Genomic DNA, 57,671 nt, shown 5'->3' on the forward strand with positions numbered 1-57,671 from the left:
AAGTTAATAGTTAACGCTATTTATTCTCTATTTTTAAATAGAGAATAAAAGGGGATAAATTATTTTTTAGACGTGTAACGTAAGGCTGTTTATATATATTTAACAGAGAGCTGATTACCGCAATTATCGTAAAAACGATAAAACAGTCATATTCACACCTAAGTCAAATTTACAAAAATTATAGATGTGCTAAAAAAAATAGAGAAATCGTTTTAAACGATCGTTTTTAGCTTGTTTTATAGGTGATATCTATTGGTATCTTGATAACTATCGGTAATAGCTAGTGTTGAAAAGTGGAATAATACATTATTTTATCTAATGATTTCATGATATCACATATCGTATTGATATTTATTGTATTTTTATTTTTTGTTTTTATTTCGTTGTAAGTCTCTAATAAGGAGCATCCTAAAAGGACTCTGTAAATATACTTATAAGATGATGTTTCATATGATATATTTCACAATGAAACTATTTATAAAAGGATACAAAAAATAACACTTTTTATGCTCAAAAGAGACGGTCTGGTTTCTTTTTTATTCAAATATAAAATTGAAATTTATATTTAAATAAAAAAATAGAAATATTATTTATTCATTTTAAATTGAAATTAAAAGACGTATTTTAGAAATATAAAATTGATGATACTTTTTTTACTACTCATGGGAGTAGGTCAATATGTTTTATGTTTGATATTAATTGTAACAAAATGTTTCAGTATTCAACTTTTTTTTGTTTTTTTGCATAAGAATGGTTAAAGCAATTATGCTGGTTTTATTTTAATATCGGCACTAATGGTACAATCTTAAATCTGAAGGCACAAAATGATATCTAGCTCATCAAAAGGGACGTTATATGGCATTGTTGCTATTCTTCTTTGGAGCACCATTGTTGGTTTAATTCGTAATATTAGTGAGTATTTTGGTGCTGTAGGGGGGGCTGCACTGATTTATACTACAGGAACAGTGTTTCTTATTTTGATCTTAGGTATACCTAAACTATCACTTTTTCCTAAACGTTATCTTTTTTGGGGAGCGATATTATTTGTTACATATGAAGTGTGTTTATCCTTGGCATTAGGATTTGCAACAGATAGAACACAAGCCATAGAACTGGGAATGGTGAATTATTTATGGCCTAGTTTTACCTTAGCACTTGCTGTCATAGTCAATAAACAGCGATTCTCTATTTTACTGATCATAGGATTATTATGTTCATTTAGTGGATTAGTTTGGGTTGTTAGTGGGGATAATCCTCTAACTATTGAAGGCTTATGGCAAAATATTCAAAGCAATCCATTAAGCTATATATTGGCGTTTTCAGGTGCCATTTTATGGGCATTTTATAGCAATTTAACTCGTCTTATTTCTGGTGGGAATAATGGTATAGTGCCTTTTTTCTTATTAACCTCACTTGCGTTATGGGGGCAATACCTATTTTCAACGCCAGTTGAATGGATTATTAATATAAAAAGTATCACGCTTTTGTTAATCACGGGTGCAGCAATTGGGCTTGCTAATGCGGCTTGGACAATCGGTATGATCAGAGGCAATGTAACCTTATTAGCCACACTCTCTTATTTTACGCCTGTTATTTCTACTGCATTTTCCTCAATACTATTGTCTACCGCCCTTTCTTTCTCATTTTGGCAGGGGGTAATGATGGTGACAGGCGGTTCTTTAATTTGCTGGTTAGCAACTCGTCAAAAAACGATAAAACCACTTAAAATGACCAAATAACCTAAAATAGGGGGTTTTTAAGTCAAATGTTGACGTAAATAGAGGTTGTTGGATCAAGAAATTCTATTTAAAAAGGGCATTTGTGTAAGTTGAAATTTTTTCACTATGCGATGAGGAAAATATCGGCTTATCTATATTACTTATAAACTGAAAAGTTACACTTGGAACATCTCCAATGAAGATGTGTTAAGTAATACGATAAGAACAAATGCAACAAAAAAGGAATTGCTATGAAACTTGAGACACTTTCTGTTCACGCCGGTTATTCACCTGATCCAACCACAAAAGCCGTTGCTGTACCTATTTACCAAACGACATCTTACGCATTTGATGATACGCAGCATGGTGCCGATCTTTTTGACTTAAAAGTGCCCGGCAATATTTATACCCGTATAATGAACCCAACCAATGACGTATTAGAAAAACGAGTTGCAGCATTAGAAGGCGGGATCGCAGCAGTTGCTGTAGCGTCAGGTATGGCGGCAATTACTTATGCAATCCAAACAATTGCACAAGTCGGTGACAATATTGTTTCTGTCGCGAAGCTGTATGGTGGTACTTATAATTTAATGGCACACACTTTCCCTCGTATTGGTATTGAAGCACGTTTTGCTCCCCATGATGATATTACGGCTCTTGAAGCGTTAATTGACGACAAAACAAAAGCGGTATTTTGTGAAACTATTACAAACCCAAGCGGAAATATTGTTGATATTCAAGCATTGGCTGATGTTGCTCACCGTCATGGTGTACCTTTGATTGTTGATAATACGGTTGCAACACCTTATTTGTGTCGTCCTTTTGAACATGGCGCAGATATTATTATCCACTCGTTAACTAAATATATTGGCGGTCACGGCAACTCGATTGGTGGCATTGTTGTTGATTCTGGTAAATTCCCTTGGGCTGAGCATAAAGATCGTTTTGAAATATTAAATACACCTGATGTTTCTTATCATGGCGTAAATTACGTTGAGCACTTTGGTGCTGCTGCTTATATAGCAAGATGTCGTGTTGTGCCTTTGCGTGGAACAGGTGCTGCATTGTCACCATTTAATGCTTTTTTAATTCTACAAGGGTTAGAAACGCTGGCTCTACGTATGGATCGCCACACTGAAAATGCACAAAAAGTAGCAGAATATCTGCAGAATCATCCTCAAGTGGCATGGGTTAAATATGCGGGGTTAAACAATCACCCTGAACATGATTTAGCGGTACGTTATATGTCAGGTAAGCCCGCGGGTATTCTCTCTTTTGGTATTAAAGGGGGCGCTGAAGCGGGTGCAAAATTTATCGATGCATTGCAACTCATTGTTCGTCTTGTGAATATTGGTGATGCAAAATCATTAGCATGTCATCCTGCATCAACTACACATCGCCAATTAAATGATGAAGAATTAGAACGGGCAGGCGTTTCACGCGATTTAATTCGTCTATCTATTGGTATTGAGCATATTGATGATATTTTAGAGGATTTAGAACAAGCATTAAAAGCCAGTATTTAATTAAAGTTATACATTAAGAATTAAAACCTTCTTTATTTAAAGAAGGTTTTTAATATTTAAAATTCTGAGTTTGTTTGATGCTAGATTTCTTTATAAAGTATTGATGATTTTATTTCAATAGATGATCATATTATGAAGTCTATTTAATATAAAGTTAAATTAGAAAAGAATATTAATCCTAATTTAAAATAAACAAATAATGTATTGTTTTATTTGTTTTTTTCTGATTTTTATTTTTAATAAAATAATAAGTTAAATTTTATTCTTGATAAAAATCAAATTTAACTTATCTTCAAATTATTAATTTATCTATCTAGGTCAAAACTATAAATTAATTTAAATTTTTAAATTAAATTTGATTAAAAATAAAGGAATGTGAAGTCAACTGCATTATTTACAGATAATTAGTACGAGTCTAAAAGTGATTGATTTTGATCAATAAGGAACATACCGACTGGTCGGTATTATCCTATGCATGAATACGACTGCGCATCACCGAAAAAAAGACCCCATCCGAGTTCAAGAACAATTATTGGAAGCGGCAAGCGTTATTGTGGCTAATGAAGGAATAGCCTCTCTTTCTTTAAATGCCGTAGCAAAAGAAGCGGGTGTAAGTAAAGGTGGTCTACTTCATCACTTCCCCGGAAAATTGGAATTAGTGCAGGCCGTATTTAAACGGCTATTAGGTATTATGGATAGTCGTATTGCAGTTATTATGGAAAATGATCCTATTGAAGCAGGGCGTTTTTCTCGTGCGTATTTAACTTATATTTCTGATTTGAAACAGTCTGACGAAAGTCGCCAATTAGCGATATTGTCTTTAGCCATGCCAAATGAACCTATTATGCGTAAATGCTGGCGAGATTGGATGCTAGACCATTTAGCCAAAGGCGATAAATTAGATAATAGTTATTTAGGTACTTTAATTCGTTATGCCGCAGATGGTCTTTGGTTATCTGAATTAACAGAGGGCCCTACGCTTTCACAAGAAGAGCGTAACGCATTAGTAGAAAGATTATCTGAGATGACATTTGACTATATAGCAAACACAAAAAATCAGTAATTTTAATCAGGATGAATGAGGGCACAATGAAATACAAAATAAATGCCTTAATTTATTACGACGCAACGGATGGCGCGATATCATTAGAAAAAGACAGTGTTGATACACATCTTTCTATTACTGCAAATGCGTTACTTTTTTATTTTATTCAGCACCCTGGAGTGGTTAATCGTGATGAAGTATTAAAACGTGTTTGGGATGATAATGGGCTAGTTTCATCAAATAGTAATTTAAACCAATATTTAAGTTTATTAAGAAAAACATTTCGCCATTATGGTATTGAAAATATCATTGTTACCATTGCGAAAGGACGATTAGAGTTTAATCCAGATATTTCAGTTGAATTGATTGATGATTCAACGCTATTACCTTCAACTAAAACAAATGAAGAAGTGCCTATTTTAGTTAACGATGAAAATCAAATAGCTGTTGAAACAGTGACACCTTTATCTTTAACGCAAACACCTTTAGCGTCTACGCAAGAAGAAGCGCCTCAAAAAACACAGAAACCAGAAATTTGTTGGTATTTAGCCAGCATTGGTTTTTTATTAGGTGCGGTATTTCTTGCAGTGATCATCTTTTTTAACCAACACCAATCAAAGCCAATTTCACTAACACCATTAACACACAATGATTGTGAGCTACTTTCTAATGAAGCCATGATTAATTCCGCGGTAAGTGATAATTATGTGCGTAATTTTGACGCGGTAAGAAAGAAGCTTAATCTACAGTGTGTAAAAGGTGAGCGATTTGTTTTCTTTTATGGTGATAAATTACAAACAAATGGATTAGGGCGGGTATTTTTAGCTCATTGTGCAAAGAACGAAGATAACCCATTCAGTTATTGCGATAATTACTTTTACTATTCTTGGAAATACTAATGAAAATCTCAGGGAAACTTTTATGTTTTTTATCGGCCCTGATTTTTATCTTGGTCGCCACTTATGCAGCAACAAGATTATTAACGATTAAAAATGAAGGTGTCATGGTTTGCTCAACCAAAGGCATTATGCGTTTTGAAAATATGGAAGATGAAAATGTGAATGGTAATATTCATTTTTCATTTGGAGCCAATGGTAAAGGATCAATTGTTGTTGAAGGTTATACCACTTCAAAAGCAGGGTGGTTGTATTTACAACGTTATGTGAAATTTGATTATACGACCAAGCGTGTTTCACCGACAGAACGTCACTATTTTGTTAGCCAATGGGATGCTAGCGCATCATCAATTGATGAATCTCCAGACGTTATTTTTGATTATTTTATGCGCGAAATGTCAGATAGTCATGATGGGTTATTTATTAATGCACAAAAGCTTAATGAGAAAACCTTACTATTAAGTTCGCTTAATTCACCTCTCTATATTTGTACCTTAAAACCGGGTAGTAAATTCGATTAATTTGACGTTTTATCTCATGTTCTTTTTATCAAAAGGTGGTGCATTATAATCACCTTTTGATTTAATCCCCTTCGTTTATAACTCTCTTCTTTCTATCAGTGCTTATCGGCTTAGTTGAATGACAGTAATTAAAATTGATAACAGTGAGGTTCACTCACTTTGCTCATTAATGAGTAACGGTTTAATACGCTTATTCTTTGCAGGTTGTCTGCTGATTATTTGAATAGAGTGTAGTAATAGTGATTCTGTGTCTTGCTACTGATACAAAGCACATCAATATTTACCTTGATAGAGACGTCATGACAAAAAAAGAGCACGATTTGTATATAGACTTGATTTAGCCTTTTTCAATTATTGATCTTACGTTGAATTATCAGTGATATTCCGCACATCTTTCCCACCGATATGTACTGGCTTTTTGCACCTTTTAAACATCCTCCTAACAAAGTTAATTTGCCTGTTTTTTAATCTATCTTTTATGAGAATGGGTAAATTTATAACGATGAAAAAAACAAATTAACAGCATAGAACGATAAATAGAGAGATAAAAAACACTAAATCCCAGAGTTAAATTCTATATGTTGCAACATCATGGATTTATATTTTGTTTTTGTTTTTCCGCGTTATAGTGATTTTGAAACCAACGTCTGCGTTTAAAAAATCACCACGCAGACACAATGGGCAAACGTAAACCGTTAAACGGCTTCTCGGAGGAAATGAAAATGGGTGATGCATTAGGTCTGATCGAAACCAAAGGTCTGGTGGCATGTATTGAAGCCGCTGACGCTATGTGTAAAGCCGCGAACGTTGAACTTATTGGCTATGAAAATGTGGGTTCAGGTCTCGTGACTGCGATGGTGAAAGGCGACGTAGGCGCAGTGAAAGCTGCAGTAGATTCAGGTGTGGAGTCAGCACAACGCGTGGGTGAAGTTGTTACATCGCTCGTGATTGCTCGTCCTCACAATGACATCAATAAGATTGTTATCAAACACAAGGCATAGTTTTTGCCTTAGGAGAACGTATGGGTGATGCATTAGGACTTATTGAAACTCAAGGGCTGGTGGCTTGTATTGAAGCTGCAGACGCGATGTGTAAAGCGGCAAATGTTGAGTTAATCGGCTACGAAAATGTGGGTTCAGGTTTAGTGACTGCAATGGTGAAAGGTGATGTAGGTGCCGTTAAAGCCGCTGTGGAATCTGGCTTAGAAGCTGCTCAACGTGTTGGTACTGTTGTGACTTCATTAGTCATCGCTCGTCCACATAACGATATTCAAAAAATCGTTGCCCAGTACAAAGTGACTGAATAACGAAGGAAATAAATATGAAAGAAGCACTAGGTCTAGTTGAAACCAAAGGTCTTGTCGCTTGCATTGAAGCTGCTGATGCAATGTGCAAAGCAGCCAATGTTGAACTGATTGGTTATGAAAACGTCGGTTCAGGTTTAGTGACAGCAATGGTGAAAGGCGATGTCGGTGCAGTCAATGCAGCGGTTGAGTCAGGTGTTGAAGCGGCAAAACGTATCGGCACCGTGGTGACTTCTCGTGTTATTGCAAGACCGCATAACGATATCGAGAAAATCGCACAACAGCATAAAGCCTAATTATTCAGGCGTGCTGTAAAGCAAAGAAATACGTTATTCAGCTAAATTTTTTAACTCCTGTATGGGGGAAAACATGGTTGCATTAGATAAAGATTTGCAATCCAGACAACTGGCTCGTGAGCTAGTTCGCAACGCGAAAAATGCACAACTTGTTTATGCTAAATTTTCGCAGGAAAAAATCGACAGTATTGTAAAACACATTGCATTTGAAGCGGCTCGTCACGCAGAAGAGCTGGCAAAAATGGCAAACGAAGAGACAGGCTTTGGTAAGTGGGAAGACAAAGTTCTGAAAAATACCTTCGCGTCATTGCGTGTGTATGAACATATGAAAGACATGAAGACCGTTGGCATTATCAATGACGATAAAGTGAAAAAAGTCATGGATGTTGGCGTGCCTTTAGGTGTTATCACGGCGTTAGTCCCTTCAACTAACCCAACATCAACCATTATCTATAAAACCCTAATTGCACTGAAAGCGGGTAATGCGATTATTTTCTCTCCGCATCCAAATGCAAAACAGTGCAGTTTCCGTGCGTTAGAAATTGTTAAAAAAGCAGCTTTAGAGGCAGGAGCACCAGCAGGTATTGTTGATGGTGTGACATTACTGACACTGGAAGCAACAAAAGAATTAATGCACAGCAAAGATGTGTCATTAATTTTAGCGACGGGTGGTGAAGGTATGGTGCGTGCCGCTTATGCATCAGGTACGCCAACCATCAGTGGGGGCCCAGGTAATGGTCCTGCTTTTATCGAACGCAGTGCCGATATCAAAAAAGCAGTGAGTGATATCATCACCAGTAAAACATTCGACAATGGGGTTATCTGTGCATCAGAGCAATCCATTATCGTTGAGCGTTGCATTTATAACGAAGTTCACCGCGAGCTGTTAGCGCAAGGTGCTTACTTTATGAATGACGAAGAAGCAACTAAAGTGGCTTCAATGTTACTGCGTGCTAACGGCACAATTAACCCAGCCGTCGTGGGTAAAGATGCGATTTATTTAAGTCAGCGTGCAGGTTTTAGTGTACCAGCAAATACGCGTGTATTAATCGCATTACAAGATACCGTTTCACCTAAAAATCCGTATTCACGCGAAAAATTATGCCCAATCTTAGGAATGTATATCGAAGAAGATTGGAAATCAGCGTGCGATCGCGTGGTGCAATTACTGACTAATGAAGGTTTAGGCCATACTTTAGTTATTCATACCAAAAATGAAGATGTTATTCGTCAGTTCTCTCTAGAAAAACCGGTCAACCGTATTCTGATTAATACCCCTGCGGCATTAGGCGGCATCGGTGCAACTACTAATATTACTCCAGCGTTAACCTTAGGCTGTGGGGCTGTAGGTGGCGGTTCTAGCTCTGACAATGTCGGCCCAATGAACTTACTGAATATTCGTAAAGTAGGTTATGGCGTGCGTACCGTCGAAGAGTTAAAACAACCTTGTCCTTTAGCACAAGAAGCTGCTCAACCTGCTGTTTCTGCTTGCTCTGTTTCCAGTGCAAATCACCAGACCAGCATTCTTGATGATGACCGTTTTCGTTCACCTTCTTTAACCCCTGTTCATGCTGAATGTGCTACGGCACAACGCCAAACTCAAGGTGATGATCGCTTTGGTGCATCTCCTTATGCAACAACGGTAAGTGCTTGCGCGCAACAAGTGATTGAACAAGGTGATATTACTGAAGAAAACGTGGAACGCATTATCAAGGAAGTTCTCGGACGTCTGAGTAAATAACTCATTGATATAAGGCGATATAAACCATGATCCTCGCAAAGGTAATCGGACACGTAGTAGCGACACAAAAAAGCCCAGAACTTAAAGGTAGCAATTTATTAATGATTGCCACTTTAGATGATGAGCTTAATCCACTGAAAAACAAAACCTATGTTGCAGTGGACAGTGTAGGTGCAGGTATCAACGACATTGTGTTGGCTGAAGAATACTTTGCACTGAACAAAGAACGTTACAAAGCGATGTCAGTGGTTGCCATTGTTGAGAAGGTTTATCGGGACAGTAAGGAGTAATAACGACATGAGTGAGTTTCTGATAAAACCCAAAATTCAGTTTGGCACCAATGCACTGAATTTTCTCTCTGGGTTAACTGCCCGCCGCGCATTTGTGGTGACAGATAAAGCAATGGTGAAGTTTGGCTTTGCAAATAAAGTTACCGATAAATTATTGCAACGGGGTATCGAGTTCCAAGTTTACGATGATGTTGCGTCAGATCCTGATATTTCAGCCATTGTGAGTGGTATGAAAATCATGGATGCCCATTATCCAGATTTGGTTATCGCACTCGGTGGTGGGTCGGTGATTGATGCCGCGAAAGCCGTTATGTACTCCCTCTGGCATACCCGTAAAGAGAGCAACAGAACAAAACCACAATTTATTGCGATCCCTACCACCAGTGGTACAGGTTCGGAAGTGACCTCTTTTTCAGTGATCAAATCACGCAGTGAAAAATTGGTCTTGGTTGATGAGTTTATGTTGCCTGATGTCGCCATTCTCGATCCTGAGTTGGTGAAGTCTGTACCACCAGCAATTACTGCTGATACGGGAATGGATGTGCTTTGCCATGCGCTAGAAGCGTATGTTTCTAAAGCTGCTTCTGATTTTTCTGATGCAATGGCAGAGAAAGCCGTCAAGTTAGTGTTTGGTCATCTTATTGATTGCCATCATCAAGGCGACAACTTATTCGCTCGTGAAAAAATGCATAACGCATCTTGCATTGCGGGGATGGCATTTACTAACGCCTCGTTGGGTATTACACACAGTCTTGCTCACGCATTAGGCGGTGTCTTCCACGTTCCTCACGGTCGAGCTAATGCGTTATTGATGACGCATGTTATTGCTTTTAATGCGAATTTTCATGGCGATTGCAATAGCGAAGCAGCAAAACGTTACGCCTATCTTGCTCAAAGCCTAGGACTTCCGGCTAATACGGTAAGAGAAGGGGTCACCAGTTTAATCGTCGCTATTAATGTATTGAAAGATGAAATGGGTATGCCGAAGAGTATTCGCGATACCGGTGTCAGTGAAGCGGACTTTTATGCCCGTTTAACGGAAATGGTCGGACAGGCTTTACGAGATAGCTGTACGCCGACAAATCCGCGTGACGTAAACACACACCAATTAGAAACATTGTATCGTCAGGCATTTGCCGGTGTATCACACAGTTAATGCTCAACCGAATTAATACCGATTAGGTCAAGTAAAGAACATCAGGAGAGCCTCACATGGCCAAATATTCTTTGACGCCACGCGTAAAAATGCTGGCAGAACGTTTAGTTTCACGTAATAGCTCCATCAGCACAGAGCGTGCAACCATTTTTGACTCATTAGACAACAGCATTGCAGGTGTGCCTCAAGCGATAAAACCTGCGCAACGTTTTTATGAGTTTATCCGCCATTTTCCAAGCTACATTGCACAAGATGAACTGATTATCGGTAGCCAGTCATCAACACCACGTGGCGCGATTTTCCACACTGAAGAAGAAGTGCGTAGCGACTCTATTTACCGTTTCTTAAGTATTAACAATAGCATTGCATCACCAGATTACATGCTGGTGGTAAACCAAGGTTTCTTAGCAATCAAAGCACAGCTTGAAGACAGAATTAGAAGCATTGGCAGTGCCGTAAATCGTAGCAGTATGGATGAAGCTAATTACTGTAAATCAGCGATTTATGCATGTGATGCAGCACTATATTTTGCACAAATTCTATCTGCAAAAGCAGAAAATTTAGCCGCAATGGAAGGTAATCCATACCGTAAAGCTGAATTATTAGATAGCGCAGCAATATTACGTAAAGTCCCTGCAAAACCCGCAGAAACTTTTAAAGAAGCGGTTCAAGTATTCTATTTGCTGCAATTAGTCTTACATCTGGAAAATGGTAGCTATGCCATTAATCCAATGGGATTTGATAAAGCAATTTATCCATTCTATCAACGTGATATAGACCAAGGTCGTTTAACACAAGCACAAGCGTATGAAATTATTGAAAGTGTATGGCTGAAATTAGCAGAGCTTTCCGAAGTACGTGCGACCAAAGAAATTGATGGTTATCCAATGTTTGATGCAATGACGCAAGGTGTTGATATCAACGATCCACGTGTCAGTATTAACGAACTGTCAGAGATGCTGTTATCAGCTCGCGCTAATCTGTCAACCTTACACAGTTCACTGCAAGTACGTTTATATAATGGTCGTGCGAATTCACAGCCTCAATACGCTGCACCTTCTGCAAACTTTGTTGCACCTAGTGCGGATGCTGGCGAATTCAAAGTAATGGAAGGTTTAACACCTCGATTACAACGTTTACGTAATCGCTATTTAGAAGCACGTCCAAGTGTCTCCATTTATAGAGCATTAGCATTTACTGAAATTGTCCGTAATAACCCAGGGTTACCACCCATTTTACTGCGCGCTAAAGCATTCCGTCGTGCATGTGAAACCGCACCTATCTTAATTCAAGATGAAGAGCTAATTGTTGGACATCCTTGTGGAAAACCGCGTGCTGGCGCTTTCTCTCCTGATATTGCATGGCGTTGGGTGCGTGATGAACTCGATACTATGAGCACGCGTCCACAAGATCCATTCCAAATTTCAGAAGAAGACAAAAAAGTTATTCGTGAAGAGATTGTTCCATTTTGGGAAGGGCGCTCTTTAGATGAGATCTGTGAAGCTCAATATCGCGAAGCGGGAGTGTGGGAATTTAGTGGTGAAACCTTTGTCAGTGATCTTTCTTATCACCAAATCAATGGTGGTGGCGATACTTGCCCAGGTTATGACGTTCTGTTATTCACCAAAGGTATGAACGGTATTAAAGCTGATGCGCAAGCTAAATTAGCTGAATTAAGCATGGAAAATCCAGCGGATATTGACCGTATTTACTTCTATAAAGCGTCGATTGAAAGCTGTGAAGGTGTGATTGCTTACGCTCACCGCATTGCAGAGCATGCGCGTGAATTAGCATCAAAAGAGAGCAATCCTCAACGTCGTGAAGAGTTACTGACGATTGCTCAGGTCAACGAAAACGTACCAGCTAACCCGCCTAAAACACTGCAAGAAGCACTGCAAAGTATCTGGACAGTTGAGTCACTGTTTGAAGTTGAAGAGAACCAAACGGGTCTTTCTTTAGGTCGTTTAGACCAATATTGCTTCCCAATGTATGAAAACGACATCAAATCAGGTCGTTTAACGCGTGAACAAGCACTGGAAATGATGCAAGCCTTTATCATCAAATGTGCTGAGTTAATGTGGATGTCGAGTGAGTTAGGTGCGAAATATTTCGCAGGTTATCAGCCATTTATCAACTTAACTATTGGCGGACAAAAACGCTCTGGTGGCGATGCATGTAACGACTTAACTTACTTAATTATGGATGCTGTGCGCTTTGTGAAAGTGTATCAACCATCACTTGCATGTCGTATTCATAACCAATCTCCACAGCAATATATGGAAAAAATTGTTGATGTGGTGAAAGCGGGTATGGGCTTCCCGGCATGTCACTTCGATGATTCTCATATCAAGATGATGTTGCGTAAAGGCTTCGATTTTGAAGATGCGCGTGACTACTGCTTGATGGGTTGTGTTGAACCACAAAAATCAGGCCGTATTTATCAATGGACATCAACGGGTTACACCCAATGGCCTATTGCGATTGAGTTTGTATTAAACCGCGGTCGTATGGTGTTGTTTGATAGCTATCAAGGTCTAGATACAGGTGATTTACGTGACCTGCGTACTTATGAAGATTTTGATCGCGCTGTAAAAGAACAAGTGGCACATATCATTCGTTTATCTGCAATTGGTACGGTGATCAGCCAACGTGTTCACCGCGATGTTGCACCGAAACCATTAATGTCTCTGTTGGTTGAAGGCTGTATGGAGCAAGGTAAAGACGTGACCGCAGGTGGTGCAATGGTTAACCATGGTCCAGGTCTGATCTTCTCCGGTTTAGCGACTTATGTCGACTCAATGGCTGCTATTCGTAAGTTAGTTTATGAAGATAAAAAATACACCTTAGAACAAATTCGTGACGGTCTATTAGCCAATTTTGAAGGTCATGACGAGCTTCTACGTGACTGCTTAAATGCACCGAAATTTGGTAACGATGACGATGTTGTTGACCAATATGCATTAGATATTACGGAATGGACTGAGCGTGAATGTCGTAAATATAAGATGCTCTACTCCACATTCAGTCATGGCACGCTATCTATCTCTAATAATACACCAATTGGCGAGTTAACCGCGGCTACACCAAATGGTCGTTTGGCATGGAAACCATTATCAGATGGGATCAGCCCAACGCAAGGCGCGGATAAACATGGCCCAACAGCGATTATTAAATCAATCAGTAAAATGAATGTTGAAACCATGAATATTGGTATGGTTCATAACTTCAAATTCCTGAAAGGATTGTTAGATACCAATGAAGGTCGCCAAGGTTTAATTACCTTATTAAGAACGGCTTCCATTTTGGGTAACGGCCAGATGCAATTTAGCTATGTTGATAATGAAGTACTGAAAAAAGCGCAATTAGAGCCTGAAAAATACCGTGACTTAATTGTCCGTGTTGCTGGCTACAGTGCTTACTTCGTTGAATTATGTAAAGAAGTTCAGGATGAAATTATCAGTCGTACTGTGATTGAGAAATTCTAATCATAGCCATAGGGATGGCGCAGGCTATCCCTTTTAATCGACAAGACAAGATTTAAATTTATCGAACAGGGATGTTTGATGCAGATTTGGAGGCGTAAAGATGGAGACGGCGGCAGAAACAAGAGGTCGGATATTTAATATCCAGAAATACTCTATTTATGACGGTGATGGTATTCGTACTCTCGTTTTCTTAAAAGGCTGTAATATCCGCTGCCCTTGGTGTTCCAATCCAGAAGGTCTCAGCAGTGAATTTCAAGTGATGTACTCTCACGACAAATGTGTAGATTGCGGTAAATGTGTTGATGTTTGTCCTGCAGGTGTGCATTACATGACAAACAATGAAAATGGTAAGCAAGTTCACCGTGTTGATCGTGGCGTCGATTGTATCGGTTGTCGTAAATGTGAAGAGGTCTGTATCTCTGATGCGCTTGATATTATGGGAAAAGATGTTTCTGTCTCTGAGTTAATGAAAATCATCATGCAAGATTATGACTTTTACATCTCTTCTGGAGGGGGGGTCACAATCGGTGGCGGTGAAATGAGTTTACAAACTGATTTCGCGGTTGCGCTTTTACGAGAATGTAAAAAGATGATGATCAATACCGCTGTGGAGACTCAAGCGACCACTAACGTGGCGAATTATGAAAAATTAGCGGAAGTCGTTGATCAATTTCTGATTGATATCAAACACATTGATACTGCTCAGCATAAAGCGTTGTTTGGTATTGGTAATGAGAATGTCCGCCGTAATCTAGAGCGTTTAATGGATCTCGGTGCCAATGTGGTTATTCGTATGCCTTTAGTGCGAGGTTATAACGATTCTTATGATGCGATCACTGGTGCGATTAACTATGCAATGGAACTCTCAAAACGCGGTAATCTTCAGCGCATCGATATTCTTCCTTATCACCAATTTGGACGTAATAAGTACGAAAAATTGGAGATGATCTATCCAATAAAAGTCGATCCAAGTTATACGCCAGAAGAGCTAGATAGCTTAGAAGCCTTCTTTAAGAAATTTGATTTCGATATCCGTCTTGTCCGTCATTAAGTAGGAGAGAAAGATGAACAGTTTAGGTGTGATTGAAACTCGAGGATTAACCGCAGCCATTCAGGCGGCAGATGCGGCTTGTAAAGCGGCAAACGTGGAAATTATTGGATACCGAAAAGTAGGTTCTGGGTTGGTATCAATCTGTTTTCAAGGCGAGATCAGTGCAGTAAGAACGGCGGTTGATCATGGTGTTGATGTGGTTAGCCAAAAAGAGCTGGTTATTGGCTCGTTGGTTATTGCAAGACCAGAGCCAAGCGTTATTACTAAATTACTGACAATAAAAAGTAAGAAAAAATCGCCCGCTATTGCTGAAAAAGTGCAAGAAACCGCACTTGAAGCAGTCGTTGAAGACCCTGTTAAAAACGACGTTGAGAAGCTAGAGGCTGCAAAAGCTGTTGCAGATTTACAGGCTCAAAATATTGCCGCTGAAACTAAAGCTACGACAGACAAAGTACAAAGCAGTAAGAAAGAGATCAAACCAGAAGGCCGTAAAGGTAAAAAATAATGATTAATCAACAACTCATGGGAAAAATCCTCTCTCGTTTACCTGTACACGGCGTGATGTCGGGAGAGACGCAAGGAATGGCAATCCCTGTTGGTATTTCTAATCGACATGTGCATCTTTCACAACAAGATGTTGAAGCATTATTTGGCAAAGGTTATCAACTCACTCCGTTTAAAGATCTGAAACAACCGGGTCAGTTTGCAGCAAAAGAGTGTGTGATTGTTGTGGGATCTAAAGGTTCGATCAGTAAAGTTCGTGTTTTAGGGCCAGTTCGTCCACAAAGCCAATTAGAAATTTCAAAAGCTGACTGTTTTGCATTAGGTATAAAAGCACCAGTACGTGAATCGGGTGATTTAGTTGGTTCTGGCAATGCTGTTTTAATGGGGCCTGCGGGTCATGTGGAATTAAAAGAACAAGTCATTTGCGCACAACGCCATATTCATATGAGTGAAATTAATGCCAGAATGTTAAACGTTACGAATGGTCAAAAGGTACATGTAAAAACAGAAGGTGAGCGTAGCCTGATTTTTGATGAAGTCGTTGTTCGTGTCAGTGAGAAGTTTTCTTTAGAATTTCATATAGATACTGATGAGGCCAATGCGGCAGGACTTCGTAACAACGATAGCGTATTTATTGTCAGTTAAGACAATGAGGTGACGTAATGGACCATCTGTTAATTGAAAGGATAGTGGCTGAAATAGAAAAAAGAATGAAAAAGTCGGTGTTGTTAGCACTTACACCTGCACCGGGATACCAAGATGAAATCTGTCAGCGTATCAACACATTTTCTCATGTTCGATTTTCTCTTTTTGTCACAGCACAGGCACAAGTCAGTCATGATTTGTCGAAATGGCGTCATCTAGGAGAAATGTATAACGCGGGTGAGTTTGATATTAATACGTTATCTTCTTATCACGCTTTATTCATTCCTTATTTCGATAAAAAGCTGATGGGAGAGATTATTAATGGTCTATTTATCAGTGAAGAAGGGAAATTAATTCATTCTGCGCTTGCTAAAAATATTCCTATTATAGCATTACCTTATTTTTGCCAACCAGAAAGTGAATTAAATGAGATTTTAGGTTTAAATAAAAATAAAGAATACAACCTGCTTATTCAGGAAAATATTAGCCGATTAAAATCAATGGGGATTATGTTTCATTCTATAAATAATGTTGAAGCTAATTTAATAAACCATGATATTAACCATCAAGCTAAACCTGAACATAAACCTGAAATTAAACAAGAGAATAATAATCGCTATATTACTTTAAATGAAGTAATGAATAATCCTGGAGAATATCATTTATCGCAAGATAAATTGACGGATTCTGCTATTGAATATTTAAAAAGCTTAAAAAATTAATATTAAACTATATCTGATAACTCAGGAGTCTTATTATGTCCCCAAAAGCAAAATCATGGCTTTGGATGTTGGCGGTTATTATTTCAGAAACCTCAGCAACCTCTACCTTAAAAATGTTTGATAATAGTGAGGGTACCACTAAAACATTATTATTAGGCTTAATTGTTGTTCTTTATGTTATTTGTTATTACTCATTATCGCGTGCAGTAAAAAATATTCCGGTTGGTTTAGCTTACGCAACATGGTCTGGTACAGGCATATTAGTTGTATCAACATTAGGTATGGCATTTTATGGCCAACATCCTGATACTGCGGCCATAATCGGTATGGCTGTTATTGCCAGTGGTATTGTGATTATGAATCTCTTCTCGAAAATGGGTTCTGAAGAAGAGGAAGAAGAAACAACTGAAACCTCTAATATTAAACAAACTGCATCGCCAGTTAATAAATAAGTCTATTTCTTGATAAATATTTTTTAATAAATCTATTTTTAATAATAGTTATTTTATTAAAACAAATAAGGATAACAATTATGTTTACCGGATTCTTATGGCTGGCGCTGTCTATTGGTTCTGAAATCACTGGTACGTCAATGATTAAAAAAACAAACGGTTTTAGTAAATTAGCCCCTTCTGTTTTAGTTATTGCTGCTTACTGTATTTGTTATTTCGCCTTAACACGCGCAATGGGATATATCCCTGTTGGTGTTGCTTATTCACTATGGTGTGGATTTGGTATTGTCGGTGTGACCTTAGTGGCGATGATTTTATATAAGCAAAAACCAGATTTACCAGCCATATTCTCTATGGCATTGATTATCTCTGGCGGGATAATTATGAATACGTTCTCGACAATGTAATAAAAGAGATAAGCTACGTATTTTTTTAATTGAAGACACCAATATCCTTATAAAGGCTCTTGGTGTTTTTTATTAATAAAATTTAAATGCTATTTCATTATATTTTTTAAGGTTTTATTTTGAAAGGAGTTTTTTTTATATACCTTCCATGCCCTTAATAAGATAATTTTAATTTTTAAGGACATAAATATGTATCTATCCCCAATTACCTCAAGCTCATTAATTGAAAGAAATAAATTAGAGAACACTAGCAAAGAATATATTATTAAAGGCAATATCATGAATGTTGCTAATGAGGATAAAGATTTTGCTCCACCATTACCCCCTAGAAAACAAAATTCTAGTTCGAATTTATTACGATCGCCATCGCGAGGAATAAATATAGAAAATAATAGCTTACTTTCTAGACGAGAAATTAATAATGTAGATATGCTAAAGTTTAATTTTTCTCGATCTAATGAAGAAGTAAAGTTGCATAATGAGAGAGAGAATTTTTTAGTTGCGGTTAAAAAATTTATTGGCACAGATAAGGATAATGAAAACGCTGAAATTTTATTTAATAACTTAAATTGTTTGAAATATAATTCCCGCGACTATCAATTGGTTGAAAATGCTAGATATAACAAACAATTAATCTATCGTAAAGATACTTTAATAAAATCGGGCAATGTATCATTACCAGCGAATGATGTGAGTTCTTATGATTCTCCTAATATGACTATCGCATCTCAATATCCTCTTAATAATAAAGAGAGTTTAAAAGATTATTTCAATATGTTATTTGATAATAATATAAACACAGTTTATGTATTGGCATCGAATGATGATATTATAAGAGATCTCTCAAAACTGGGTGGTGAATATAATAAAGGTGATTTTGAAAAAGAAGGGTTTAAATACTTTAGAGAAAATTTGGATTTAGATGATATAAAATCTAGGCATATTGAAAAGTGGGCATTAAATAAAAACGAAATAAATGGAGGATGTTTAGATTGTAAGACATACATTAAATTAGTGACTAAAGAAAACAATGATGAAAAGAAAAAAATAAACTTTATCCATATTTATAATTGGCCTGATCATACAGCAATAGATGCGACTAAATTAAAAAATACCATCAATATTATTGGTGATAATTTAAAAATAAATCCAACAAAAGAAAATATCGCTGTCCATTGCCTCGCTGGGTTGGGAAGAACAGGGGAATTTATTGCTTTAATGGAAATGATGAAAATGATAGAGGCAGGAAATACAAAAGGAAAAAGCTTAGAAAGTATCATCTCTGATTTAAGGGAAAAACGCAGTGTCCATGCGCTTTATCAACCAGAACAAATTGCTGAGCTAGTTAAATTTGCAATAAATAATAATATCCCGTTACTTAATACTGATATTAAAATGAAATAATACTTGTTCAAAAATAAGTATAACAATCCCCATTGCATTCACAATGGGGATATTTTTACGACATTATTGCTTGTAATAGTCTTTTAATTTGTCGGTCTACAAATCTCGGACTTGCTGTAACTGTTTTTGACGCTCAGTTTGAGCGCTGATTTGATGGTTTCGCGCCAAGAAACTATACATCGTTGGTAATACAAATAGCGTGAACAGGGTGCCGACTAACATGCCCGACACAATAATCAGCCCTAATCCATAGCGACTATTCGCTCCAGCACCACTGGCAAATAAAAGTGGAATGAGCCCAATAACCATTGCCGCCGTGGTCATTAATACAGGACGTAAGCGGATTTTTGTTGCTTCAATAATGGCATCTCGACGGTTTAGATTTTTATGAACTTGTAATTCATTAGCAAATTCCACCATTAAAATTCCATGCTTACTGATAAGCCCTATTAGTGTGACTAAACCAATTTGAGTGTAGATATTTAGTGTCACCATCCCTAAAGCGAGAGGGACTAATGCGCCGCAAATTGATAGCGGTACAGTAACTAAGATAATCAAAGGATCGACCAAGCTTTCATATTGCGCAGCTAACACTAAGTAAATAATAATAAGTGCTGCAATAAAGGCAAAGACTAGTGTATTTCCTTCTTGGGTAAATTGGCGAGAATCAGATTGCCAATCATGACTAAAACCTGCGGGTAATGAATCTGCCACCGTTTCAAGAAAAGCGACCGCTTGTCCCATCGTGACGCCGGGGGCGGGGATCGCTTGGAAAATAGCTGCGTTTTGTTGATTAAACTGTGTCAGTTTATTCGGTTCAACTTGAGTCGTAATATTCACAACGGTTGATAATGGAATTAACACATTATCTTGAGTACGAATATAGTGCCCTGCAAGTGCTGCTGGCGTTAAGCGTTGATGGCGTACACTTTGTGGGATCACATCATAAGAGCGACCATCCATACCAAAGCGATTGATATAGTGTTCACCCACTAATAGTGAAAGTGATTCACCAATATCTTGCATACGAATGCCTAAACTATTGGCTTTAGCTCTGTCTATGGCAATTTGAACAACGGGATTGTTGTAATCTAAATCGCTATCCACCACGACAAACAAACCGCTTTCTCTTGCTTGCTGTTTGATTTGTTCCATTGTTTCAAACAAAACGGGATAACCTAATGGGCTACGTAACACCATTTGTACAGGCAATCCACCCACTGAGCCGGGTAGAGAAGCTAATTGGAAAGCAAAAATACGGGTACCTTCCACATTATTGACGCGATTTTGCAAATCAGCTTGGATTTGATCTGCATTGCGATCACGTAAATCCCAACCATCAAAGTTAATACCACCAAAGCTGGCTGATGGGCCATCAGTACCATTAATTATCCATGTACTGTCAGTTTCAGGCAGACTCATATAAATTTCATCAAGCTTTTGATTAAATCGTTCAGCATAGGCAAGATTTGCATGTTGTGGTGCTTTTACAGCAGTTAAAACGCTCGCCTGATCTTCTGAAGGCGCTAGCTCTTGTTTTGTCTGGCTATATAAAAACGGCAAGCTGACAAATACAGCTAAGGCGAAAATAACGGTTAACCAGCGATTAGCTAATGAAAAATTGAGTATGTAACCATAATGATGAGCTAATTTATGAAAGACATACTCGGCTATTTTAGCCATTTTGCCTTCATTTTCTTTTGGTTTTAGCATTAATGAGCTCATCACGGGGGATAGCGTTAATGCCACAATACCGGATACAATCACACTACCTGCCAGTGTTATGGCAAATTCTTTAAATAATGCGCCCGTTAATCCAGCCATTAAACCAATCGGAGCATAAACAGCCGCTAGCGTTATGGTCATTGCAATAACAGGGCCAGCCACTTCTCTTGCCCCCACTAAAGCGGCTTGAACAGGTGATAATCCCTCTTCAATATGGCGATGGACATTTTCAACAACCACTATCGCGTCATCTACCACAAGTCCAATGGCTAAAACCATTGCCAGCAAAGTGAGCAAATTGATACTAAAACCAAAGGCAAGCATTAATCCGGCAGCACCTAGCATTGATAACGGAATGGCAAGTACAGGAATAAGAACAGAACGGAACGATCCCAAACAGAGATAAATAACCGCGATAACGATTAAAATCGCTTCAATTAAGGTTTGTACTACTTGATTAATAGAGGCTTTGATAAAACGTGAAGTTTCAAATGCCAGTTCTACATCGACGCTCGGCGGTAAGGTTTTTTGAATATCAACAAGATGTTCGCGAATGCCATCAACAATCACTAACGGATTACCTGTTGGTGTCGGGAATAAACCCAAAAATACCGCTTTTTTACCATTCATAATACCGCTAGTTTCAGTGGCCGCAGCACCTAGCTCGACGGTACCAATATCACGTAAGCGGACAAGATTATTACCATCATTAATGATAACCATGTCTTTAAATTCTTCGACATTAGTGAGATCAGTATTGACATAAACGTTGGCAATGACAAACTCGCCTTCTACTTTACCGGGTGCTGCTTGATAGTTATTACGGCGAACAGCCTCTGCCACATCGCTCGCTGTTAAGTTGCGACCAGCCAGTTTATCTGCATCTAACCATAAGCGCATGGCCAATTGTTGACCACCAAATACTTGCACTTTAGCAACACCATTAATGGATGAGAACATCGGTTCAACAACGCGAGAAAGGTAGTCTGTGAGTTCAGGAATAGAAAGCTGTTCATTTGAGAACCCCACATAAGCTACGGCTGTAGACTCTCCTGATGAAAGCTCGATTACCGGATCATAAGCTTGTTCTGGCAACTTATAACGAACTTGATTTACCTTAGCCATTACTTGCGTCAAGGCTTGAGTAGGGTCGCGGTTTAATTCCATTCTGACGGTAACTAAGCTTTTACCTTGTACTGAAGATGAAGAAATATAATCAACTCCCTCAACAGAGGAAACCGCTTGTATAATTGGCTGAGTTACAAATCCCTGCATCAACTCAGACGATGCACCAGGATAATCTGTTGCGATCGTAATCGTTGAGTTTTGTAACATAGGGTATTGGCGAACGGGTAGCTTACTGAATGCAAATGCACCCAGTAACAAGATCAATGTGCTAACAACTAATGCCAAAACAGGTCGCCGAACAAAAATATCGGTAAACTTCATTATTAACTCCCGTTATGGTTTTGTTGTCGCAGATTGAGCTAGCGCTAATGTATCTTGCTCAATAGGTTCAATTGAGATGCCATCACTTAATTTAATTTGGCCAGATGAGACAATTTGATCACCAAGGGTTAAGCCTTCTTTTATCTCAATCATGCCGTTGTAGCGCAATCCAACTTTCACAGAGACACGCTTAGCGATAAGGTTTTTTTGATTGTCAGATTGCGCTACAAACACGGTATCTCCATAGGCAGTATAAGTAACTGCCGTTTCTGGTACGGTTAATACCATAGGACTATCTGGAGAAGTAACTTGCACACGAGCAAACATGCCCGCTTTTAATTTGTTATCGGTATTAGGTAAAACAGCTTGTACTTGTACGGTGCGAGATGGACCAATAAGAGGATCGACGGCATTAATAGAGCCTGTAAATACCATCTCTGGATAAGCATCGACCTCGATATTGATGGGCTGTTTTGCGGAAATTTTGGGAGCAGCTTGTTCATCAAGTGAGAAATTGAGTTTTAAATGACTCGCATCGACTAAAGATGCAATACGTTCACCCGCATTGAGGTACTGTCCTTCATGAACAAGTTTTATCCCGACAATGCCATCAAAAGGCGCTTTTATTGCTTTCTGTGCAATTCGCGCTTTTACTTCACGAATGGATGCGGCAATCATATCGCGCTCAGATAATGTACTGTCTAATTGTGCAGCTGCTGCGACATTTTTACTATAAAGCTGTTTTGTACGGGAGTAGAGTTTATCCGCGTTAGTTAATTGTGCTTGTAAACGCAATAATTCCGCTTGTTCAGGTTCATCATTTAATTTAGCTAAAACTTGGCCGGCTTTAACAGTTTGTCCTGACTCAAAGTGAATCACAGCAATTCGACCATTGGTTTCAGCGGCTAAGTAGACTTGGCGCGCGGCTTCTAGTTCACCAACTCCTTGCATATTGTTTGGTAATTTTGATGATTGTACAGTTGCTAATGCCACTTTAGTGGGTGGATAAGCGAATTGCTGAGATGCATCTTCATCAGATGATGTTGTTGCATAAACCATTGCACCAGCACTGATTAAAAAGAGTGAGGCACATACCGTGAGAGTGAGTTTTTTATTCATACTATTGTTGTTTCCATAGTGATTATTTTTATATTTTTTATCGTTTTTATGCGTCAGTTTTTTTCCATAATGCTCGGAAATGACTTGCCATTGCCGTAGTGATTAATCCTCCAATAACAGAGGTATGCTCGATTGCGAAATACATCGACAACATGGCCTTATCTCCCGTCATATTCCAAAACGTATGTACAATCACAATGGTCAAAAATAGGAAAACAGCGAGCGCTCCAGCACCTAGCCATAAATAACGATCGAAAAGGACTAATAAAGAACCTGAAAATAAAACGATCGCAGTGGCAATATTAAAAAACCAGTCTGGAGTTAATCCTGCTGCACGCATCTCAGCCAAACTATTTTGGTAATCAAACACCTTGGCAAAACCAGAGGAGAGAAATAAAACAAGAATGAGTAATCTGGCGATAAACCATAAAGCGCGGCTTTCAAGAATACGTGCAATTGAATTAGGCATTTTTCTATCCTCAATAATCTTCAATACAAAAGTCGGTATCCCACTGACTTGACTTCATGAGAGGAGAGGACTATAAAACCTCAAGTTAAGTTGAGGTCAAGAGGAAAGAATGAAAAAAGAGAAAATAGATTTCAATAGAGCACTTACCGTCGGTGAGGTAGCAAAACGTAGTGGTGTTGCGATTTCAACGTTACATTTTTATGAAGAAAAAGGATTGATAGAAAGCTATCGAAGTGCAGGTAATCAGCGGCGTTATCCACCAGTTGTATTGCGCTATGTGGCAATTATCAAGGCGGCTCAAAGTACGGGAATTCCGTTAAAAGAAATTCAAGAAATATTGGGAAAGTACCCACCAAATAGTAAATTAACGGCAGAACAATGGCACGAAATATCAACGGATTGGAAAGTGCGACTCGATGAACGCATTCGCCGTCTTAAACGATTACGTAACGGGCTTGACCACTGTATTGGCTGTGGTTGTCTATCATTGAGTGATTGTCCGTTGCGCAATCCTGATGATATTTTAGGTGAAAAGGGGGCAGGGCCTCAGATCCTATAATCAAAATGAAAACGATGCACTATCTGGTTTGAAAAATCCCTCATAGTCTTCTTGGTTATCAGTCATACCCAGTAAATCAAGTGTGAATTGGTGATAGAAACCTTGGTAAGAAAGAAATGAAATAAGCGCTTGATTAATAGTCTCTTTATTTTCTGTATCATCTAATACACTCTGTTGATGCGCATACATTAATATGCTTCGTTGGCGATTCTCTTTAAGTGTTTGATTACCATCATTCATAACATCATATTGATTTAGGAAATTAAGGATAGCCTTTGTATCATTGATGCCTTGATCTTGTAATTGCTGATAAAAATCTCGATTAAGAAAAGGCGCTAAAATATCACTTTCTGTAGCCCTAGGAAGGGGCACTGGTTGATTCTCTATTGCTTCTGTTTTATCTGTATTTATTCTTGAAGATAAATGAGATAGTGGCTGTGTATAGGAAGGATCAATCTTCATTAGGGAGGTCTCTTTGAGTTTGATTTTCATCTTGGCTTTCTAATAATTCAAACTGTTGAATATAATCAATTAAACGCGTTTTAAGATCTTGAGAAAATGCGAGTTGATTTTTTTCAGTATAAGGCCGATGAAATTGAGATTTGAGATCTTGCATAAAAAGAGGAGGATCAAAGAAAAGGATTTGTGATCCTGCGCTGACAGAAATTGTCGTATTATCATGGGGAATTAATTCAATATTTTGATCACTCAGTGTTTCTTCTAAATAAGGTTGTAAGGTTTTAGGAATATTAAGTGTGAGTTTATGATCAAAAGGGCTTGCGGCAATAAGTTGTTTTGTTAGTTCTATTTGCATATCCGGTGACTGGAAATATTGAGCAACTGTCCTTGTGATCAACTCTCTTTGTTCTATTTCATAGTTGAATAAATGTGTTTGATACTGAGAGAACAAGGTTAATATATCTCCCAATAGTGCTTTCAGTCCTTCGCTATAGCCTTGCCTAACCACAGCATCATGATGTAATTTAAGTTTTTTCTCAGTATCGCGAATAAGTTTTTTCGCATTATTTTTTGTCGCGAGATTTATTTTATGGATATTATCCAATTGTCGGATATAACGGGCGCGAATAAGCACCCCTTCACAGGTATAATCTAGCAGTTTTTCATGCACAGAACGCAGCATAATTAAGCACCAAAAGAAAAAGTGAGCGTGATAAAGATAAATCCGTTGATAACTCTAATTGGGACTGATTTATAGGAAAACAGAGTTTAAACCGTTGTGCTAATGCGACTGAAATAGAGTGAATAAAAGTAAATAATAATTGATAACCTATTGTGATAGGGGCTATCTCGTTATTATCATTTTTATTTTCCTCATTTATCAAAATGACTGGTCTTAAAGAGAGAAACGCTTGCAATGATGATGGCAGTTGATAGTAATCACCTGAGTGTAAAATATATTGAGGTGAGTAAAAATAACCTAAAAATAGAGCACATTGAGGTAATAACGACCATTGAGTAAATAGTTTTTGGGCGACAAGGTCGGTTTCTATATCGCAGTCTATTTCAGTGATCAGTTTATGTTCTTTAATTAATTGATAATTAGCAAATTGCTGCCAAATAAGTTTATCATCGAGAGTTGCTACTGTTTTATAGTCTGGGTGAATGTATTGTAATGGTTCATACATCACGGTAGAAATTTTCTCAAACTGTTGAAGAGAGAATGTCATCTTTTTTCTCCTTCATCATCAGCTTTTTTTGGCGATACTTTATAAAAATAAATATTGTAATGAACAGTAAGCCAATAAAAAGTGGACCTAACAACCACCAATAATTAAAAGTGATAGCACTATTTTCATCAGTAGTGAGAGGTTTTAATACATTTAATTTATTGATATTGCGTGGATAAAGTAGAACAGTAATATTATCTTCATTCATATCGTTAAAGGAATTATGAATAAAAGCGCGAATATCTTCACCAAGTTGTTCTGCATCAGGCACACTGTTTTCATAAAAAATTATGGCAGATGCGTGAGGAGAAGGAATAATGCGCTCTGAGGGGGAAATAGGATAACTAATATGTACTCTTGCATCGATAACACTTTCAATGGTGAGTAATGATTGTTCTAATCGTTGCTCAATAGCCGAAATTAACCGTGCTTTTTCTGCCTGTGGTGAAGACACCAATGCATCAGAAGGAAATATTTGGGTAATTTCAACCCGCGTATTACTAGGCAATTGATACTGTTCCAATATTTGAATCGCGACAGCAACATCTTCTTTTTTAACTGACACATCAAATAATCCTTTGCCTAATGCGGTTTGGGTACTGGTTATCTGATGCTTTTGTAATACAGCTTGCACTTGTGTTGCTTGACGCTGATTCAGACCGGTTAATAATGACTGCTCTTTACACCCAGTTAATAGTGAAACCAGACAAAATAATAACATGCTTAATAAATATCTGGTTTTCATCACTATTGCGCCTTTAGTAGGGTTTCTACGATATTCAATGATTTTCTTGCCAAGGTACTGGCTAAATTCATGGTAATGGTATAATCATTTAGCGTGGTTTGTAGCTTGGTATAGCTATGAACATCAGAAAGCTGACTTAATGTTGCCAGTTTTTCATGTATTTGAGTTTCATACTGAAAACTACTGGCAATATTTTTTGTTATTATTGAAGATAATGAATCTTCATTATCTGTAGTTTCAGATAACGCAGATAAATTAACTGTAGAAACAGGTAAAATAGCCATAAATATCCTTTATATAATTTAAAATTAACGCATATTACCAATAATACTCATTGCTAAGTCTTTAACGACTTTAATCGATGTTGATTCAGCATTACGTGTAATATTGTATTCAGCTAACCTTGCTTGATAGTCTGCTAATGCGGCGGCATTCGAGGTATCTGCTTTTAAAGCATCAAGTGCTGATTTTAATGCATCACTTTGATTTTTAACTGGGTCTTGAAAGTAATCGTCTATTTTTTTAATTGAGCTTACATCATCGGTCACTGAATTATTTGCCATAATATTAATCCTCTGAATATTTATGATTTTATGTTAATGAAATCCGAATATTATCCCTTGGGAAAATAACGGTGTTGGCTATCAATAAAAATATATCCGTTCTCTTCTTGTAAAGTTGCTTTATTGATTAAATCAGGATTACCTATACTCTCACGGTAAAATATAAATTTTCTGCCAAAAATAAAGGTTTGTTTTTTTATAAATTGCTCAAATTTTATTTTGCTTTCTTTATTCAAAACATCATCAAATATAAACGTGATCCCATTCTTATCTTCTTTTATTTGATAACTGACTTTTTTTATAAAAGAGAGTGTATTTACCTCTTCAATTAAACTAGGAATAGATATGGCTTTGATAGTTGGTTGGCAAAAGGTAGAAAACTGTTGTTGAATAACTGAACTGATTTTATCTTTTTCATGATTATTATGATAAACAAAAGATATTATTGGATTTGAATTATTTTTAATTATAATATTGTTTGTTATTTTACTCTCTTTATTAAAGATAAGATTTAATTTTTTAATATCTATATATGAATATCGACTGTTATTATTGTTTGTTTTAACCCATTCAGGCGCGCTATCGTCATAGAGGCAATAATGATTTTTTAAACCTAAAAAATAGTGATAGTTTTCTACTGATAACGTTGGTTCTGGTATGATGTTGTTAACTTCTTTTTTGTTAAAAAATAAAAATGAAATAGATAATAATGAAAAAAAGATAACTGTTATCAATATAATAGCTATCTTTTTTCGGGGGGTAATGTTAGATGATTTATTCTTAAATACTAATAGCTCTTTTTCCAAGTTATCATTTTTACTAATTAAAAACATAGGGATATTATTAAAATAAATAGGTTTATTAAAATATATATCCATTTCAACACCTATTTCATTCGCTATCACACTCTCTTCTATAACTAATGTACTTTGATCTGCTTCTGTATTTTTTAGTTTGACATTCACTTTTTTAACCAATTCTTCATCACTGCATGGAATGTAAATCTGATTTGCATCATTATTATGTATTTTATTTCTCTTGTTGTATGTTGATATTGAATATTCATTTGGAATTAATGATATTTTTGTATACTTTAATGGTCCATTCAAAATATATAAATAATAAAGCATAAATATATCCTAGAAGTTATCGTGCCTATTTATTGTGTGAATTAATATTGGTCTTCAATATTGAAATGTTTTTTTAAAAAAAAGAACAGGTTTTTTATTTGCTAATTTAAGGTGTGTTTTATAAAAATATTTTGTAAAATATAAACTTGCTGCTTTAATTATACATTTTTATCACTAATTATTGATGGTATTATTCGAAGAACATGCAAATCATAACACGTAAATTGTATTCCGTTAGCGATATTGTATCGTTATCTTTTTCATTTTTGAGTTGATTTATATTTTTGAGGTTTAAATTATGTTGATAAACGATATAAAAATAAGTGGAGATAGAAATATCTTAATGGGGAATTCATTATTTTTTTGTATTCCCTTGAATAATGAATCATCAATTAAAATAAGAGATGGACAATTTACAAAAATGATAAAAGGAAGTGCTTTTATTTATAATGCTAAAAATAGTGATGTTGTTTTTCAGTCTGATAATCAAAGTTGGAAAATGGAAAAAAGATCTTTTTTTATCTGTGCCAGGTTATTAGCCTTTATTGATTATGCTCGTGATTTTTCAAAAATGACAGCAATAGGCACTGAATTTGATATTAATCAGCAGATTTTTTATATAGAAAGTAGAGAGGGATCATTAGAGTACATATTAATTAGCGAAGCTTTAAAAGAGAATAGCCAATTAGAACCTCTTTTTGTCACCATAAGACATAGCGAAAGCTATTGGCTTGTATTACATCTCATCAGTTATTTAGATGAGAAAAAGAGTAATATTGCTCAAATTGGAGAGCGCTATGGTGTATCAGGCACGCATTTTAGAAGACTTTGTAAACGTTATTTAGGTAATTGTGGTAAAAGCCAATTACGTTCATGGCGAGCAGCATCATCGATTCTTACTACTTTATCAACAAGTGAATCTTTGACACAAATTGCAGTAGATAATGGATTTAGCTCTGCATCCCATTTTTCTAATGAAATAAAAACACTGTTTGGTATTACACCGACGGAATTTCGTCGAATTGGTCACCTTCTCTATGAAAATAAAAAATAATATTTGCTGTGCTATTGGGCTATCAATTTGTTGTAGTTTAACTTTTCCTGTTCAAGGTGCGGAGGGAAAAGTTATCTACACACATCAGGTAAAAAAACCTGATATGTTTATTGCTGTTGATACTCGTATTGAGCAATTTTTCTTTGTGTTATCAGATAAATTAGATAAACCATTTATTTTAAGTAACGCTGTAAAGAAAAAAAGAGTGACAGGGAATTTTGATATTTCTTCACCTCAGGATGCTTTTGATTTGATGGTGCGCAGAATGTCATTACTCTATTTCAATGATGGGGAATCTATTTATGTTTATGATAATAGTGAGATCCAACAAGAACTGTTCCAAGTAAAAAATATTGGAATGAGTGAAATCAAAGAATATCTTCAAGATGTGGGTCTATTTGATGCCCGTTTCCCATTACGTTCAGGGCAGGATCAGCGTACTTTTTATATTTCAGGACCTCCTGTTTATCTTAAATTAGTTAAAGCGGCTGCTGACTATCTAGATAATGCGGTTCAGGAACAAATCTATGAAAATATAAGTAATCAAGTACCAACAGGTAGCTCTCGTTATGGAGAGGAATTTGTGCAAGTATTTGCACTAAAAAATACCTTTGTGCAAGATAGAACTTATTATTTACGAGATGAAAAAATTGTATTACCAGGTATTACAACGGTACTCCAGCAGTTATTTATGTCTCAAGCAGGAACACCAATAAAGCGCACTTACTCTTCAAGAAATAATACTGTAGAAAGGGAAAGTGAGGTCTCACAGCCTACAGATAATAATGACAATAACTTATCAGTCACACCCGTTATTACACAAATGGGGAGATATCATGTTGAATTGGTTCCTTTACCTGCAGCAAATAGCTTATTAGTTAAAACCAGTCGAGAAGGATTGGAATTAGTCGGTTCCTTGATTGACCAACTGGATAAACCTAAACGACAAGTTGAACTATCTCTATGGATTATTGATATTTCAAAAAATAAAGCGGATAGCTTAGGTATTGATTGGCAAGCAGGATATAGCTCTGGCAATCACTCTTTCTTTTTTAATACATCAAGTTTAAGTGCTGCATCAGGTTTGAATTTCTTAGGAAAAATAAGAGCATTGACAGAAGATGGCGATGCCAAAATGGTTTCTCGTCCTATTTTATTAACTCAAGAAAATACTCCAGCAATTTTTGATAATAACACCACCTTTTATACTCAAATTAAAGGTGAGCGTGTTGCAACATTAGAATCGACAACTTTTGGGACGATGATGAGCGTATTGCCAAGAATTGGCAATTCTAATAAAGAAATTGAAATGATCATCAATTTGGAAGATGGGGCAGAAAAAAAAGATGATAAAGCAAAAGATGAGACGGTTGAAAGTTTACCTGTAATTAACCGTACTAATATTAGTACCGTCGCACGAGTTTCAGAAGGGGGAAGCTTACTAATTGGTGGCTATACTCGTGAAGATAATATTAATGCTGAAACTAAAATTCCCGTATTAAGTTCAATACCTTTGATTGGCGGGTTATTTAGTTATAAATCAGATAATAATAAAAAGATGGTGCGCATTTTTATGTTACAACCTCGTTTATTAGATAATACAGAAACTGATTTATCCGAATCAATAAGCCAAAATCCATTTCAACCAATGGATAAAAAAACAACACAAGCATTGCAACAACTTCAAGCTTTTATGGGGTAATGTGATGATTGCGCCAATTAACTCTTCCATACCAATTAGACAGGAAACAAAAGAAAATAACGTTAGCCGTAAAAATCAGCAAGAAACGGAATATAAGCAACCTAAAATTTCAGAAAAGCAAAATTACCAAAATCAATTAGCTGATATTGCTGATGATATGTCGATGGTTGTGACTCAATTTTCTCAACGCTATGGAAAGTGGTTAGATAAAAAAGCCAATCGGGGGAAAAGTACACTCTATATAACGGAAGATGGATCAGATAAAAAACTCAATAAAGCTTTGTTAATGTTTAAAAAGTCAGGTCAAAGTATTCAGGAGCTTCTTGCTTATTTACGGCAAATGTTTCCTGATGAAAGTGACCTCGTTATGGTATTACGCGAGTTATTAAGAAAGAAAAAACTCGGTGCTCAGTTAGATGCTGGAATAGAAAATGAAATCTCTCGATTACTTGAGGGGAAAAATGCCAAGAATATTAAAGCAGGGATAAATATTGCTTTAAAAGCCAAAACATTTGCTAAGCTATTAGCATTAAATCCCACAGTATTACGTGATTTATATCGAAGTTATATTAATTTAGAGATAGAACCGATCTTTTTCTTTCAGATGTGGATGGAAGAATATGATATTAAACAATGCACAATTATTTTGACATTTCTTTCCCAAAGTTTGTTATGTGATATGCAATCTTTAATGCCAAGTTGTGCTCAAAGTTCTGAATTTGGACAATTGTTAGAGCGAGTCAATAAACTAAGGGAATTATATAGTTTTATAGAATTAAGTATGAGTTTTTTTAAGAATATAGAGTTAAAAAACACCATATCAGAAAAACAACTCTATCAATTAATATTATATGGCATGACATATCCAGGAGATATGAATAAATATTTAATCTCATTATTATCAGGTGAGTGGGAAAAGTTATTAATAACTATAAAAATGAAGTTATTACAGGGAATAAGAAACATGTTTAATAAGTTTCCGGAGAACTTATTTTTATCTGATGAGTTTAGAATTGAGTGCCAAATGATTATTCAAAATATTATAGATAAATATATAAATATAGAAAAATACCACTTAAGAAAATCAATATAAATATAATGTTAAACATATTTTAATGGATATAAATTATGGTTTATAAATTTCTTTCTGCCATTAGAAATCGTCCTGAACTTATTGTATTAGCTGTTATGGTTTTAGTAATCATGATGCTAATTATTCCGCTTCCAACTTACATCGTCGATTTTCTTATCGGGTTAAATATTACTATTTCTCTTTTGATTTTTATGAGTTCTTTTTATATTACCCGAATCTTAAATTTCATGACATTCCCTGCATTATTGCTGATAACCACTCTTTTTCGCTTAGCACTTTCTATTAGTACTAGCCGTTTAATTTTACTTGATGCTGATGCAGGTGAAATTATTACTTCATTTGGTGAGTTTGTTATTGGTGAGAATCTGGTCGTCGGATTTGTGGTTTTCTCAATTGTCACTATTGTGCAATTTTTGGTTATTACCAAAGGTTCTGAACGTGTTGCAGAAGTTGCAGCACGTTTTTCATTGGATGGTATGCCAGGTAAACAAATGAGTATTGATGCTGATTTAAAATCCGGCATCATTACTAATGATGAAGTAAAAATAAGGCGTAAAGAATTAGGGCAAGAGAGTCAACTTTATGGTTCATTTGATGGTGCAATGAAATTTATTAAAGGTGATGCAATTGCCGGTATTGTTATTATTTTTGTCAATCTTATTGGTGGCATTTCTGTTGGTATGGCTCAAATGGATTTATCGATTTCACAGGCTTTACATACCTACACATTACTGACCATTGGTGATGGCTTAGTTGCTCAAATTCCAGCATTACTTATCTCTATTAGTGCTGGTTTTATTGTTACTCGTGTTGGTGGTGAAAATAAAAATTTAGGTTTTAGCATAATGAATGAGCTATTAGCTCAAGATTTTGCTTTATTGGTGACAGCGGTACTGGCATTTATTATTGGTTTTTTACCAGGTTTTCCAACACCGGTATTCCTTATTCTTTCTGCGATCATTGCCTTTTATTTCTTTAAAAAAAATAGGGGAAATAAGAAGAAATCCACAGCATCATCGACAACAGAAGAAGGAGGAAAAAATGAAGAGGGAGAAAATAAAAAAGGACTTATTTCTAATCTTTTTTCAGGAAAGAAAAATGAAGAAGAAAATAGTTTACTTACAGAAACGATCTCTTTAGAACAAGCAGAAACTTTACCTTTAATTGTTACTGTTTCCACGACAAAAAAAGATTACCTAACTAAAATTGTTTTTGAGAAATGGCTTAAAAAAGAGTTTATTTTACAATATGGTGTTTTGCTACCTGATATTGTGATCCACTATTCTGATGTAATTGAAGAAGACAGGATAATCATTTTAATCAATGAAGTAAAAGCCGACGAATTTGATTGCCCATTTTCTCTTATCAATATAGAAGAACCGAATGATGAATTTTTTTCGTTAGGATTAAAGTATGTTGAAAAAGAAGACAATAAAATAAAAAGATATTGGGTAAAAGAAATAGAAAAAGAGAAACTCACCAAATTAGATTATCAAATTATTAAATCAGAGAATTACTTTTATAATAAGTTCTCATCTTTGATGACATCTAATATCATCGAATTCTTAGGTATTCAAGAAACTAAAAATATCCTTGATAAAGTTGAAGAACGAGCTCCTGAGTTAATGAAAGAGTGTTATAGACAAGTTTCTATCCAACGCATTAATGAAGTTTTACAAAGACTAATACAAGAAAAAATACCTATTAGAAATATAAAGACAATTGTTGGTGGGTTAGTACAATGGGGTGGAAAGGAAAAAGACCCAATATTATTAACTGAGCATATTCGTTCATTGTTAGCACGGTATATAAGTAGTTTTTTTTCTAAAAATGGAAAGATTAATGTTGTTATATTATCTAACGAAGTCGAAGAGATAATTCGTAGTGGGATAAGACAGAGTTCTTCTGGTACATTTCTTAATTTAGAACCCGCTGAACTTGATCTTATTATGGAAAAAATGACAGTTGCTTTTGATGAAATTAAATATATTCAAAACTATGTTGTTTTAACGGCAATAGATATAAGGCGATTTGTCAGAAAATTATTAGAGACGCAGTTTTCACAGCTTTCAGTTTTATCCTATGACGAATTATCTTCAGATATTGAAATAAATGTCTTGCAATCTATTTAGGGGAAGAATATGTCTTGTGATCTTGCTAGTTTAATTATCGACTCTATGAATGTCATTGGTCGTAATGATCTTTTTTCTAATGGAAAATCTATCGATAACCATTCAACAATTACGATTAGCCTTGGTGAAATGCCCGATATTAATTTATTAACTGTCGACGATGTTCCTATGATTTGGTCTGTATTACGTGAATATGATGAAAATCAATTACAGCAAAATAGTAGTGGTATTTTATTAGAGCAAATTAATGTACAGACAGAAAGTTTTTATCCTGGACAGCCTGCTTTAGTTAAAGTGGAGTCTGATTTAGAGCTGAGAGCTTCTTTTATGCCTATTGCACTACAAAATGGTGAAACAATGGCAAAAGCAATTGATGAATTTTTTCAAGTTATGAATCAAATTCATCAGCAATTTATTAATTAACAATGAACAACTTTTTTTCAGCATTTCGTTACGCAGCTCATCCCACACGAATACAAGGAAATATTTTGGAGGTGATGTTGCGTGATGTTTTTATTGGCGAAATTTGCCAAATAAAAACAGGCATAGAAAATAAACAGGTTGTTGGTGAAGCTATTGTTATTGGGTTTCGTAATGGCATAACAATACTTAGTATGATGGGAAGCTCTCAAGGATATTCTTTACAGATAGTCGTAGAGCCAACAGGAAAATCTTTTTCCGTTGCGTTAAATAACAATGTATTAGGTAGCATGATTGATATTAAAGGGCATTGCTTATTGAGGTTTGATCACAGTGAGCCACCTGAAGAAACGTATAATGAGTTATTTCCTGTTGACGCAAATCCTCCATCATTTAATGACAGACTGCCTATTAACACACTTTTTCAATCAGGAGTGCGAGCTGTTGATGGATTATTAAGTTGTGGATTAGGGCAACGAATGGGAATATTTGCGAGTGCAGGAACAGGTAAAACCATGTTAATGAATATGTTTATCCGTTTTTCACAAGCTGATATTTTTGTTATTGGTCTAATCGGTGAAAGGGGACGTGAGGTCACTGAATTTGTTGAAGAGTTGAAAAGTGATAGTCGCTGTAAAAAAACAGTTTTGATCTGTTCTACTTCTGATCAACCTGCGGTTGATCGTTGTAATGCTGCGCTCGTGGCAACAACGGTTGCAGAGTATTTTCGTGAGCAGGGAAAGCATGTTGTCTTATTTATTGATTCTATAACACGTTATTGTCGAGCATTACGTGATGTTGCACTTACTGCGGGTGAATTACCTGTACGTAAAGGTTATCCCGCTTCTGTATTTGATAAGTTACCTGCAATCCTAGAGCGGCCTGGCGTGACTAAAGTCGGTTCGATTACTGCTTTTTATACTGTTTTATTGGAGAGCGATGATGAACCTGATGCAATAGGTGAAGAAGTACGATCTATTTTGGATGGTCATATTTATCTTTCGCGCAAAATTGCAGCATCTGGCCATTATCCTGCTATTGATATTTTAGGCAGTGTAAGCCGTGTTTTTCAACAAATCACGAGTGAAAAACAGCAACAAGCAGCATTAAAAGTAAGACAAATTTTAATGCGTTTACAAGATATTAAATTACTGCAAGAACTTGGTGAATATCATGCTGGTGATAATGCACTTAATGACGAAGCCGTCAATAAACAAGCTTTAATTGAACGTTTTTTAGTTCAATCATTTAAAGAAAAGGCTGAATTCCAAGAAACTCAGGAAAAGCTATATGCGCTTACCTCTTGAACAACAATCTCTTATTAATGCTGTTATTAAACGTCAACAAAAAATAGAAAAAAAACAGCACCAATATCAACAATTATTAATTGAAGCTGAAAATAAAAAAATAGAACAACAACAATTAGCTAATGCGTTAAAAAATGAGATACCGACTTATGAAAAAGTTGGTATCTATTCTTTTATCTCATTAAATCAACAGCGACGAAAACAAGCTATTGTTTTATCATCATTAAATATATGTTATGCCCAAATTAAAGAAATTGAAAATAAATTAATTCAATTACAAGAAGATAAGATTGCTTTGCAAAAAGAGTATCTTGTAGCTGTTAAGAAACAAAAGAAAATGCAACGTTATTTTGATAGAAAGCTGTTAGAAAAAACACTATATCTAGAACGTTTAGAACAGAATGAGATACAGGAGATGGCGTTGTATGAACAAAATAATACCTGATAGTGTTAGATTAACTCAGATTACTTATAATGATGATGTTCATTTTAAAAATAATGAATATCAACTAAAAACTATAACGTCTAAAAATCTACAGAAATTTAAACATAAACTGCAACTATTATCTCTAATTAGTAAAAAAGAATTTATTTTTCAACAGCAATTAATAAGTAAAAAAGATAATAGTATTGAGCACAAAGATGTTGCAGAAGTTATGGATAAAAAAGAAAAATTGTCCACAAAGAAAAACACCAAAAATGAATTAGAAGTGGATAGTGATGAGCTTAAAAATCTAGAGGGATTATTACTCAATCAGCAAATAATGCAGCCAGCTATCCCATCGCATTTAAAAAAGCAGCTAATTAAACAAGGTATCAATATAAAAGCTAATAATTTATATAATAACATAAATAATATTGATAAAAAAAATAGACCGATAGATTTTAAAAATGTGTCGTCTACGCTGAATAGTAAAATAAAAAATAAAAAACAGAACATAAATCAACAAGAAAAATTGGTATTTGATAGTCAATTAGATAAAAAAGAAGATATAAATACAATACCATTACTAAAAAATAATAACTTGAAACATAAACTAGAGTCGGAAAATAGAAGTAAATATATTGATGGTAATAAGAAAATTTATATAGATGATTTAATATTAAGTAAAAGCTCAAGCTCAAAAAATAAATTAGATGATAGTTTGATAGAGAGAAAACTACATCATGGCTCTATGAATGAAGATAATAAAATCACTTCGTTAGAGAATGAAGGGTTATTGTTAAATAATAAATTAAATCCGAAAGATCATCATGCTTTTTTAGACTCTGACCTTAAGTCAGAAATAAAAAATAGAAAGCAAGAACAATTGCAAAATATATCTTTGATAAATGCTAATATGTTTTTAGATGATGTATCAAAATCTCAGTTAATACCTCAAATAAAAACATCGTTTTCTGGTAAGCAATTACTTAATTTACCGACATGGAATATTTTACATAAAATAGATACTTCGTCCTTTGGACCTAATAATATAACTTATGTTTTTAAACATTGGGGAAATAATAATCATCAAGTGCAAATTCGCTTTGCACTAGAAAATCAAATTCGATTAATTGCATCAACTGGACGAGTTTATCAAGCATCATTTGAAAATTTAAATCAGTATCAAGGTCGTTCAACACTATCTTTAGAGAATAATGAGAAAAATAGCTATACACATATTAATTCAATTGATGCAGATAAGCATAAAGAGGATGAGTATTGATGAATACGTCATTAGATAGTGAAGATTATGATGGCAGTGCGATGAAATATTTATCCGCATCATTTGATTCATTGCCTACTGATATATCAAGCTATTATTTTCATATTAAAGGTGAAAATACATTAGGCACTTTAAGTGGGTTCATTTTAGTGAATACTGTTATGGCTAAGATCTACCCTGAAAAAAATATTGATTGGACACAAGTTCCTGCATCTTATTTATGTGCTTTTTTATTAGAAAAATTCTCAAAAATTACGCTTCCTTTTTCACAAGAGCCGATGTCTCTTAAGATAAATACTGTCTGCTTGGGAAAATCTGCTGATATTCGTTATCCCGTAGTCAATAGTGATATTGGTGAATTATTTATTGACAAAATTAAAGGTAAATTTCAATGGATGAACATATCAGAAAAGAAAATTGGTGCTATCGCTGATTTTTATTGGGGATATAGCCAAATTTCCCTTTCATTACTTAAAAGTGCATTACAAGGCGATATTTTATTAATTAAGACAGTATCTCCAATGTTAGTTATTGGGCAAAAGAAATGGATGAGATTTGAATGGAAAGGAGAAAATAGCGTGGAATTAAATGAAATGTTTGATCCTGATGAAAATGATCTTGATGATCTAATTCAACTTCAGCAAGAAAATCTTGATGATCATAATGATGTTACTTCACCAACTCTAGTGCATGATAATTCTGTCAACTTACAATCTATTAACTCTATTCCTATTACTGTCTCTTTTTTATTAGCGAGTAAGACATTATTGATAGAACAGATAGAGGCACTTGCTCCTGGTGATAAAATAGAATTACCAGAAAATGCTTATCAACATATTATTATAAAAGTAAATGGCATATCCGTTGCATCAGGTGAATTAGTTAAAATTGGCGATAACTTTGCTGTTGAAATACAACGTTCTTTTTCAGCTCAAGAGTAAATTTATGGATAGCCCAACAACCTTAATTTTGACGCTTGCTTTTGCAACATTAGCACCTTTTATTATTGCAGCAGGTACATGCTATTTAAAGTTTTCAATTGTATTAGTGATGACACGCAATGCGCTTGGTGTTCAACAAGTTCCGTCAAATATGGTACTTAATGCAGTTGCATTGATGATGGCTCTATTTGTAATGACGCCAATTGCCAAAAATAGCTATCAGTATTTAGTTGATGAACCTATTAGCATAACATCACCAGAATCACTAGAACGCTTTTCTGATGAAGCGCTAGGTGAATACAAACGCTATTTATATCGTTATTCAGAACCAGAATTACTTGAGTTTTTTGAAAAAGCACAAGGAAATAGACCTGAAAGCCATGGTGATAGTGAAAATATTGAAAGCTCTTTGCTTTCATTATTGCCAGCTTATGCATTAAGTGAAATTAAATCTGCATTTATTATCGGGTTTTATCTCTATCTTCCTTTTATTGTTATTGATTTGGTGGTGTCGTGTATTTTATTAGCCTTGGGGATGATGATGATGAGCCCTATAACCTTATCAGTACCATTAAAACTTATTTTGTTTATTGCAATGGATGGTTGGACTTTATTATCAAAAGGATTGATTAATCAATATCTTGATCTTATGGCGGTAAGCTAATGGATATGGTCTATGCAGCAAATAAAGCAGTCTATCTGGTTATTTTGCTTTCCGCTGCTCCGATAGCAGTAGCAACTTTTGTTGGCTTAATTATTGGTTTATTACAGACTATTACGCAAGTTCAAGAGCAAACATTACCTTTCGGTATAAAGTTAGTAAGCGTCTTTGTTTGTTTGCTGATAACAATGGGCTGGATGGGCGATAAAATATTAGTCTATGCAAAAGAGATGTTAGTCATAGGATTATCTGGATAAATAACATGTCGATACTATTTGGGTATTTACAAGTTTATTTGGTCGATTTACTACTTTTGGTTGCTCGCTTATTTCCTGTCTTTATGTTTATTCCCTTTCTGAATAGCCGTGTATTAAATAGTCAGCTATTGAAATACATTATCGTGTTTTATGTTGCTATGGGAATAAAAGCTAGCATTCCTATTACTGATAATATTAGAGATAGCTGGGGAATTATTCTAATCAGTGAGTTAGTGATTGGCATATTAATTGGGATGCTCATAGCGACACCTTTTTGGATTGCCTCAGCGTTTGGTGAGTTTATTGATAATCAACGAGGTGCAAGCATTGGTGATACCATCAATCCAACGACAGGTATTGAATCTTCTGAATTTGCATCTCTGACAGGATTATTTTGCGTTGCCTATTTTATGAATACTGGTGGTCTAATTATTTTAATGGATACCTTAAAAGATAGTTATGATGTTTTTCCTATCGGTTATTTTAATCAAAATATTGGCTACTCTTTTATTGGTAAATGGTTAACCGAGATGGTGAGAGTAGCAATTGTGTTAGTTTCACCTGTACTTATTATTATGTTTTTAAGTGAAGTTGCATTGGGTGTTTATTCTCTATTTTGCCCACAACTTAACGCCTTTTCTTTATCTCTGTGTATTAAAGGGATCATTGCATTCTCGGCGTTGCTCCTCTTTTTTTCCTCTGCGTTAACGAATGAGTTATCTGAATTTTTTAACAACAGATATTTTTATGAGTTATTTATGAGAATTTATCATGGCTGAAAAAACGGAAAAGCCAACCCAGAAAAAACTGGATGATTCAGCTAAAAAAGGGCAAAGCTTTAAAAATAAAGAGCTAACTTCGGGGCTAGTTTATATTATTGGGATGATGTATATCTTTCATCAGACTGATTTCACAGAGTTTATTCGATTTTACCAATCACTTTTACTTCATCCTACTAATATTACATTAAAAAGTTATATTGAAGTAATATCAAAAGTTTTTTTTGATATCATTTTACCAATATTAGTAGTAACCGCATTAGTTGGTACTATTCCTTCTTTATTTGAATCACGTTTTAAACTTGCCACTGAAGCAATAAAACTAGATTTAACTCGTATTAACCCCATTTCTGGATTTAAAAAAATATTTAGTTTAAGAACAGTAAAAGATTTTATAAAAACACTGCTTTTTATAGTAGTATTTATCATTACTTGCTATTTATTTATTATTGTATATGGGCGAGAAATCTTTTTTTTATATCGTTCTGGATTAAATCAAGTTATTGATAAATGGGGCTCGCTAGTTGTTAGTTTTATATTTGTTTTTTTTATATTGTCTTTACCTATTCTTATTTTAAATATTATAACGGATTTTTTTCTTTTCTTAAAAGATATGATGATGGAAAAGCATGAGGTTAAACAAGAAAATAAGAATATGGAGGGTGATCCAGAAATAAAATCAACACGTAAACAGTTACATCAAGAATTACTTGATGAGCCTATGAAGAAAGTAATTAGAGATTCTTCTGCGGTAATTGTTAATCCAACCCATGTAGCAGTTGGGATCTATTTCGATCCTGATAATGGAATTATGCCACTAGTTTCATTGAAATGCGTTAATGCAAAAGCATTAGCTGTTAAATCCTATGCAAAAGAAGTGGGAACACCAGTTGTAAGATATCCCGAATTAGCACGGAAAATTTATCATAGATATCACCTTTTTGAAGTCATGATGGATCAAGATTTATTGGATATTATGGATATTTTAATCTGGTTGAAGAAAATAGAAATCGATGGAAGATTGAGAGATGAGATAGATTATATAAATGAATAAATATTTTTATATTTTATAAATATAAAAAAAAATAATTAATTTTTATAAATGGTAGCGTGTGTTTTATTAAAGTAATTGAACGAAAATTATTCTATGATTTTATTATTAATTATTCATCTAAGATGAAAGGATTAACATCATGTCAGTATATGAAAAAATGTCAGAAAAAGAAATTGATCAATTAGCAAACTATATTGTTTCTATTGTTCAAAATGGGACAACACTTAAGGATGAAAGCACTATTCCAGAAGGATTTATGGAAGGAATCTACTCATTTGCTTATGACTTCTACCAGAAGGGAAAGTTGGATGAAGCCGAGGCTATTTTCAAATTTTTATGTCTCTACGATTTTTATAATGTTGATTACATTATGGGACTTGCTGCAGTTAATCAATTAAAAAAACAGTATCAAGCGGCGGTTGATCTATATGCGTTAGCTTATTTAAATGCAGATAAAGATTATCGCCCAGTATTTTATGCAGGGCAATGTAACTTGTCTTTAGGTGAAAAAGAGAAAGCAAAGTATTGCTTCGATCAAGTGGTTAAAAATATTAATGATGAAACAATAAAAGAAAAAGCAATAGTTTATTTAGAGTCATTAAAAGATATTCCACTTATAGTCATCGATGAAAGTAAGGATGAATAATATGAATGGTAAAGTTAATAATGATATTATCTATGAGCGAAAAGTTTCTACATTTTCACCTTCTAAAGAGGTTGAAAAAGTTAATAAAGAAAATGTAAAACAAGCTCAAATAATTAATACGGTTACTAATGAGAAGTTAATTAATGAGGTTATTTTAAAAGATAAAAATAACTTTGAATACCCTATTCTAAGAGTACCCATAGAACAAGAAAAAAGTAGTAAAAAAATCGATACTAAATCGGATTTAAATTTTAATATTAAAGCAGCGTCAGAGCAAGAATATCAGACTCAGCTATATCCTCAAAAAAAAGAAAAAGAAGATGTATTAAACAGCCCAATTGAGGCAAATAGAAAAGAAGAGATTTTAGCTAATCAAAAGCATCTATATGATGATAGTCATTATATTGTAAAAAACAAAAATACTTTTTCAATCGATTCTACAAAAACAAAAACAAAAACAAAAACAAAAACAAAAACAAAAACAAAAACAAAAACAAAAACAGAAACAGAAATTCAACTATTATATACTGAATCAAATAAATCAAAAATTTCCTCTTCAAAAAGAACAAATGATTACCTCTTTCTACAATTATCATATCAAAATCTAATAAATAAAAGCATCTTAGATAAATTAAAAAATATTGATAATCTTGATTATTATCTAGATAAATTAGATAAATTATCTCAAGGTTTTAATGGACTAAAAAATGATTGTCAATTTATTTTAGATGATGTAAATAAATATAAAGAAGCTTATACTGATTATTGGATGGAAATCTATAATCAAATTAAGATTAATAAATTTAAAAATAAAAAAGAAATTATTATTTTTTTAAAAAATAATAATATTCCTGATGCGGTTGTTAGTAAATTACTTGCTAAAAAAATTAATAGCAGAGAGGAAATGGCGGTTTTTCTTGAAGATAATTTTCCTTTCATGCGTTTACCTAAGAGCACTAAAAATTATACTTTGGATGATATTTATAAACTATATAATAATTTAGCTAATTTTTTAGACGAAGCATTTAAATATATACCAAATGTTTCTCTGAGTAATGATAAAATTAATTCAATTACATCACATAGAGATGAATTAAATTCATTAATTAATAAAAAACATGATGAATCAATCAATAGCAGATTAGATAGCGCACAAGATATTTATAACAAGCTAACAAAATTGCAAAGTAAAATAGAACTCGAAGTTGCATCACATGCACTAACGGGAATGGCATTATTAACTTTTTTATTAGCAAAATTACGAGAGTTGACATTAAGAGTCACCTTACAACGTGTTCAGGGTGAACAGAAAATATTTGATGATATTCAGGAGGTTACTACTAAATCATTAAAACAAAAAATTGAAGATCAAAAAACTCAACTTGAAAAAAAGAGAGAAACTGACTTTTGGGCAGGAATTGGCTTAAAGATACTTGGTGCCTTATTAACACTTATTGCGGGTGCTGCTTCTATTTTTACGGCAGGTGCTTCATTGGCTTTGCTTGGTGTTGCTGTCGTGATGATGGTAGCTAGTGTCTCTTTAATGGTTGCCGATGAAATTTATCAAGCGATAACTCATAAATCGTTTATGGAAGAAGCAATGGCTCCTGTTACAAAAGCGGTAAGTGAACTTGTCGATAAACTTGCTGATGTTATTAGCGATATAATTGAGGCTTATATTGATGCTTCCATGTCTGCTATATTATCGAAAGCGGGTTTGGGTAAAGAAGCTATTGAAAAAATTATTAAAGAATCTAAAAATAAAATGAAAGAAAAGATAAGAATGGCAGTAAAAATTGTCATTACTATTGGACTTTTAGTGGGAGGGGTTGCATTAAGTTGTGTTGCTGGTCCAGCGGCTAATGCAGTGACTAATGTAGCTAAAAAGATTTTTACTGAACAAACTAAAATGATATTAAAGAAAATCTTGAATGATTATCTTGAAGCCATGTTAGGTAAAATGGTTAAAGAAATAATTATGGAGACATTGAAGGATATTATAAAATCAATTACTAAACTGCTAACTAAAGATCTTGCCCAATTTGGATTAAATACTTTGAATAAAATGCTTTTAATATCAAGATTAATCACAGCAGCAGTTTCAAGTATTATTAATATATATACAGCGCTCATTACTGATGCCATTATTAGAGCTGTTGCAGATTCTAAAAAATTACAAGTTATATTAGATATGATCCAAGCATTAATAGAGAGAATTATGGATAGTTATCATGAACAAGTAGATACATTAACTGAAATGTTGCAGAGCATGAGTGATAATTTATCTGCAAGTAATAAAACTCGAGCAATTATTGTAAAAAACATGAATATTTAATTCATTTTATAGGGGCAACATTATGGCTTTCAATGTAAGTAATCAACTGAATAATATACCTGTAATAAAAGAACAGTTAGAAAATATTTTTGATGATAATGTTAAGGAAAATACCAAAATTAATAATTTTATATTTGATAGTAGAGGACGGTCAAAAGAGATAAATGAACGGATAGAAAGAGAAAAAAATCAGGTCAATACTGTAATACCTGAGTTAAAGAAACCAAAAATAGAAAAACCTGATCTACAATTTTTAATTATTGAGTTAGACAAAGGTAAACAGTTAAAGGAAAACAATATAATAAATAATAATATTTTTAATTTTATTTCTAAAGAAATGATAAACATTATTAACTTAATGATTGATTATCTATTGTTTATGATAAAAAAATATGATTCATCAAGAAAGTTAGGAAACTTTTTTATAAAAATGCAATTAGATTTTGCTAATAAAATAAAAGATGATCTATATGAAAAAGCAGACTTTATATTATCTGCTGCTATTTCAAGTGCCGCTGTTTCTATGGTTATTCATGGTATTGGTGCTTTTACCTCTATAAAAGGAATGGGTGAGTTGAAATCACCAAATGAGACAACGAATAAAACTATGATTAAAGGTTCATTTATTTCAGCAGCGGCAGATCCTACATCAAAAATAGTTGATAATACTGTTCAAAATAACGCATTACGTATAGATGGAAATATTAAGACATTAGAATCTGCTGGTCACGCAATAGGACAAATTGATAATAATAACTCTGAGATCCAACGCGAAGCCTCAGATATTATTAAAGCATTAATACAAGCAATAGAGGCAATTATTCGGGCCAATCAAGATGCTGCTTCAACGATTTCTAGTAATGTAAGAGGTTAATAGTGATAAATTCAATTAACTATAATGAGAATTATAAAATAAAATATAACAATCTTGAGTTAAATAATAATGATAAACAACATGATCTGATATCTAATAATGAAAGAAATAAAAGAATTGAAGATTTTTATATAGAAAAGGAGAGGGTTAAATTAAAATTAAAAAATAATCTTGCTGACGGTTTATTTTCAGTGCCGAAAAACATTAAATATGTTAATTTATTAGAAGAATCTATTTATTCTTGCGATAGTCAATATGAAATAAATAATATTTATGCCAGAATTCTAAAGAAAAATATATCTCAAATTCAATATGTAGACTCTCAACTTAATGACAGAAGCAGTTCTAATGCTGATTCATTGCATGATTTTTTTAAAGAAGTCAAAGATTCTATAATCACAGGTAAAAATGATTACTTAGATGTTTTAAAAGATACCTTTTCTAATTATATGAAATTTGTTAATGAATTAAGAGAGATATTAGCAAGTATCAGTAAATATGTTAGTGCAGCAAGTGATGATAACCATATTAATTTTAAACGAAAAGATTTTTATAAAAAAATAAAAGATTTTATTGATAAATATAGTTCTATTTCCAATGAAAATCTTTATTTCGGAGAATTTGTTTTCGAACAAGATAGTGATGGTCGTTTTTATCGTGAAATTGGAGGAGAAAGAATATATGCTAATGGAATTATGGTGCCTATTGACGCTATAGAAGATTTATTAAAGGATGTTAAAAGTGGCAAGTTTAGTACAAATCAATTACCTGGCCCACCAGTTAAAATTGAAATTTATTTCAAGGTGGACTTATCTCGTTTTGATAAATTATTAGATTTAGTATTAGGTGGATCATCAGAGGATGAGATGAATAAGTCCCCTGATAATGCAACTGTTAAACTTTTATCATCAGAATTTAATTTACTAAAAAATGGTATGGATGCATTTGAAAAAAATATAAATAGTAATCTTGATGAGCTTTCTAAAAAATACAGTGCTGCCAATAGCAATTATGATAATTTTGTTAAAATAGTAAGTAGTACGATGAATACATTACTAGAAATGGCAAAAGGATTTCTACGTTTCTAATTTTTGATAAAGTGATATTATGGAAATTAAAGTGATTTTAGGGATAAAAAAGAGCTGATATTAGAATAAATATCAGCTCTTACATTGATAAAAAATAATTTAGAATTTATATTCAACACCTAACCAGTAATTACGACCATCTTCCATATAACCTTGAGTATATTCATAAGACTTATCAAAAAGATTATTTACAGAAGCATTAGCAGAAACACCATACCCAAAATCATAATCTAAACGGAGGTCTGTTTTTGCATAGCCTGCCAGTTTGTCATTTTCATCAATGCGGTTATAGGTCCAACTTTGTGCTTCTTCCATAATGGTAAAGCGAATCTGTTCTACAGGAATAAATGCTATCCACATATAGGCTTTATGTTTTGGTAAACCTTCAATGTGTGTTACTTGTTTAGGGTCGCTATGGATATAGCTGTAATTTAAGCCAAGCTCTAACCAATCTGTCACATTACCTTTAGTCCCTAAATCTAAACCAATATAGTCAATACGTCCGCTATTTTGGTTTTGAAAGAATGCGTTGCCATTGCGATAAACGGTATGCGCCATAATTGCATCACTGACACGATTGTAGTAAACGCTAGTTTGATAACCCCATTTATCTGTAATGTGTCCTTCATAAGTTAAGTCGAAAGATAATGCGCGTTCAGGATCTAAATCTGGATTGATGATCCCTTTTGAGCCATCTTTGGGTTTTTCACTTGTGTAACGCTCTTTTTGTGTAGGGAAACGGCTACGATCAGATACAGAGAAACGTACAGCATCATCATTAGCTAATGAATATTTTGCCATCATTTCCCAGTTAAAGGCTGTTTGTTTGTTATCATCAGCGCCTTTGTCAGTCTCAACACTATCGCGCCAGTCATAGCTAATTGCACCCACTAAATCGAGATCATTAGTGGCAGCCCATTGATATTCTGTTGCTAAAGACCATGTTCTGTCTTTATAACGCATCCACTCACCATTTTTCTCTTTTTGAGAACGGTGAACGTCATCTTTCCAGTGAGCAGCGAAAGAGAGCAGATCATTTTCACGTGTATCGATGCCTAATTGTAATGCGGCACCTGTGCTGTAATCGTCATAGTGACTGTAATCAGGTGTATTACCTTTTTTAGGATACATATAAAGGGTATTTTCAAATTTATCGTGATAAGCACGACTTTGTAATTTCATACCATCAGTAATTTGAGTAATACCGCTATAGTAATAGCTTTCTTTATTGTAATCCGGCCATGCCCAATATTTAAATTTACCTTTACCCAATGTTGATGGTGGGCTATTTTTTTCACCGTCTTGTTTTACATAAGTTAGGGTATATTCGTCAGAAGCGCGTGGCGTCCAACCCACTTTGATCATGCCACGTTTATCATCAGTTGCAGAGTTATCACGACGCCCATGAGTTCCTGCCGCTGCATTATTTTCATCAGCACCTGGGATTGGCGTGAAACGTTGCTTTAATTGGCTACCACTGATTTGAATAAAGCCTAAATCATTACGCGCACCTAAGCGTACACTCATATTGTGTGCATAATCAGCACCACGGGCAAAACCTTGAGAATAAGCGATACTGCCTTCTAAGGGTTTTTTCGGTGTCGCGGTGGCGATATTAATTGCACCACCCATTAAGTTAGGGCCTTGCAGTAATGAGGTATAGCCTTTGTTGACTTCAATGCTTGCCAGATCGTTTGTGGTAAAGCGAGCCAAGTCTAAGTTGCCATCATAAGGAACATAAGTCGGGATACCATCAAAGAATACAGGTACTTGACGGCTATCAAAACCACGTATTTTAATGGTGTACTCATTACGGTTACCCGATTTTTGCATTACAACACCGGGTAATGTTGCAATGGCTTGCGCCGCATTGACCTTATTTTGTTCAAGCATTTGTTCTTGCGTTAATATATCTGGATTCGCTGCAATAGGACTACTCCAAACAGTTAATAAATCAGGAGTGGATTGCCCATAAGTGGTGTCAGCAAGTGCAATACTGGGTAATAGAACAAGAGATAAACAGTAGCATAGAGGTTTTAATTTCATCATTCCAATCTCAGTTTATAATCAATATATAATCTTTTATATAACGATATGCGTAAAAATAAATGAATAAAAAGAGCGCTAACATCTGTTAGCACTCGGCTTTTTTATAAAATAAAGCAACAAATTCATATAAAAGAAGTTCAGCAAAGATGTTCCTCTATGCCACTACAACTATTTCCTTGTTATAACTTTTTTTACATTCAGTAGATGTTGTCTTTATTTAATCTTTTGGATAAAGGCGAACTTTAATATCCGTCGGTGGAGCATAATAAGGCGCAGATGTCACCAGTAAGTTGATGCCTGTCTGTGCATATTTTTCAATTGTGTTTAAGTTAATACCACCAGCCAAGGAAAGATGGCAGTGAGGTGCAATGTGAGGCACTTCTTGTTGTAGCTGTGCGATATCTTCAATAGAGAACTTATCGAGCTGTAAAATATCAGGCTGTGCCTTTAACGCCTCTCTTGCTTGTTCAATATCATCAGCTTCTACAACAATGCATTTTTCAGGTGCCGCTTGGCGTAGTTGCTTAACATGTTGCGTCCAATTATTAGGTTCTGACAAAAATCGACGATGGTTAGCAAAGAGCAAAATAGTTTCGGAGCAACCTTGGCGATGAATGACACCACCGCCCGCCAGTACGGCTTGGGTCGCGAGTAATTTAGTATTAGGGATATTTTTACGTGTACACGCAATTTGCCCTTTAGGTTGATAGCGGTGATAAATATCTAGCATTCTTGCCATATAATCACTCACGCCACAACTCCACTCAAGAACGTTTTGTACCACTTTCCAGCCTTGATGTAGTGCATCAGCACGGCCTTTAGCCATAATTAAGCAATCACCTGCATTAGCAAAATCGCCATCTTGTTGATGTGCGATGACTACTAATCCTAATTTTTCCAATAAGCGACAACCTAGAGTGATCCCACTGACGCAACCTGCTTCACGGCGTGTAAAAGTCATTGTGCCTAGTTGGTTACCAATATTCAGAGCTCGGCTGGTGAGATCGCCATATTGGATATCTTCCATCAACAAATTATCAAGAAAGGCATCAGGATAATAAATCATAGAGTTAGCTCACTTTCAGGAACAACATCCCAAGAAACCATTGCCCAATCACGAGTTGGCGAAATCAATGAAGCACCTTTTTCAATGCTTTCATGATAGTAATTTGTTAGGCGTATAATTTCGTCTTCACTTAAAGGCCCTACGGAGAAGTTGATGCCTTCAATAAATTGCTCAAGGCTATTGAAATTACTCTGACAATTACGGCTACGAATGTAATCCACTTTAGGGTGAATACCCATTTGGTTTAGCATATTCACAGCATAAATGTACGTTGGAAGCGTAGGAACCTCACGACCCAATAAGCGAATAATGCGTTGATCAACAAAGGTTGGTGAAACAGTATGAGTGGTATAAACACGTAATTTCGCTTGGCGATTAAGTTTGATTAATGCAGCTTTTAAATCCATCACTAAAGTTGAACGTGAAGCGACGGCGATATCACAACGAGGAAGCTCATCCCAGCTATCTTCCCATGAACACGTTATAAATTCTGCGTGGTTGATGCCTGCTTGTTCGGCTCTGCGTTTAGCGACCGCTAACATTCCTGTACTGTAATCAATGCCAATTATTTTTTTGAATTTATCTGCAACATGAATACTGATAGAGCCAGGACCACAACCTACATCTAATAGGGTTTCAGCACCGGTAAAATCCATCATTTCACGGAATTTTATTAAATAGGGATCGTTAGGATTGGCACAGGTTTCTGCCATTTTTTCAGCACGTTTATCCCAATGCTCTGGCTCTTTTTTGGTTCTTTCAGCCTGTACCATGTGGTTTTTATAAAGTTCAGCAAAATCCGTGGTTTCAATTGTGTTCATATTCTTGCCTATGGTCATTTTTATTATCAGAGTAAGCGTGAAAATGCGCCTGAATATCTGTTGGTTGTACACCATAAAGGTGCGCTAAATTGTCGGGTGTCAGCAAAATGTCAGGCCTATCTTGCAAAACGGGCACATGAGGTGTCAGTAAAATGACATCATCTGCCAAAGAAGCGGCATGTTGAGGGTGATGTGTAGACATAAAAACACTGATCCCTAATGCTTTTAATGCCTTAACTTGGGTAAGCAATTTGATTTGATTACCAAAATCAAGGCTTGCTGCGGGTTCATCCATAATCAACAATTTGGGTTGTTGCACTAAAGCGCGTGCAATTAATACCATCTGTTTTTCACCGCCACTTAAGGTATCAAAAGTTCGGTGAGCAAGATGAGAAAGCGAGAGCATTTCTAAGGTTTCCATTGCCATCGTTTTATCTTGTGAGCTAGGCATCGAAAAAAAGGAGAGATGCGCACCTCGCCCCATGACAACCATATCAATAACATTGAAAGAAAAGGGGATATGTGTTGCTTGAGGAACATACGCCACGACTTTGGCAAGTTCTGTTGGTGACCACTCACTTAGTGTTTTACCCGCAATATTAATCTCACCATCAATACAAGGTATCAAACCTAATAACGTGCGCATTAATGTCGTTTTTCCACAACCATTGGCACCTAATAAGCAAATTATTTGCCCTTGTTCGATACGAAAGGAGAGATCTTTAATTAAGGATTTACCTTTGTAACCAATGGAAAGTCGATTGGCATTAGCAATGATCATCAGCCTTTCCTCGTTCTAAGTAACAACATTAAGAAGAATGGCGCACCAATCGCAGATGTTAAAATGCCTAGCGGAAGTTCAATATTGGCAATCGTGCGGGCTAATGTATCAGTGATTAATAACATAATAGCGCCAACAAGCAAGGAAACAGGCAGTTGCTGGCTAAAGTTAGCACCCACTAACAATCTTGCAATATGAGGCACAATTAAACCTAACCAACCAATAATACCCGCAATAGAAACTGCACTTGCGGTGATTAATGTCGCAGACAAAATAAAGACCAGTCGAGTGACTTCGACGTTTAAACCTAATGCTCTGGCTTCTTCATCAGATAAACTGAGAATATTCATACGCCAGCGTAATAAAATAAGTGGAATAAAACCGACTAACATTAAAGGCGCAACAGAAATGAGATCAGAAGCCGTAATGGTCGAAAGCCCACCTAAGAGCCAAAAGGTAATTGAAGGCAATTGAGTATAAGGATCGGCGAGAATTTTCATTAATGAGATTGCAGAGCCACATAGTGCACTGATAGCAATACCGACTAATACAAGCGAAAGTACCGGATCATGTTGTTTCGCAAGTCTCGCAATAAAGTAGACTAGAGCAACCGTTGCTAAACCACCCGCAAAAGCGAAAAGTTGAATCGACAACATTGATTGCCCAAGAAAAATACCTAAAACGGCACCGACACCAGCACCGGACGAAACACCAAGAATATCAGGTGATACTAAAGGGTTACGAAACATGCCTTGATAAGCCGCACCTGCGATCGCCAATCCTCCACCAATTAAGATTGCCGCTAGAACGCGAGGAAATCTTATTTGCCAAAAGACAGTTTCAGTACGACTGTATTCCACATTGCCGGTTAATTTATTACCCACTAGCGTCCACAGCTCATTGGTAGTAAGTGAATACTTACCACTTGTGATCGCAATTAACGCGACAATGGAAAATAACGCAAAAAGAAGTGTGATGCGTGCCGATTGACTCATGAATACCCCAGCAATTGCTGACATTGTTCCGCACTTAATTGCGTATGGTAAAAATGAGCAAAGTAATTTTGCAGATCGCGAACCGCTTGTTTTTCGATTCGAGGATCGAAATGGCCCTGTAGGCGGCGCATTCCCATTAAACGGTTGATACCCGGAGGGCCATCTAACCAACCAAATGGTAAACCTTTAAACAGTAATACTTTGTTGTTTTTAACGGCTTGAATGCTTTTCCATACAGAGTCTTGCATTATTTGCTGATAGGCGTTTTCATCTTGTGTGATGATAATTTCAGGGTTCCACATTAACAGTTGTTCTGGTGATACATCCGTTAACCCGGTGAAATCAGGAACATCGACGACATTTTCAAAACCTAATGCCTCAATGGCTTCTGTATGAATTGAGTGCCTTGCACCCGTTTGTAATCCTTTTGCACCACGAGCAAGATAAAAACGCGGGTGCGCTTTTTGTTCAGAAGCAAATAGGGCTGCATCATTAAGGTATTGCTCTGCAATTAGCGCTAATGTTTCTGCTCTTTCTGTAACCCCTAATAAAGCGCCTGTTTGACGTAACTGAGCTGGGCTGTCTTTTAATGTGCCATCAATTAACACATAAGGCACACCCGTTTGATCGGAAACGCGTTTCGCTAATGAGCGATAGGTTTCATCTACATTACCACTATCAATAATGATATCGGGCTCTAACATCAGTAAAGCTTCTAAAGAGAGAGTACTTCCTCGTCCTGACAAACGCCCTAAACGAGGTAATTTACGCAATTTATCTGAAAATAGAGAACTTTTTTCTAAATTAAGTGAGGAAAAACCTAATAGTTTTTCAGGGGCTAATGCGAGTAACAATTGATCAGTAGGCGGTCCCGCACTGATCACGCGATGGATCGCGGTTGATGCTGGAACATGGCCAAATTGTGCTGCAATACGCGAGGTTATTGCGGCTCTTACCGAATGTGGAAGCGCTGATAATGTCGCAATGGTTGTGAGGTAAGTTAGAAATTGTCGTCTACAGATTGCCATAAGTTCACACTTTTTATTGTTTTACGTTGGTATCGTTATTTCATTTATTATATAGCGATGAATACTATATTTCCTTTGGCTTAAGTCAAGGGATCATCAGTCAAAATCAAATCTAGGCACACATCTGAAAAACTTTATTCGAAATAGTGTATAACCTAAGGCTATAATCAGTGTTCTTGGAAAATTAAAGCGCGTATTAATACGAATGTTTTTGGATAGTTGCGATATAAAATGAAGAAAAAACGCCCCTCATTACAGGATGTAGCTTCACGTGTTGGTGTCACCAAAATGACGGTTAGTCGTTTTTTGCGTAACCCAGAACAGGTCTCTGAAGCTTTACGAGAAAAAATTGCGCGCGAGTTAGATAGTCTTAATTATATTCCTAATCGTGCTCCTGATATTTTATCTAATTCTACCAGTCATGCGATTGGGGTATTACTACCTTCTTTAACTAACCAAGTTTTTGCTGAAGTTATTCGTGGTATTGAATCAGTGACCGATAAATACGGTTATCAAACCATGTTAGCGCACTACGGATATCGTGCTGAAAAAGAAGAAGAACGCCTACTTTCATTGCTCTCTTATAATATTGATGGACTTATTCTTGCAGAAAGAACACACACGCCAAAAACAATAAAAATGCTAGAAACAGCAGGGATCCCTGTGGTGGAAATCATGGATAGTGTTTCACCTTGTTTTGACTCTGCTGTGGGCTTAGACAACATTGAAGCATCACAACAGATGGTCAGTGAAATGATCAAGCGTGGCTGTAAGCGTGTTATTTATCTTGGAGCAAGACAGGATGAACGTACTCTCATGCGTTTAAAAGGCTATGAAAGTGCAATGCAAAATGCAGGCTTACCTATTGGTAATGTGATGACGCCAAAAAGCTCATCTTACTCATTAGGGGCTGAATTATTACATGCAGCACGTAAACAATATCCTGATTTAGACGGACTTTATTGTACCAATGATGATATCGCTATTGGTGCTGTTTTTGAGTGCCAACGTTTAGGAATTTCAGTGCCTAATGATATCGCCATCTCAGGTTTTCACGGACATGACGTAGGGCAAGTAATGACGCCTCGTCTGGCGAGTATCTTGACTCCCCGTGATGAAATGGGGCAACAAGCTGCTGATTTATTGCTTAAACGAATGAAAGGTAAAATTGCTCGAGGACAAGTTATTGATGTTGGTTTTCGCATTATTACAGGTGAAAGCATATAATAATTTAACTTATTGATAATATTCACATTTATCATTTAATAACCCTATTGTTATGAAATAATTAACAGTAGGGTTTTTTATTGAGCCTTAAATAAATATCGAGTTATTTCTCCAATATTTTGTTGTCAGTATGTAGATCATCTTACTTTCATTTGCGAGTCGCCTCACATTTTCACTTCTTAGTTGATTTTCGTTGTTGTATTTACCTTATCACTTCGGATATGTTACCCGTAACAGTTACGGGTAACATTACAAAAAAGACTTAATATCTGCCTTAAAGGAGCATTCTATGAACGATACCCAATCCCTACACCATGTTTTTATCTTAATGGGGGTATCAGGCAGCGGTAAATCTGCGGTCGCAAGTGGTGTAGCACAACGTACAGGTGCTGCATTTTTGGACGGTGATTTCCTCCATCCTCGCTCAAATATTATTAAAATGGCATCAGGCCACGCTTTAAATGATGAAGATCGTAAACCTTGGTTACAAGCATTAAATGATGCCGCATTTGCAATGCAAAGAACTAATAATGTTTCGTTAATTGTTTGTTCTGCATTGAAAAAACAGTATCGAGATATGTTAAGAGACGGTAATCAATGCCTGCACTTTTTATATTTAAAAGGTGACTATGAGCTGATTGAAAGTCGCTTAAAAGCACGTAAAGGGCACTTCTTTAAACCTCAAATGTTAGTGACTCAATTTGAAACCTTAGAAGAGCCAACAAAAGCTGAAAACGATGTGTATGAAATTGATATTTCAATGCCACTCGATGATGTGATTGAAAGTGCAATTAATAAGATAAATTCAGTCACTCAAGGGACTTTTGAAGGGGAAACGGTATGAGTACATTAACACTGGTGCTAACGGCAGTTGGCTCTGTTTTATTACTGCTCTTTTTTGTGATGTATGCACGTTTGCATGCTTTTATCGCATTAATGATTGTTGCAATTGGCGCGGGTCTTTTCTCGGGTATGCCTTTGGAGAAAATTACCCAAACCATGCAAAACGGAATGGGAGGGACTTTAGGTTTCCTCTCTATCGTCGTCGCTCTGGGTGCGATGTTTGGTAAAGTGCTACATGAAACAGGAGCATTAGACCAAATCGCAGTCCGATTATTAAAATACTTTGGTGAGAAACGAGCTAACTACGCATTAGGTATTGCCGGTTTAATTTGTGCTCTCCCCTTGTTCTTTGATGTTGCTGTTGTCTTATTAATTGGTGTTGTATTTGCCGTTGCTCGCCGTACTGGTGGCAATGTGGTGAAAATGGCTATCCCTCTGTTTGCTGGTGTTGCAGGTGCTGCTGCCTTCTTATTACCGGGACCAACACCAATGCTGTTAGCTGACCAAATGAACGCTGATTTTGGTTGGATGATTTTAATTGGTTTATGTGCAGCTATTCCTGGCATGTTACTCGCTGGCCCTATCTTCGGTAACTTTATTAGCCGTTACGTTACCTTAGAATTACCAAAAGATTTAACTGAGCCTAGTTTAGGTCAGAATAAAATGCCTTCTTTTGGTTTCAGTCTTGCGCTTGTGTTATTACCGTTAGTGTTAGTGGGATGCAAAACCATCGGTGCACGTTTCGTTGAGGAAGGTTCTCAACTCTATAATATTCTTGAATTTGTTGGTCATCCATTTATTGCAATCCTTGTGGCTTGTTTAGTGGCTATTTACGGTCTTGCGATCCGTCGTGGTATGAGCAAAGAAAAAGTAATGGAGATTTGTTCTGCTGCAATCCAACCTGCGGGGATCATTTTACTGGTAACAGGGGCTGGCGGTGTCTTTAAGCAAGTATTAGTAGATTCAGGTGTTGGCCCTGCATTAGGGAATGCCTTAATTGGCGCAGGTATGCCAATCGCAGTAGCGTGTTTTATTCTGGCAGGTGCAGTACGTGTTATTCAAGGTTCAGCAACGGTTGCTTGTTTAACCGCAGTGGGTTTAGTTTTACCGGTGATTAATGAGTTGGGTTACAGTGGCGCTCAAATGGCGGCATTATCAGTGTGTATCGCGGGTGGCTCTATTATTCTTAGCCATGTCAATGACTCTGGTTTCTGGTTGTTTGGTAAATTTACTGGTGCAACAGAAGCACAAACCTTAAAAACATGGTCATTAATGGAAACTATTCTTGGCACAACAGGTGCTGTGATCGGTATGATTTTCTTCGCATTTCTTTGATACCTAATCTTTGTGTTTCAAATTATTAGCGCGTCTTTTGACGCGCTTTTTCATTGCTATAAATAACTATCAAATATGACAGAAAATATCTCATTTCTCATTAACCTATAGGTTTCTTTATTCGGTGGGCATATTTAGGGCTATCATATATGGTTGACTATAATTCGCTTTTTATTAAACACACGGATTGTAATATTCATACAATCACGCTTATACGTGATTCGATTTTAGCATCAAGTAATAAGCTACAAGATAAGCTTAATTTACTCGATGAAATGGAACTTCTATTCAGCAAGATGTTAGATAATTCCCGCTTATTAACTCAATTTTTAAATGAAGTTGATACACATTTTACGCATAGCCGAGGAGAGATAGAAAATTTCTCAGATTGGCTAAAAAAAATTAAAGAGAGCGCTAGCAATATTGATAGGCTTTCTAGTCAGGCGAACCTTTTATCAATCAATTCAGCGATTGAAGCCGGGCATATAGGGCGAGAAGGTGCGGGATTTTCCGTCTTAGCCCAAGAGATGAAAAAATTATCATTAGAAATCCAAAATCAGGCTTCTTCTATTGCTAGCATTAATAATAATCTAGGTGCGCGCTTTATTCCCGTTAAAGAAACTACAGAAAAAAACCAAGAGCAGGTTCAACAAATAAAAATACAGGTTGAAGAAGGGCATCAAAATTTAACATCATTGTCAGAGCAAGCGAGCGAGCTTAAACATATTTTTACCTTTATTTCGATGCAGCAATTTTTTAATACCGTCAAACTCGATCATGTTTTATGGAAAGAAGCGATTTATATCCATTTATTAAATCATGATGATGAGCACTGCGTTAATCAGCACACTGAATGTCGATTAGG

General features: G+C 35.6%; 57 protein-coding genes (1 of these 57 only partly in view). 41 read left to right on the top strand and 16 right to left on the bottom strand.

The genetic code is table 11. The annotated features are described in order from the left end of the window. Positions 1-824: 824 nt before the first annotated feature. The 19 genes from yddG to GWI59_RS04400 all read left to right on the top strand — a co-directional run bounded on the left by yddG (position 825) and on the right by GWI59_RS04400 (position 19,162). Positions 825-1,739: an aromatic amino acid DMT transporter YddG gene (gene yddG / locus GWI59_RS04310; RefSeq protein ID WP_006536337.1), complete on the top strand. Its 915-nt coding sequence runs from the start codon at positions 825-827 to the stop codon at positions 1,737-1,739. 230 nt (positions 1,740-1,969) lie between these two features. Next, entirely contained in the window at positions 1,970-3,244 is a 1,275-nt protein-coding gene (locus GWI59_RS04315; RefSeq protein WP_161724070.1) for a bifunctional O-acetylhomoserine aminocarboxypropyltransferase/cysteine synthase, read from the top strand. A 475-nt stretch (positions 3,245-3,719) separates the two neighbouring features. Continuing rightward, complete coding sequence (locus GWI59_RS04320; protein ID WP_006536334.1) at positions 3,720-4,307, top strand: TetR/AcrR family transcriptional regulator; 588 nt, start codon at positions 3,720-3,722, stop codon at positions 4,305-4,307. A gap of 26 nt (positions 4,308-4,333) precedes the next feature. Further along, positions 4,334-5,188, top strand: coding sequence for a transcriptional regulator (locus GWI59_RS04325; protein WP_109848146.1), 855 nt, complete (start codon positions 4,334-4,336; stop codon positions 5,186-5,188). After that, positions 5,188-5,706, top strand: a complete 519-nt coding sequence (locus GWI59_RS04330) for a FidL-like protein (protein ID WP_006536331.1) — start codon at positions 5,188-5,190, stop codon at positions 5,704-5,706. The genes GWI59_RS04325 and GWI59_RS04330 overlap by 1 nt, the downstream gene beginning before the upstream one ends. 722 nt (positions 5,707-6,428) lie before the next feature. Next, a complete protein-coding gene (locus GWI59_RS04335; RefSeq protein WP_004249182.1) occupies positions 6,429-6,707 on the top strand; it encodes a BMC domain-containing protein in 279 nt (92 codons plus the stop codon). A 20-nt stretch (positions 6,708-6,727) separates the two neighbouring features. After that, positions 6,728-7,012: a BMC domain-containing protein gene (locus GWI59_RS04340; RefSeq protein WP_006536329.1), complete on the top strand. Its 285-nt coding sequence runs from the start codon at positions 6,728-6,730 to the stop codon at positions 7,010-7,012. Positions 7,013-7,026: 14 nt separating this feature from the next. Next, positions 7,027-7,305, top strand: coding sequence for a BMC domain-containing protein (locus tag GWI59_RS04345; RefSeq protein WP_006536328.1), 279 nt, complete (start codon positions 7,027-7,029; stop codon positions 7,303-7,305). A 73-nt stretch (positions 7,306-7,378) separates the two neighbouring features. Further along, entirely contained in the window at positions 7,379-9,046 is a 1,668-nt protein-coding gene (locus tag GWI59_RS04350; RefSeq protein WP_072069146.1) for an acetaldehyde dehydrogenase (acetylating), read from the top strand. A 26-nt stretch (positions 9,047-9,072) separates the two neighbouring features. Then, positions 9,073-9,336, top strand: coding sequence for a EutN/CcmL family microcompartment protein (locus GWI59_RS04355; protein WP_072064466.1), 264 nt, complete (start codon positions 9,073-9,075; stop codon positions 9,334-9,336). 7 nt (positions 9,337-9,343) lie between these two features. Next, on the top strand, positions 9,344-10,492 hold the full coding sequence (locus tag GWI59_RS04360) for a 1-propanol dehydrogenase PduQ (protein WP_072064465.1): 1,149 nt from the start codon (positions 9,344-9,346) through the stop codon (positions 10,490-10,492). A gap of 56 nt (positions 10,493-10,548) precedes the next feature. Further along, positions 10,549-13,977 (top strand): choline trimethylamine-lyase, encoded by a 3,429-nt coding sequence (gene cutC, locus GWI59_RS04365; protein WP_161669332.1) that lies wholly within the window; start codon positions 10,549-10,551, stop codon positions 13,975-13,977. Between the two features lie 100 nt (positions 13,978-14,077). Further along, positions 14,078-15,028: a choline TMA-lyase-activating enzyme gene (gene cutD, locus GWI59_RS04370; protein ID WP_161724072.1), complete on the top strand. Its 951-nt coding sequence runs from the start codon at positions 14,078-14,080 to the stop codon at positions 15,026-15,028. Between the two features lie 13 nt (positions 15,029-15,041). Beyond that, positions 15,042-15,533: a BMC domain-containing protein gene (locus tag GWI59_RS04375; RefSeq protein ID WP_109848150.1), complete on the top strand. Its 492-nt coding sequence runs from the start codon at positions 15,042-15,044 to the stop codon at positions 15,531-15,533. A gap of 56 nt (positions 15,534-15,589) precedes the next feature. Further along, positions 15,590-16,177 (top strand): phosphate propanoyltransferase, encoded by a 588-nt coding sequence (locus tag GWI59_RS04380; protein ID WP_375803983.1) that lies wholly within the window; start codon positions 15,590-15,592, stop codon positions 16,175-16,177. A 17-nt stretch (positions 16,178-16,194) separates the two neighbouring features. After that, entirely contained in the window at positions 16,195-16,899 is a 705-nt protein-coding gene (locus GWI59_RS04385) for a hypothetical protein (protein ID WP_161724076.1), read from the top strand. A gap of 35 nt (positions 16,900-16,934) precedes the next feature. Then, on the top strand, positions 16,935-17,351 hold the full coding sequence (locus GWI59_RS04390) for a DMT family transporter (protein ID WP_006536318.1): 417 nt from the start codon (positions 16,935-16,937) through the stop codon (positions 17,349-17,351). An 80-nt stretch (positions 17,352-17,431) separates the two neighbouring features. Next, positions 17,432-17,758 carry a DMT family transporter gene (locus GWI59_RS04395; protein WP_004245856.1) on the top strand — a complete coding sequence of 109 codons (327 nt, stop codon included), beginning with the start codon at positions 17,432-17,434 and terminating at the stop codon, positions 17,756-17,758. 189 nt (positions 17,759-17,947) lie between these two features. Beyond that, the gene (locus GWI59_RS04400) at positions 17,948-19,162 is read left to right on the top strand and encodes a protein-tyrosine phosphatase family protein (RefSeq protein ID WP_237584359.1); all 1,215 of its coding nucleotides are present in this window, start codon (positions 17,948-17,950) and stop codon (positions 19,160-19,162) included. A 96-nt stretch (positions 19,163-19,258) separates the two neighbouring features. Here the strand turns inward: GWI59_RS04400 and GWI59_RS04405 are convergent, their stop codons facing one another. Genes GWI59_RS04405 through GWI59_RS04415 form a run of 3 tightly spaced genes read right to left on the bottom strand, consistent with a single transcriptional unit; the run spans position 19,259 to position 23,924 of the window. Next, entirely contained in the window at positions 19,259-22,336 is a 3,078-nt protein-coding gene (locus tag GWI59_RS04405) for a MexW/MexI family multidrug efflux RND transporter permease subunit (RefSeq protein ID WP_161724078.1), read from the bottom strand. Between the two features lie 12 nt (positions 22,337-22,348). After that, entirely contained in the window at positions 22,349-23,455 is a 1,107-nt protein-coding gene (locus tag GWI59_RS04410) for an efflux RND transporter periplasmic adaptor subunit (protein ID WP_161724080.1), read from the bottom strand. A 46-nt stretch (positions 23,456-23,501) separates the two neighbouring features. After that, positions 23,502-23,924, bottom strand: coding sequence for a DoxX family protein (locus tag GWI59_RS04415; protein ID WP_109400105.1), 423 nt, complete (start codon positions 23,922-23,924; stop codon positions 23,502-23,504). A 109-nt stretch (positions 23,925-24,033) separates the two neighbouring features. Between GWI59_RS04415 and soxR the strand changes: the two genes are divergently transcribed. Continuing rightward, positions 24,034-24,483, top strand: a complete 450-nt coding sequence (soxR, locus tag GWI59_RS04420; RefSeq protein WP_006536309.1) for a redox-sensitive transcriptional activator SoxR — start codon at positions 24,034-24,036, stop codon at positions 24,481-24,483. On the opposite strand, the gene GWI59_RS04425 is transcribed toward soxR, so the two are convergent. Genes GWI59_RS04425 through GWI59_RS04455 form a run of 7 tightly spaced genes read right to left on the bottom strand, consistent with a single transcriptional unit; the run spans position 24,484 to position 28,609 of the window. Continuing rightward, on the bottom strand, positions 24,484-24,945 hold the full coding sequence (locus GWI59_RS04425) for a hypothetical protein (RefSeq protein WP_072064455.1): 462 nt from the start codon (positions 24,943-24,945) through the stop codon (positions 24,484-24,486). It abuts the gene before it with no gap. Further along, a complete protein-coding gene (locus GWI59_RS04430) occupies positions 24,935-25,624 on the bottom strand; it encodes a type III secretion protein (RefSeq protein ID WP_161724082.1) in 690 nt (229 codons plus the stop codon). The genes GWI59_RS04425 and GWI59_RS04430 overlap by 11 nt, the downstream gene beginning before the upstream one ends. Continuing rightward, a complete protein-coding gene (locus tag GWI59_RS04435) occupies positions 25,605-26,171 on the bottom strand; it encodes a hypothetical protein (protein WP_006536305.1) in 567 nt (188 codons plus the stop codon). The genes GWI59_RS04430 and GWI59_RS04435 overlap by 20 nt, the downstream gene beginning before the upstream one ends. After that, entirely contained in the window at positions 26,146-26,916 is a 771-nt protein-coding gene (gene sctJ, locus GWI59_RS04440) for a type III secretion system inner membrane ring lipoprotein SctJ (protein WP_161724084.1), read from the bottom strand. The genes GWI59_RS04435 and sctJ overlap by 26 nt, the downstream gene beginning before the upstream one ends. Positions 26,917-26,918: 2 nt before the next feature. Next, positions 26,919-27,200, bottom strand: a complete 282-nt coding sequence (gene sctI / locus GWI59_RS04445; protein WP_006536303.1) for a type III secretion system inner rod subunit SctI — start codon at positions 27,198-27,200, stop codon at positions 26,919-26,921. Positions 27,201-27,224: 24 nt separating this feature from the next. Then, complete coding sequence (gene sctF, locus GWI59_RS04450; protein ID WP_006536302.1) at positions 27,225-27,479, bottom strand: type III secretion system needle filament subunit SctF; 255 nt, start codon at positions 27,477-27,479, stop codon at positions 27,225-27,227. Positions 27,480-27,529: 50 nt separating this feature from the next. Then, on the bottom strand, positions 27,530-28,609 hold the full coding sequence (locus GWI59_RS04455; protein ID WP_161724086.1) for a hypothetical protein: 1,080 nt from the start codon (positions 28,607-28,609) through the stop codon (positions 27,530-27,532). A 298-nt stretch (positions 28,610-28,907) separates the two neighbouring features. Here GWI59_RS04455 and GWI59_RS04460 point away from each other — a divergent pair, with 298 nt between their 5' ends. From GWI59_RS04460 to GWI59_RS17615, 17 genes are all read left to right on the top strand, one after another. After that, positions 28,908-29,663 carry a helix-turn-helix domain-containing protein gene (locus tag GWI59_RS04460; RefSeq protein ID WP_109848160.1) on the top strand — a complete coding sequence of 252 codons (756 nt, stop codon included), beginning with the start codon at positions 28,908-28,910 and terminating at the stop codon, positions 29,661-29,663. Next, the gene (gene sctC / locus GWI59_RS04465; protein ID WP_109848161.1) at positions 29,647-31,365 is read left to right on the top strand and encodes a type III secretion system outer membrane ring subunit SctC; all 1,719 of its coding nucleotides are present in this window, start codon (positions 29,647-29,649) and stop codon (positions 31,363-31,365) included. The genes GWI59_RS04460 and sctC overlap by 17 nt, the downstream gene beginning before the upstream one ends. Before the next feature lie 4 nt (positions 31,366-31,369). Next, a complete protein-coding gene (gene sctW / locus GWI59_RS04470) occupies positions 31,370-32,458 on the top strand; it encodes a type III secretion system gatekeeper subunit SctW (protein WP_161670917.1) in 1,089 nt (362 codons plus the stop codon). Positions 32,459-32,493: 35 nt separating this feature from the next. Further along, positions 32,494-34,590 (top strand): EscV/YscV/HrcV family type III secretion system export apparatus protein, encoded by a 2,097-nt coding sequence (locus GWI59_RS04475; RefSeq protein ID WP_109848163.1) that lies wholly within the window; start codon positions 32,494-32,496, stop codon positions 34,588-34,590. A gap of 9 nt (positions 34,591-34,599) precedes the next feature. Further along, the gene (locus tag GWI59_RS04480; RefSeq protein WP_161724088.1) at positions 34,600-35,013 is read left to right on the top strand and encodes a type III secretion protein; all 414 of its coding nucleotides are present in this window, start codon (positions 34,600-34,602) and stop codon (positions 35,011-35,013) included. 2 nt (positions 35,014-35,015) lie between these two features. Next, positions 35,016-36,317, top strand: coding sequence for a type III secretion system ATPase SctN (gene sctN, locus GWI59_RS04485; RefSeq protein ID WP_161669248.1), 1,302 nt, complete (start codon positions 35,016-35,018; stop codon positions 36,315-36,317). After that, positions 36,301-36,762 (top strand): type III secretion protein, encoded by a 462-nt coding sequence (locus GWI59_RS04490; RefSeq protein WP_161706789.1) that lies wholly within the window; start codon positions 36,301-36,303, stop codon positions 36,760-36,762. Before sctN ends, GWI59_RS04490 begins: the two co-directional genes overlap by 17 nt. Beyond that, complete coding sequence (locus GWI59_RS04495; protein WP_161724090.1) at positions 36,743-38,026, top strand: hypothetical protein; 1,284 nt, start codon at positions 36,743-36,745, stop codon at positions 38,024-38,026. Before GWI59_RS04490 ends, GWI59_RS04495 begins: the two co-directional genes overlap by 20 nt. Then, the gene (locus GWI59_RS04500) at positions 38,026-38,967 is read left to right on the top strand and encodes a FliM/FliN family flagellar motor switch protein (RefSeq protein ID WP_161724092.1); all 942 of its coding nucleotides are present in this window, start codon (positions 38,026-38,028) and stop codon (positions 38,965-38,967) included. Before GWI59_RS04495 ends, GWI59_RS04500 begins: the two co-directional genes overlap by 1 nt. Before the next feature lie 4 nt (positions 38,968-38,971). Continuing rightward, a complete protein-coding gene (locus tag GWI59_RS04505; RefSeq protein WP_109400090.1) occupies positions 38,972-39,631 on the top strand; it encodes an EscR/YscR/HrcR family type III secretion system export apparatus protein in 660 nt (219 codons plus the stop codon). After that, positions 39,631-39,885, top strand: coding sequence for a type III secretion system export apparatus subunit SctS (sctS, locus tag GWI59_RS04510; RefSeq protein WP_006536279.1), 255 nt, complete (start codon positions 39,631-39,633; stop codon positions 39,883-39,885). Before GWI59_RS04505 ends, sctS begins: the two co-directional genes overlap by 1 nt. 5 nt (positions 39,886-39,890) lie before the next feature. Beyond that, complete coding sequence (sctT, locus tag GWI59_RS04515; RefSeq protein ID WP_161670895.1) at positions 39,891-40,664, top strand: type III secretion system export apparatus subunit SctT; 774 nt, start codon at positions 39,891-39,893, stop codon at positions 40,662-40,664. Then, a complete protein-coding gene (locus GWI59_RS04520; protein WP_072064438.1) occupies positions 40,657-41,718 on the top strand; it encodes an EscU/YscU/HrcU family type III secretion system export apparatus switch protein in 1,062 nt (353 codons plus the stop codon). The genes sctT and GWI59_RS04520 overlap by 8 nt, the downstream gene beginning before the upstream one ends. A 139-nt stretch (positions 41,719-41,857) precedes the next feature. Further along, positions 41,858-42,364 carry a type III secretion system translocator chaperone SicA gene (gene sicA, locus GWI59_RS04525; protein WP_109400087.1) on the top strand — a complete coding sequence of 169 codons (507 nt, stop codon included), beginning with the start codon at positions 41,858-41,860 and terminating at the stop codon, positions 42,362-42,364. A gap of 1 nt (position 42,365) precedes the next feature. Continuing rightward, positions 42,366-44,699 carry a type III secretion system translocon subunit SctE gene (sctE, locus tag GWI59_RS17380; protein WP_202608820.1) on the top strand — a complete coding sequence of 778 codons (2,334 nt, stop codon included), beginning with the start codon at positions 42,366-42,368 and terminating at the stop codon, positions 44,697-44,699. Positions 44,700-44,721: 22 nt separating this feature from the next. Next, positions 44,722-45,573 carry a hypothetical protein gene (locus GWI59_RS04530; protein ID WP_006536270.1) on the top strand — a complete coding sequence of 284 codons (852 nt, stop codon included), beginning with the start codon at positions 44,722-44,724 and terminating at the stop codon, positions 45,571-45,573. Positions 45,574-45,575: 2 nt separating this feature from the next. Continuing rightward, positions 45,576-46,661, top strand: a complete 1,086-nt coding sequence (locus GWI59_RS17615) for an IpaD/SipD/SspD family type III secretion system needle tip protein (protein ID WP_109848170.1) — start codon at positions 45,576-45,578, stop codon at positions 46,659-46,661. A gap of 99 nt (positions 46,662-46,760) precedes the next feature. On the opposite strand, the gene GWI59_RS04540 is transcribed toward GWI59_RS17615, so the two are convergent. From GWI59_RS04540 to GWI59_RS04565, 6 genes are all read right to left on the bottom strand, one after another. Further along, entirely contained in the window at positions 46,761-48,707 is a 1,947-nt protein-coding gene (locus tag GWI59_RS04540; RefSeq protein ID WP_161724117.1) for a TonB-dependent receptor plug domain-containing protein, read from the bottom strand. A 220-nt stretch (positions 48,708-48,927) separates the two neighbouring features. Beyond that, positions 48,928-49,776, bottom strand: a complete 849-nt coding sequence (gene modD / locus GWI59_RS04545; RefSeq protein ID WP_161724094.1) for a ModD protein — start codon at positions 49,774-49,776, stop codon at positions 48,928-48,930. After that, positions 49,773-50,597 carry a class I SAM-dependent methyltransferase gene (locus tag GWI59_RS04550; RefSeq protein WP_109848172.1) on the bottom strand — a complete coding sequence of 275 codons (825 nt, stop codon included), beginning with the start codon at positions 50,595-50,597 and terminating at the stop codon, positions 49,773-49,775. The genes modD and GWI59_RS04550 overlap by 4 nt, the downstream gene beginning before the upstream one ends. Next, positions 50,584-51,378: an ABC transporter ATP-binding protein gene (locus GWI59_RS04555; protein WP_109400081.1), complete on the bottom strand. Its 795-nt coding sequence runs from the start codon at positions 51,376-51,378 to the stop codon at positions 50,584-50,586. The genes GWI59_RS04550 and GWI59_RS04555 overlap by 14 nt, the downstream gene beginning before the upstream one ends. Next, positions 51,378-52,373 (bottom strand): FecCD family ABC transporter permease, encoded by a 996-nt coding sequence (locus GWI59_RS04560; protein WP_006536260.1) that lies wholly within the window; start codon positions 52,371-52,373, stop codon positions 51,378-51,380. The genes GWI59_RS04555 and GWI59_RS04560 overlap by 1 nt, the downstream gene beginning before the upstream one ends. Next, entirely contained in the window at positions 52,370-53,401 is a 1,032-nt protein-coding gene (locus tag GWI59_RS04565) for an ABC transporter substrate-binding protein (protein ID WP_006536259.1), read from the bottom strand. Before GWI59_RS04565 ends, GWI59_RS04560 begins: the two co-directional genes overlap by 4 nt. A 231-nt stretch (positions 53,402-53,632) precedes the next feature. Between GWI59_RS04565 and gntR the strand changes: the two genes are divergently transcribed. From gntR to GWI59_RS04585, 4 genes are all read left to right on the top strand, one after another. Then, on the top strand, positions 53,633-54,628 hold the full coding sequence (gntR, locus tag GWI59_RS04570; RefSeq protein WP_072064428.1) for a gluconate operon transcriptional repressor GntR: 996 nt from the start codon (positions 53,633-53,635) through the stop codon (positions 54,626-54,628). A 289-nt stretch (positions 54,629-54,917) separates the two neighbouring features. Then, the gene (gntK, locus tag GWI59_RS04575) at positions 54,918-55,472 is read left to right on the top strand and encodes a gluconokinase (RefSeq protein WP_072064427.1); all 555 of its coding nucleotides are present in this window, start codon (positions 54,918-54,920) and stop codon (positions 55,470-55,472) included. Next, positions 55,469-56,806, top strand: coding sequence for a gluconate transporter (gene gntU / locus GWI59_RS04580; protein ID WP_072064426.1), 1,338 nt, complete (start codon positions 55,469-55,471; stop codon positions 56,804-56,806). The genes gntK and gntU overlap by 4 nt, the downstream gene beginning before the upstream one ends. Positions 56,807-56,955: 149 nt before the next feature. Beyond that, a protein-coding gene (locus tag GWI59_RS04585; RefSeq protein ID WP_072064425.1) for a methyl-accepting chemotaxis protein crosses the window boundary here: on the top strand, positions 56,956-57,671 show its 5' portion. 211 nt of this gene lie beyond the right edge of the window; 716 of the gene's 927 nt are visible here — the first part of the coding sequence; its start codon is at positions 56,956-56,958; the stop codon falls past the right edge of the window.

This window comes from Proteus sp. G2673, assembly GCF_009915125.1.
In the GTDB taxonomy this organism is placed as follows: Bacteria; Pseudomonadota; Gammaproteobacteria; order Enterobacterales; family Enterobacteriaceae; genus Proteus; species Proteus penneri.

Coding starts and splice junctions, on each gene's coding strand:
- GWI59_RS04435 (WP_006536305.1), bottom strand. CDS start 26,171: ATGACATTCTCTCTTCAACAGTTTGAGAAAATTTCTACCGTGATGTAT.
- cutC (WP_161669332.1), top strand. CDS start 10,549: ATGGCCAAATATTCTTTGACGCCACGCGTAAAAATGCTGGCAGAACGT.
- GWI59_RS04325 (WP_109848146.1), top strand. CDS start 4,334: ATGAAATACAAAATAAATGCCTTAATTTATTACGACGCAACGGATGGC.
- GWI59_RS04495 (WP_161724090.1), top strand. CDS start 36,743: ATGAACAAAATAATACCTGATAGTGTTAGATTAACTCAGATTACTTAT.
- modD (WP_161724094.1), bottom strand. CDS start 49,776: ATGATTTATTATCCTGATGCCTTTCTTGATAATTTGTTGATGGAAGAT.
- GWI59_RS04355 (WP_072064466.1), top strand. CDS start 9,073: ATGATCCTCGCAAAGGTAATCGGACACGTAGTAGCGACACAAAAAAGC.
- sicA (WP_109400087.1), top strand. CDS start 41,858: ATGTCAGTATATGAAAAAATGTCAGAAAAAGAAATTGATCAATTAGCA.
- GWI59_RS04385 (WP_161724076.1), top strand. CDS start 16,195: ATGGACCATCTGTTAATTGAAAGGATAGTGGCTGAAATAGAAAAAAGA.
- GWI59_RS04405 (WP_161724078.1), bottom strand. CDS start 22,336: ATGAAGTTTACCGATATTTTTGTTCGGCGACCTGTTTTGGCATTAGTT.
- GWI59_RS04345 (WP_006536328.1), top strand. CDS start 7,027: ATGAAAGAAGCACTAGGTCTAGTTGAAACCAAAGGTCTTGTCGCTTGC.
- GWI59_RS04350 (WP_072069146.1), top strand. CDS start 7,379: ATGGTTGCATTAGATAAAGATTTGCAATCCAGACAACTGGCTCGTGAG.
- sctE (WP_202608820.1), top strand. CDS start 42,366: ATGAATGGTAAAGTTAATAATGATATTATCTATGAGCGAAAAGTTTCT.
- yddG (WP_006536337.1), top strand. CDS start 825: ATGATATCTAGCTCATCAAAAGGGACGTTATATGGCATTGTTGCTATT.
- soxR (WP_006536309.1), top strand. CDS start 24,034: ATGAAAAAAGAGAAAATAGATTTCAATAGAGCACTTACCGTCGGTGAG.
- GWI59_RS04550 (WP_109848172.1), bottom strand. CDS start 50,597: ATGAACACAATTGAAACCACGGATTTTGCTGAACTTTATAAAAACCAC.
- GWI59_RS04410 (WP_161724080.1), bottom strand. CDS start 23,455: ATGAATAAAAAACTCACTCTCACGGTATGTGCCTCACTCTTTTTAATC.
- GWI59_RS04480 (WP_161724088.1), top strand. CDS start 34,600: ATGTCTTGTGATCTTGCTAGTTTAATTATCGACTCTATGAATGTCATT.
- GWI59_RS04415 (WP_109400105.1), bottom strand. CDS start 23,924: ATGCCTAATTCAATTGCACGTATTCTTGAAAGCCGCGCTTTATGGTTT.
- GWI59_RS04425 (WP_072064455.1), bottom strand. CDS start 24,945: ATGAAGATTGATCCTTCCTATACACAGCCACTATCTCATTTATCTTCA.
- GWI59_RS04505 (WP_109400090.1), top strand. CDS start 38,972: ATGGATAGCCCAACAACCTTAATTTTGACGCTTGCTTTTGCAACATTA.
- sctC (WP_109848161.1), top strand. CDS start 29,647: ATGAAAATAAAAAATAATATTTGCTGTGCTATTGGGCTATCAATTTGT.
- GWI59_RS04315 (WP_161724070.1), top strand. CDS start 1,970: ATGAAACTTGAGACACTTTCTGTTCACGCCGGTTATTCACCTGATCCA.
- sctJ (WP_161724084.1), bottom strand. CDS start 26,916: ATGAAAACCAGATATTTATTAAGCATGTTATTATTTTGTCTGGTTTCA.
- GWI59_RS04390 (WP_006536318.1), top strand. CDS start 16,935: ATGTCCCCAAAAGCAAAATCATGGCTTTGGATGTTGGCGGTTATTATT.
- GWI59_RS04560 (WP_006536260.1), bottom strand. CDS start 52,373: ATGAGTCAATCGGCACGCATCACACTTCTTTTTGCGTTATTTTCCATT.
- GWI59_RS04360 (WP_072064465.1), top strand. CDS start 9,344: ATGAGTGAGTTTCTGATAAAACCCAAAATTCAGTTTGGCACCAATGCA.
- GWI59_RS04395 (WP_004245856.1), top strand. CDS start 17,432: ATGTTTACCGGATTCTTATGGCTGGCGCTGTCTATTGGTTCTGAAATC.
- GWI59_RS04540 (WP_161724117.1), bottom strand. CDS start 48,707: ATGAAATTAAAACCTCTATGCTACTGTTTATCTCTTGTTCTATTACCC.
- sctF (WP_006536302.1), bottom strand. CDS start 27,479: ATGGCAAATAATTCAGTGACCGATGATGTAAGCTCAATTAAAAAAATA.
- GWI59_RS04475 (WP_109848163.1), top strand. CDS start 32,494: ATGGTTTATAAATTTCTTTCTGCCATTAGAAATCGTCCTGAACTTATT.
- GWI59_RS04320 (WP_006536334.1), top strand. CDS start 3,720: ATGAATACGACTGCGCATCACCGAAAAAAAGACCCCATCCGAGTTCAA.
- GWI59_RS04500 (WP_161724092.1), top strand. CDS start 38,026: ATGAATACGTCATTAGATAGTGAAGATTATGATGGCAGTGCGATGAAA.
- GWI59_RS04400 (WP_237584359.1), top strand. CDS start 17,948: ATGTATCTATCCCCAATTACCTCAAGCTCATTAATTGAAAGAAATAAA.
- GWI59_RS04330 (WP_006536331.1), top strand. CDS start 5,188: ATGAAAATCTCAGGGAAACTTTTATGTTTTTTATCGGCCCTGATTTTT.
- GWI59_RS04455 (WP_161724086.1), bottom strand. CDS start 28,609: ATGCTTTATTATTTATATATTTTGAATGGACCATTAAAGTATACAAAA.
- GWI59_RS04430 (WP_161724082.1), bottom strand. CDS start 25,624: ATGCTGCGTTCTGTGCATGAAAAACTGCTAGATTATACCTGTGAAGGG.
- cutD (WP_161724072.1), top strand. CDS start 14,078: ATGGAGACGGCGGCAGAAACAAGAGGTCGGATATTTAATATCCAGAAA.
- sctI (WP_006536303.1), bottom strand. CDS start 27,200: ATGGCTATTTTACCTGTTTCTACAGTTAATTTATCTGCGTTATCTGAA.
- GWI59_RS04335 (WP_004249182.1), top strand. CDS start 6,429: ATGGGTGATGCATTAGGTCTGATCGAAACCAAAGGTCTGGTGGCATGT.
- GWI59_RS04565 (WP_006536259.1), bottom strand. CDS start 53,401: ATGGCAATCTGTAGACGACAATTTCTAACTTACCTCACAACCATTGCG.
- GWI59_RS04490 (WP_161706789.1), top strand. CDS start 36,301: ATGCGCTTACCTCTTGAACAACAATCTCTTATTAATGCTGTTATTAAA.
- GWI59_RS04460 (WP_109848160.1), top strand. CDS start 28,908: ATGTTGATAAACGATATAAAAATAAGTGGAGATAGAAATATCTTAATG.
- sctS (WP_006536279.1), top strand. CDS start 39,631: ATGGATATGGTCTATGCAGCAAATAAAGCAGTCTATCTGGTTATTTTG.
- GWI59_RS04375 (WP_109848150.1), top strand. CDS start 15,042: ATGAACAGTTTAGGTGTGATTGAAACTCGAGGATTAACCGCAGCCATT.
- gntK (WP_072064427.1), top strand. CDS start 54,918: ATGAACGATACCCAATCCCTACACCATGTTTTTATCTTAATGGGGGTA.
- GWI59_RS04520 (WP_072064438.1), top strand. CDS start 40,657: ATGGCTGAAAAAACGGAAAAGCCAACCCAGAAAAAACTGGATGATTCA.
- gntR (WP_072064428.1), top strand. CDS start 53,633: ATGAAGAAAAAACGCCCCTCATTACAGGATGTAGCTTCACGTGTTGGT.
- sctW (WP_161670917.1), top strand. CDS start 31,370: ATGATTGCGCCAATTAACTCTTCCATACCAATTAGACAGGAAACAAAA.
- gntU (WP_072064426.1), top strand. CDS start 55,469: ATGAGTACATTAACACTGGTGCTAACGGCAGTTGGCTCTGTTTTATTA.
- GWI59_RS04380 (WP_375803983.1), top strand. CDS start 15,590: ATGTCGGGAGAGACGCAAGGAATGGCAATCCCTGTTGGTATTTCTAAT.
- sctT (WP_161670895.1), top strand. CDS start 39,891: ATGTCGATACTATTTGGGTATTTACAAGTTTATTTGGTCGATTTACTA.
- GWI59_RS04530 (WP_006536270.1), top strand. CDS start 44,722: ATGGCTTTCAATGTAAGTAATCAACTGAATAATATACCTGTAATAAAA.
- GWI59_RS04340 (WP_006536329.1), top strand. CDS start 6,728: ATGGGTGATGCATTAGGACTTATTGAAACTCAAGGGCTGGTGGCTTGT.
- GWI59_RS04555 (WP_109400081.1), bottom strand. CDS start 51,378: ATGATCATTGCTAATGCCAATCGACTTTCCATTGGTTACAAAGGTAAA.
- sctN (WP_161669248.1), top strand. CDS start 35,016: ATGAACAACTTTTTTTCAGCATTTCGTTACGCAGCTCATCCCACACGA.